The organism is Dyella ginsengisoli LA-4 (assembly GCF_000334915.1).
Taxonomy (GTDB): Bacteria; Pseudomonadota; Gammaproteobacteria; order Xanthomonadales; family Rhodanobacteraceae; genus Dyella_A; species Dyella_A ginsengisoli_A.
The window spans coordinates 1-56,489 of sequence record NZ_AMSF01000080.1 but is presented as its reverse complement, the minus strand read 5'-3'; the positions used below and the strand labels follow the sequence as shown (position 1 = coordinate 56,489).

Here is a 56,489-nt window from a genome sequence, read left to right as displayed (position 1 = left end):
CGAACAGCGCCTCGCTGGCGTAGATGTTGCCCACGCCGACCACCACCGCGTTGTCCATGACGAACAGCTTCACCGCGGCGCTGCGGCCGCGCGAGAGCTGCCACAGGAGGTCGCCGTCGAAGTCGTCGGTGAGCGGCTCCGGTCCCAGCGTGGCGAGCAGGTTGTGGGTCTCGCCCGGCCACTGCCACAGCAGGCAGCCGAAGCGGCGCGGGTCGGTGAAGCGCAGCACGCGCGCCGGCTTGTTTGGCGCCGCATCGATGGCGATGTCCACATGGTCGTGCGTGTTGACCGGCGTGTCCGGCGGCAGCACGCGCAGCACACCGCTCATGCCCAGATGCAGCAGCGCGCTGCCGATCTCCGTGCGCAGCAGCAGGTACTTCGCCCGTCGCTCCACCGACTCGATGACCTGCCCGGGCAGCAGCTCGGCGACCTCGCGCGGGATCGGCCAGCGCAGGTCCGGCCTGCGCAGGGTCACCGCGCCGATGCGCCGGCCGACCAGATGCGGGGCGATGCCGCGGCGGGTGGTTTCGACTTCGGGGAGTTCAGGCATAAAGGCGAGGAGTGAGTGGAGAGGAGTGAGAAGTGAGAAGTGAGAGAAGGCTGGCTGAGGCGATCGGGTGGTCGTGCGATGCAGACCTGCTTTTTCGGAAGATCTGGCTCGGCGGAAGAGCCTGGGTTGTGACGAACCCGCCTCTCACTCCTCACTCCTCTTCCCTCACTCCCGCTCTGTCAGCTCCAGTCCGCGTGGAAGCTGCCTTCACGATCGATGCGTTCGAACGTATGCGCGCCGAACAGGTCGCGCTGGGCCTGGATCAGGTTGGCCGGCAGGCGTTCGCTGCGGTAGCCGTCGAAGTAGGCGATGGCCGAGGCCAGGCCCGGCACCGGTACGCCCGCCTGCACCGCGGTGGTGACCACCTCGCGCAGCGCGGCCTGGTAGTCGGTGGCGACCTTGGCGAAGGTCGGCGCCAGCAGCAGGTTGGCCAGCGACGGATCGGCGGCGAAGGCGCGGGTGATGTCCTCCAGGAAGCGCGCGCGGATGATGCAGCCGCCGCGCCAGATGCTGGCGATGGTGCCGTAGTCGAGGTTCCAGTCGTACTCGGCGGACGCGGCGCGCAGCTGGGCGAAGCCCTGCGCGTAGGAGATCAGCTTGGCCAGGTACAGCGCGCGGCGCACCGACTCGACGAAGGCCGCGCGGTCACCGCTGAATGCCTGTTTCGCGGGACCGGTCAACTGCTGGCTCGCCGCCACGCGCTCGCTCTTCAGCGAGGACAGCACGCGGGCGAATACCGACTCGGTGATCAGCGGCAGCGGCACGCCGAGGTCCAGCGCGCTCTGGCTGGTCCACTTGCCGGTGCCCTTCTGCGCGGCGCGGTCGAGGATCACGTCGACCAGCGCCTGGCCGGTTTCGTCGTCTTTCTTGCCGAAGATCTGCGCGGTGATCTGGATCAGGTAGCTGTCCAGCTCGCCGGCGTTCCAGTCGGCATAGACCTTGGCCAGCTCGTCGTTGGACAGGCCGAGCACGCCCTTGAGCAGGGCGTAGCTCTCGGCGATCAGCTGCATGTCGCCGTATTCGATGCCGTTGTGGACCATCTTCACGTAGTGACCGGCGCCGCCGGGGCCCATGTATGCCACGCAGGGCGTGCCATCCGGGGCGCGGGCGGCGATCTCCTTGAGGATCGGCGCGACCAGGTCGTAGGCGTCGCGCGGACCGCCCGGCATGATCGATGGCCCCTTCAGCGCGCCTTCCTCACCGCCGGAGACGCCGGTGCCGATGAAGTGCAGGCCGGCCTCGGACAACTCCGCGGCACGGCGCACGGTGTCGGTGAACAGCGTGTTGCCGCCGTCGATCAGGATGTCGCCCTTGGCCAGCAGCGGCTTGAGCGCGGCGATGGTGTCGTCGGTCGGCTTGCCGGCCTTGACCATGAGCAGGATGCGGCGCGGGCTCTCCAGCGAGTCGACGAACTCCTGCAGCGAGAACGTCGGCACCAGGCCGGCGTCGGGGTACTCGGCGACGACCTCGTCGGTCTTCTCGCGGCTGCGGTTGTAGATCGACACCGCGTGGCCGCGGCTGGCGATGTTCAGCGCCAGGTTGCGGCCCATCACGGCCATGCCGACGACGCCGATGGCCTGCTTGCTCATGGGGCTTGCTCCGGAAAAGGTCAGTGCGGGGGAAGATGGGGCGTCCCGGCGCGCAGGCAAGCCGCGCGGCTCAGGGCTGGAGTTGGATCGCGTCGCGCTTCGGCGGGCGCGGGGTGGCGAGGATCGGCACCAGCGCCACCCGGTCGCCGACCTGCACGTAGCGCAGCGGACCGGTGGCACTGGTGTCGCCGAAGCGCAGCGTGCGGTCGTCCAGGGTCAGCGTGGCCACCGGATGGGTCAGGCCGATCCGCGCCGGATCGAAGTCGGACAGCGGGCGCCAGCCAAGGGCCTGGGCGGCAGCGATGCCGGTGAGCTGCTCCAGCCGTCCCTCGTCGGCCGCGACCGGCGGTTCGCCGTCGCGCCACCAGTGGCCGTCGTGCCGCACGTAGCGCTCGGTGGGATGGCCAGGCAGCGCCAGCGTGACGCGGGTGATTGCGTCCGGGTCGAGCGGCAGCAGGGTGGCCGGCGACGCGGACGCGTCGTGCCGCCACTGCCACAGCGCGGTGACGGCAAGCGCGGCGACGACAAGAACCAGTGCAAGTTGCTGGCGAACGGCGCGACGCATCGCTCAGTACCGCCGCCGGCGCCAGACCACCAGGCCGCCGGCCAGCAACAGCGCCAGCGGCAGTCCGGCGAGAAAACCGAAGGTCACTGCGTTCAGCCCGCCCTGCGACAGTTGCAGGAAACGATCGGGCGCGCCGCGCGGCGGCAGGTTCACCAGCGCGTCGTCGCCGAGCAGCCAGTCGAACACCCGCTCGCCCAGCGCGCGGTTGCCGCCGTTGCCGAGATAGGTGTTGGAGAGAAAGTCGCCGTCGCCGATCACCGCGGCACGCTGCTCGCGCTTGGCCGGACTGGGCGAGAGGCGGCTGAGCGCGAAGCCGAAATCCAGAGCGTGTCCGGGTTGGCCGTCCAGGTCCGGCTGGCCGGTGTCGATCCGCGTCTGCGGACCGGAGCGCAGGAACGGCGCCGCCGACCAGTCCGTTCCCGGTCGCGCGCCCAGTGCCGCCACCTCGGGAAACAGCGTGGTCAGGGTGAAGCCGCGGGTGATCGCCTGCGCGGGGTAGTCGCCCAGCGCGATCATGTGCGGATCGTGCAGGCCCAGCGCGCTGCCCGAGGGGTCGGACAGCGTGCCCGGCAGCACGGTGATCCCCAGCGCGTCGGACAGCGGCTGCAGGCCGAGGTCGTTGCCCAGCACCTGACGGCCCTGCGGATCGGTCAGCCACAGCAGATTGCCGCCGTCCGCCACGTAGTTCACCAGTGCCTGCACGCCGCCGGGCGGCAGCGGTGCGCTGGGACTGGCCAGTACCACCAGGTCGGTATGCTCGGGTACCGCGGTGACCTGGGCGAAGTTCAGCGGCACCGCGCGCATGCCGCGGCCTTCGAGCTGATGCATGAAGGTGCCGAGGTCGTCGTTGCCCTGGCCATCGGCGCGGCGCTCGCCGTCGCCGGTGACGAAGGCGACGATGCGGTCGCCGCCGCGCGCCAGCCGCTCCAGCGCGTTGGTCAACGGCGCCTCCGAGGACAGGTCGTCCAGATGCTGTTCGCGGCCGTGGTAGCGGATCACCAGCTCGCCGTCGACGGTGATGCCCTTTTCGCGCATCGCGCCGGGGTCGAGCTGCGGGTCGACGAAGCGCAGCGAGATGTCCGGCTTGGCCTGCTGGTAGCGCGCCACGAAGGTGGCGATGCTCTGCCGCAGCGAGCCCTGCGGGTTGGCGTAGCTGGTGATCTCGACCGGACCGTCCAGCCGGGCCAGCACCGCCCGGCTCTCCTTCGACAGGCTGGCGCGGGCGTCGTGGGTCCAGTCCGTCACGTGGTGGTAGCGGGTGGCGAGGTAGCCGGCGGCGGCGAAGGCAAGGATCGCCAGCGCGGCGAACAGCCAGCCGTCGAGGCGGCGCAGGGTGCGTCGAAGCGTCGTCATCAGCCGCGCTCCCGGTCGGCGTCGAGGCGGCGGATGGCCAGCGCCAGGGCCAGCGCGGTGAGCAGGACGAACCACAGCACGTCACCGCTGTCGACCAGCCCGCGCAGCAGCGGCTCCAGGTGCGTACCCAGTGCCAGCCAGTGGATCACTCCGCTGTCCACGCCGGCCGCCTGGGCGCCCAGGTTCACGCAGCACAGCGCCAGTGCGATCACCAGCGCGGCGGTGGCGGCGATCGCCGGGTGCGAGGCGAAGGCCGAGCAGGCCAGTCCGATCGCCGCCAGCAACGCCAGTACCAGCACCAGTCCGATCGTCGCGGCGGCGAGCTTGCCCCAGTCCAGCGTGGTGCCGTGGGCCAGCGACAGCGGCATCGCCAGCACCAGCGCCAGCCACAGCACCAGCCAGGCCAGCGTGGCCAGGTACTTGCCCAGCACGATGCCGGCGGGCGACTGGCCGCTGGCCAGCAGCAGCGGCAGGGTGCCGTTGCCGCGCTCGCCGGCGATGCTGGACATGGTCAGCAGCGGCACCACCAGCAGCGCCAGCTCGGTCAGGCCGAACGGCACCAGCGAACCGGTGAACAGGCTGCTCAGCAGCGGCACCGCGACCAGGTCGGTGTAGCCCGGTCCGGCCGGCAGCGCGGCCAGCCGCACCTGGGCGGCTAGGAAGTTGCCCAGCAGCAGCACGAAGCGCCAGGCCAGTTCGCCCAGGGTGAGGGCGCCGAGCACCCAGCCCAGCGGGCGGACGAACAGGCGACGGAGTTCCAGGCGCGCCACGGCCAGCGCGCTCATGCGGCGTGGCTCCGGCCGTTCATGGCGATGTCGAAGAACTGGCGCTCCAGCGTCGGCAAATCGGCGGCTTGCACCAGGCCGGTGTGGCGCAGCCGGCCCTCGTGCAGGATCGCTACCCGCCCGCAGACCGTCGTGACCTCGGCCAGCAGGTGGGTGGACAGGATTACCGCGGCGCCGCGGGCGGCTTCTTCGCGGATCAGCTGGCGAAGGGCCGCCACCTGTACCGGATCGAGCGCGTTGGCCGGCTCGTCGAGGATCAGCAGGTCCGGCCGGTGCAGCATCGCGCAGGCCAGGCCAAGGCGCTGGCGCTGGCCCTGCGACAGCACGCCGGCCAGCCGACGCGCCATCGGCGCCAGCTCCAGGCGTTCCAGCATGCTGCTGCAGGCGTTCGCCAATGCCGCACCACGCAGGCCGCGCAGGCGTCCGTGGGCCTGCAGGTGTTCGCGTACGGTCAATTCCTGCCACAGCGGGGCGCGTTCGGGCAGCCAGCCGATGCGACGACGGCCCAGCTCCGGGCGCTCCAGGAAATCCTCGCCGTCCAGCCGGATGCTGCCGCTGTCCGGCCGCATGGCGCCGGCGATCATGCCCAGGGTGGTGGATTTGCCGGCGCCGTTCACGCCGAGCAGGCCGAGCACCTCGCCCCGGTCGACGGTCAGGCACAGATCCTGCAAGGCCATTCGGCCGGCGCGTTGGCGGGTCAGCCGGTCGATCTGAAGCAGCGGGGGCGGCGTGGTCATTGCATGATTGTCACGGCGCCCCCACTTTCAGACAACCGGCAAGGGTTTGCGCCAGGCGTGCACACGTCACGCTGCGACATTGCGCGCACCGCCCATGCTGGTGGGTACGGAGACCCGTGCACTAGACTGCTTTTTCAACGACATAGAGACGTACTCCGATGCTCGACGCCGTACTCAACTTCCTGTCCAACGGGCTGACCCACATGAGCTGGGTCGGCATGCTGGTCTACATGCTGGTGGTGACCCAGCTCACCATCTTCACGGTGACCATCTACTACCACCGCTGCCAGACCCACCGTGGCGTCGACCTGCATCCGGTGGTGCAGAACTTCTTCCGTTTCTGGGGTTGGCTGACCACCGGCATGGTCACCCGTGAATGGGTGGCGGTGCATCGCAAGCACCACGCCAAGGTGGAGACCGCCGAGGACCCGCACAGCCCGCAGATCTACGGCATCAAGAAGGTGTTCTGGGACGGCGTGGCGCTGTACCGCGACGCAAGCGAAGTGAAGGAAGACCTCGAGAAGTACGGCCGCGGCACCCCGGACGACTGGATCGAGCGCAAGCTCTACACCGGTCATCCGTACTGGGGCCCGGCGCTGATGCTGATCATCAGCTTCGCCCTGTTCGGCGTGATCGGCGTGGCCTTCTGGGCGGTGCAGATGATCTGGATCCCGTTCTGGGCCGCCGGCTTCGTCAACGGCATCGGCCACTGGTGGGGTTACCGCAACTTCGAGAGCGCCGACACCGCGACCAACCTGATCCCGTGGGGCTTCTGGATCGGCGGCGAAGAGCTGCACAACAACCACCACGCCTTCCCCAGCTCGGCCAAGTTCGCCCTGCGCAAGTGGGAGTTCGACATCGGCTGGGCGGTGATCTGCGCCCTGCGCGCGGTTGGCTTGGCCAAGGTGCTGCGCGTGGCGCCCACGCTGGACGTGCGCCCGAACGTGAACCTGCCCGACGCCGAGACGCTCAAGGCCGTGCTCACCCATCGCTTCCAGGCGATGACCGACTACTACCGCGGCGTGATCGTGCCGACCCTGCGCGAGGAAGCGGCCCATGCCGGCGAGAGCATCAAGGCCGTGCCGCGTCGTCTGCGCCGCGCGCTGGCCGACGGTGGCCGCTGGCTGGACGGCGAAGGCCACGACCGCCTGCAGGCGGTGCTGGCCAAGCGCCCGACCCTGCGCACCGTGGTCGACTTCCGCAGTCGCCTTGTTGCCCTGATGGAGCAGCGTGGCACCGACCAGGCGCTGAAGGGCCTGCAGCAGTGGATCCACGAAGCCGAGCAGAGCGGTATCCGCGCCCTGCAGGAGTTCGCGGCCAAGCTCAAGGGTTACGCGATCGCCAGTTGATGCCATATCGCGGCATGCGAGAACGAAAAAGCCCGCCATCCCGGCGGGCTTTTTCTTTGGCTGGTGGCGCGAATCAGAGCTGGTCGGGACCCTTGCGCAGCCACCGGTCGATCAGCTGTTTCTCGTAGCGCAGGTTGTCGTCGCTGGTCGGTGCGGTATTGCTGGTAAGGAAGCCCGGATCGCGCAGCTTGCGGGTGCCTTCGCGGATCACCTTGCCGTCGGCATCGAGCAGCTTGAAATGGAGGTCGATGCGCGGCGGGTAGATGTCCTTGATGATACGCACCTCGCGCAGTGCACCGCCGCGCCACGGCTCGAACGAACCGGCGCGGTCGATGTCGGTAACCACCACGTCGAGCTGTTGGCCGGGTTGCAGCATCTTCGCGCCGCGCTTCTCGATGTAGGCCTTGAGCGTCGTCAGGTAGTCGTTGCTGGCGCGGGTCGGTGCGAGCGCCTTTTCTTCGCGGGTCTCGGTGAAATGCTCGGGGTGGTCGTAGCTGACCGTCACGCTCTGAGGCGCCGCCGCGCCGGCGAGGACGAGCGGTGGCGTCGCCAGGCCACTGGCGGCGAGCAGGGTGAACAGGGCGGTCCGCACTTTCATGGCAGTTCTCCTGGTCGGGGATAGGGTGGGAGCGGCTGAAGGTTCGACAATAGCCCGGCGCGAGCGGTTCGGCGCATCGGCCAGGGAGGGGGGAAGGGTATGGCGTTCAGGGTGTTGCTGCTGGGGGCGACCGGGGTGTTCGGGGCGCGTTTGGCGCGGCGACTGGCGTCCGACGGGCGCTTCGAGCCGATTCTTGCCGGCCGCTCGCTGGGCGCGTTGCAGGTGCTGGCCGACGAGGTCGTTGCCGCCGCGGGTCGATCGGTGACGGTCGCGTCGCTCGACGTGTTCGCCGGCGACTTCGCCGCCCGGCTGGCCGCCCTGCAACCCCAGCTGGTGATCCATGCGGCCGGCCCGTTCCAGGCCCAGGACTACCGCGTGGCGGAGGCATGCCTGGGCTGTGGCAGCCACTATGTCGACCTGGCCGATGGGCGGGATTTCGTCGCCGGCATCGGGCGGCTGGATCCTGCGGCACGTGCCGCGGGCCTGCTGGTCACCAGCGGGGCATCCAGCGTGCCGGCGCTCAGCAGCGCGGTGGTCGATGCGTTGATGCCGCGCTTCGCCAGGCTGGACGGGATCGAGAGCGCGATCAGCCCCGGCAACCGGACCCCGCGCGGCGATGCCACGGTGGCGTCGATTCTCGGCTACTGCGGGCGGCCGATCCGCGTCTGGCGCGATGCGCGCTGGCAGGTGATGCACGGCTGGATGGATACGCGGCGCGTGCGACTGGCTCGCTCCCGCCGTTTCGTCGGGATCTGCGAAGTGCCTGACCTCGAACTTTTCCCCCATTGCTATCCGGGGGTGCGCACCGTGCTGTTCCGTGCGGGGTTGGAGTTGCCCCTGCTGCACGGCGGTACCTGGCTGGCGGCGGCGCTGGTGCGGTTGGGTCTGATTCGCGATCTGCCGCGCCATGCGGCACGCCTGCGCCGCTGGAGCGAGTGGTTCATGCGCGGGGGCAGCGACGTCGGTGGCATGGTGGTGGAGCTCACTGGCGAGGGTGCGTCCGGGTGCCCGCTCCGCTTGCGCTGGTGGCTGGAGGCCGCGGCAGGCGAAGGGCCGGAGGTGCCAGTGACACCGGCGCTGACGCTGGCGCAGCGACTGGCCGACCGGTCCCTGCGGGCGACCGGGGCGATGCCCTGCGTCGGCCTGCTGGAACTGGAGGAGCTGATGGCGGCGCTGGTACCGTTCGCCGTCACCAGCGGAGTCGAAGTGCTTGCCTGAGGTGTGGAGCGTTCAGTCGAGGAAGCGCCAGGCCTCGGCGGGGTCCGGCATCCGGCAAGCGTCGCGTTGACCGAACAGGCGGTAGCGGTGCCGCGCCACCCAGCGGTAGGCCGGATCCGCGAACCACCGCAGCAGTGCGGACGGGATGCGCCACGGTCCGTCCAGCCGCTGCAGCACGCCGGCAATGGCCGCGGTGTCGATGTGGCCGACCCCGTCGGCGACCAGCAGCAGCGACGCCGGATCGTCGGGCGACAGTCCGTGGGCGGCGAGCAGTGCGCGGCCGTGCCGGCCCTGCATCGCCGCCAGCCGGAACCGGCCGGCGCGATCGTGCCTGAGAATGAAGTCCACCCAGCGGCTGCACAGCACGCAGACGCCATCGAAGACCACCACGGCCGGTTCATTCGCCATCATCGACCTCCAGCGTGCCGCGGTAACCGATCCAGCGGCCGATGCCAGGCAGGCTGGCCTCGACAGTAAAAGCGTAACGGTCGCCCTCGGCGCCGCTGCATGCCAGCACGTGACCGAGCCACCGACGGGGCAGGGGCAGGCCGAGCAGGCGCGCGCCGAGCAGGTGCCAATGGATCGCGCCACCGTCTGCTTCGAGGCGGAAGCGCAGTAGCACCGGTCCCAGCCGTTCGTGCAGCAGCCGGTCCGGCCCGGCGCTCAGCCGCGAGCGCATGCGTCCACGGGCAAAGCGGCGTGTCCACCGCTCGCCGTCGTCGTCACGCGCGATTTCCACGATCAACGGTTGCGCCGGTCCCGGCGCGGGCACGCCCAGCAACTGCCGCAGCAGGCGTGCCGTCCGGCTGTCGCTGCCCACCACATCGGCCTCACCGCGCAGGGCGATGCTGCTGCGGCCGCCATGCGCACGACGCACCGGGGCTGCAAGTCCGGCCCAGGCGGGCCCCAGCAAAGCGGGGAACAGCGACTCGTCCGTGGTCATGCCGCGCATGATCGCGGTCGTCCGACGGGCGGGCAAGAAAAAACCCGCCACGGTGGGCGGGTTTCGGAGGCTGGATCCTCGGCTTTCGCCGGGATGACGTTCCGGCCAGCCGTCCGCGCGGGCGCGGACGGGGCGTCACGTCACTTGATCTTGCCTTCCTTGTAGATCACGTGCTTGCGCACGACCGGATCGTACTTCTTGAACTCGAACTTTTCCGGGGTGTTCTTCTTGTTCTTCTGCGTGGTGTAGAAGTGGCCGGTACCGGCCGACGAGATCAGACGGATCTTGTCCTGGGTCTTGTTCGCCATGGTCTAGCTCCTCAGATCTTCTCGCCGCGGGCGCGCAGCTCGGCAATCACGGCCTCGATGCCATTCTTGTCGATGGTGCGCAGGGCGTGGTTGGACACACGCAGCTTGACCCAGCGGTTCTCGCTGGCGACCCAGAAGCGACGCTCATGCAGGTTGGGCAACCAGCGGCGACGGGTCTTGTTGTTCGCGTGCGAGACGTTGTTGCCGGTCCGCACACCCTTTCCGGTGACTTGGCATACACGGGCCATGATGACCTCCGTATTCGTGGTGTAACGCCCGTTGGCCAGGGCGACGTCGGCCCAGCGGCGCCTTGGCGCCACGCGATGCTGGAGGGTGCAGCTCTCTAGGCTTGCCGTGAGGTCCGCATCGCGTCGCGGACGGCCCACATGAGCGGGCGGCAGGAGTCGAGCCGCGCATTATCGCGGAATTTCATCCGGTTGCGCAATCCTTGAGCAGTACGCCGGGCGGTGGTGCCAGTGACGGCGCGCCGGCTTGTATGGAACAATCGCGCTCTTTGCGGTTTTCCGTCCGCCCGCGGATGGAGCCAGCCCGTATTTTCGAAGAGGACCTCCGATGTCAGACGTGACCACCAACGGCCAGGCCGACGGCCAGGCCAACCAGCCGCAGCTCGCGCTGCAGAAGATCTACGTGAAGGACGTCTCGTTCGAGGCCCCCAACGCGCCGCAGATCTTCCAGGACATGGGCGTTACCGAGGAACAGCCGCAGGTGCAGCTCAACCTCGGCCAGCGTGCCACCGACCTGGGTGATGACCTGTACGAAGTGGTGCTGAGCCTGACCCTGACCTGCACCATCGGCGAGCGCACTGCCTACCTGGCCGAAGTGCACCAGGCCGGCCTGTTCGGGATTGCCGGTTTCGCGGCCGAAGACCATGCCGGGATCATCGGCAGCTACTGCCCGAACCTGCTGTTCCCGTACGCGCGCCAGGTGATCTCGCAGCTGGTGCTGGAAGGCGGCTTCCCGCCGTTCCTGCTGCAGCCGATCAACTTCGACGCGCTCTATGCCGAACAGATGCGCCGCAACGCCATGGGCGGCGAGACCGCGCCGACGCTGAACAGCTGATCCAGCCATGAGCACCCGACCGACCCTGGCGGTACTTGGTGCCGGTTCCTGGGGCACGGCGCTGGCGGCGCTTGCGGCACGCAACGGCGTGCCGACCCGGCTGTGGGGCCGCGACCGGCAGGCGCTGGAGGCGATGGCGCAGACCCGTCGCAACCAGCGCTACCTGCCGGATCTGGAGCTGCCGGCCGAGCTGCACTACGAGAGCGATCTGGCCGCCGCCCTGCGTGGCGCCCAGGTCGTGCTGATCGTGGTGCCGAGCCATGCGTTTGCGTCGATGCTCGACCAGATCGCTCCGCTGCTCGAGCCGGGCGCGGCGATCGCCTGGGCGAGCAAGGGCTTCGAGCCCGGTACCGGCCGGTTCCTGCACGAACTGGTCGCCGAAAAGCTGCCTGGTCGGCCGGCGGCGGTGGTCACTGGCCCTTCCTTCGCCAAGGAAGTGGCCGCCGGCCTTCCCAGCGCGGTCACCGTGCATTCGGACGACGAGGCGTTCGCCAGGGAAATGGCGGGCATGCTGCACGCCCCCAACTTCCGCGCCTACACCGGCAGCGACGTGCTGGGCGGTGAGCTCGGCGGCGCGATGAAAAACGTGCTGGCGGTCGCCACCGGCGTGGCCGACGGCATGCAGCTGGGCCTCAACGCCCGCGCCGGCCTGATCACCCGCGGCATGAACGAGATGCTGCGGCTGGGCCTGGCGCTCGGTGCGCGGCCGGAAACCCTGATGGGGCTGTCCGGCCTGGGCGACCTGGTGCTCACCTGCACCGGCGACCTGTCGCGCAACCGCCGGCTCGGCCTGGCGCTGGGCAAGGGCATCGCGCTGGACGAGGCGGTGCGCCAGATCGGCCAGGTGGTCGAGAGCGTGCTCACCGCCGACGAGGTGGCGCGGCTGGCTGCCAAACACGGCCTGGACCTGCCCATCGCCAGCGGCGTGCGCGCCGTGCTGCACGGCGAGGTCACCCCGGTCGAAGGCCTGCGCGCGCTGATGGCACGCGAGCAGAAGCCGGAATACCCGCAGGGACTGTTCCCCGGCACCTGAGCGAGCGGGGCGGTTCGCCGCACGAGTTTGCGGCACGGGCGTGGGCACGCCGTGACAAGCCTTGCTAAGCTCAAGGTTTTGATCGCCCAACGGACCGCATGCCCATGCAGCAACCGGACGACCGAAAGCCTGGCGATCCAGCCCCCGCGCGCGTTTCCGCCGTGTCGGGCCTGTCGTCGGTGTGGCGCCGCGTGCTGGAGCCGCCGGTATCCCCGGCGCCGGCCGAACGCGGTGTGCTTGGCTTCTTCCTGGACGTCGTCCATGAGGACGGCGCGCCGTATGGGCGCGTCGACGTCGCGCCGGCCGTGCTGGCGGTGGCCGAGCACGGCCGCTTCGTGCGTCCGTCGCCGCTGGACAGCAAGCATCTGGTCACCGCCCAGCTGGAGCCGCACGAACAGCGGCTGGCGGCCACCGTGCTGGGCCTGCCCCAGAACGTGCGCAAGAGCCGCAGCTACGCCCGGCTGTCCGGTCATGTGGGCGACGCCCTGCTGGCCGAGATCCTGGACACCGCACCCTGCTTCCTTGGTGGCCTGGGTGGCCTGCGTCTGTCGCGCGGCAAGTCGCATCAGCTGAACTGGCACTGGCACCTGGAGAGTGACGGCAGCCAGCGCCTGCTTCCGGCGCTGGCCACCGGCCAGCGGCTGCTGCGCATCGATGGCCTGTGGTATCTCGATGCCGAACGCGCCGAGGTGGGTCATCTGGAGGCGCCGGTCGAGGAGATCGCCTGGCTCGACCTGCCGGCGCTCAAGCACGACGACAGCCATCGTCTGCGCGATGTCCTGCCGCACAGCCGGCTGGCGCAGCGGGTGCCGCTGCCGCAGGTGTTCGAGGACCTGCGGCGGGAGGATCTCGCCCCCAAGCCGCTGCTCACCCTGCACGCGCTGACCCGGCACGCCCGGCTGGCCGCCGGCACGCCGCCGCTGGCCTACGCGCGGCTGGCCTTCGACTACGCCGGCGAGCGCCTGCCCGGTCGCGGTGGCGAGCCGCTGGTGCGTCGCGTGCGACAGGGCCAGCTGGTGGAGATCGTGCGCCGACGCGCCGACGAACTGGCGGCGATGGAGCAGCTCGAGCGTGCCGGGCTCACTCCCGCCGTGGACACCGAGGGTCTGCCCTGGGACCTCGCCGACACGTTGCCGGAAGACGCCTGGCTGTTCCCCGGCAAGGGCTACGCCGGCGCGCTGGAGGTGAACACCCCGGCGCGCTGGCTGGCGCTGCGGGCGCGACTGGAAGGCGAGGGCTATCTGGTCGAGTACGCGCCCAGTTTCCCGTTCGAGGTGCTGGAAGGCCCGGTGCGCTGGTACGGCGACGCCACCGAGGACGCCGACGACCACGCCTTCGACCTGGAAATCGGCATCGAGGTCGAGGGCAAGCGGCACAACCTGCTGCCGGCCGTGGCGCAGGCGCTGGCCGAGCATCAGCTCAGCCTGAGCCCGGTGCCGAACGAGCCGGAGGACGCGGTATGGTATGCCCCGGTGGACGACCGCCGCCGCGTGCCGGTGAAGCTCAAGGAGCTGCGCGACCTGCTGGCGCCGCTGGCCGAGTACCTGGAGAAGCCGCGCAAGCAGCTGCACCTGCCGCGCGTGCAGGCCGGCCGGCTGGACGAGCTGGTCGACGTGATGCCCGAGGGCGGCCAGCTGCAGGCGCCGGAGGCACTGCGCGGCTTCACCACGCGCCTGCGCGACGCCGCCGAGCGCGCCAGCGATGCGATCCCCGAGGGGCTCACGGTGGAATTGCGTCCCTACCAGCGCGAGGGCCTGCGCTGGCTCAACGCGCTGGCCGAGGCGGGTGTCGGTGGCGTGCTCGCCGACGACATGGGCCTGGGCAAGACGCTGCAGCTGATCACCCACCTGCTGGCGCTGAAGCAGCGTGGCGCGCTGACCCAGCCGGCGCTGGTGGTGGTGCCGACCAGCCTGATCCCGAACTGGCAGGCCGAGTGCGCGCGCTTCGCGCCTGCGCTGAAGGTGCTGGCGCTGCACGGTCCGCAGCGCAGCGGCGACTTCTCCCAGCTCGGCCAGCAGGACATCGTGCTGACCAGCTACGCGCTGCTTCCGCGCGACGTGGTGGCGCTGCGCAAGCAGCCGTTCGCGCTGATCGTGCTGGACGAGGCGCAGCAGGTGAAGAACCCGCGCACGCAGGCGCGCCGCGCCGTGCTCAGCCTGCGCGCGCCGCGCTGCATCTGCCTGACCGGTACGCCGCTGGAAAACCACCTGGGCGAGCTGTGGTCGCAGGTCGACCTGGCCGTGCCGGGCCTGCTCGGCGACGAGGGCGCGTTCCGCCGCCACTATCGCGGCCCGATCGAGAAGCAGCGCGACGAGGCCTGCCAGGCGCGGCTCAACCGCCGGCTGGCTCCGTTCATCCTGCGCCGGACCAAGAGCCAGGTGGCCGCCGAGCTGCCGCCGAAGACCGAGATCACCCGTCGCGTGGTGCTCGACGGCCGCCAGCGCGAGTTGTACGAAAGCCTGCGCCTGTCGCTGGCCGACGAGCTGCGCCAGGTGATCGCCCAGCGCGGCATCGCGCACTCCGGCATCGTCGTGCTGGACGCACTGCTCAAGCTGCGCCAGGTCTGCTGCGACCCGCGGCTGGTGAAGCTGGAGGCGGCCCGCGGCGTGCGCGACTCGGCCAAGTTCGAGCTGCTGATGGACATGCTGCCGGCGCTGCTGGCCGAAGGGCGCAAGGTGCTGCTGTTCTCGCAGTTCACCGAGATGCTCAAGCTGATCGCCCACGAGCTGGACCGCCGCCGTATCCCCTACGTCACGCTGACCGGCGAGACGCGCGACCGCGCCGAGCCGGTACGCCAGTTCCAGGAAGGCGACGTGCCGCTGTTCCTGCTGTCGCTGAAGGCCGGCGGCGTGGGCCTGAACCTCACCGCCGCCGACACGGTGATCCACTACGACCCGTGGTGGAACCCTGCCGCCGAGGCGCAGGCCTCGGACCGCGCGCACCGCATCGGCCAGGACAAGCCGGTATTCGTGTTCCGCCTGATCACGGCGAACACGGTGGAAGAGCGCATCGAGGAAATGAAGGCGCGCAAGGCCGAGCTGGCCGACGCGGTGCTGGAAGGCGGCGGCGCACGCGAGAAGCTGAGCTTCGACCAGGAAGATCTCGACGCGTTGCTCGCACCGGGCTGAGTCCGCGCCAGGCCGGTGGCATGGCTATCTGGCGTCGATGACTGCCTTGGGCGTCCCGCGAGCCGGGTGATCGTTCCGGCTCAGCCCGACGATGGCGGGTTGCCGCGTGTACGCAACAGCGCATCGACCGACTGCTGCCATTGCGGCGAACCGGGGGTTGCCTGCGGGGCTTCCTGCCCCAGCTTGCGCTGCACTGCCTGGTTCCACTCGGGCGAGCCGTGGTCGGGGCCATGGCCGTCGCTGGAAATTCCCAGCGAGCGGTCGACCCAGTCGTACCAGGCGGGTGAGCCGAGGGCGGCATCGCCGGGCGTGCCCGACGCGGGGGAGCCGGCCAGGGGCGCGGGGGGCGACGGGGAGCAGGCAGTGGCGAGCAGGGTGGCCAGACTGGCGGCGAGCAGGCGGCGCATCGGCATGACTCGGTGGGGAGCGGGAGCTTCCCGAGGCTAGCCGTATTGCGTTCAGTCCGTGTCAGGCCGACGCGAAGAAGCGGTTCACGCGCGCGCCGCGACCTCGTCGACGTGGCGCAGCAGGTCGGCCGGGTCGTCGTACACCCGCAGTGCGCCGGCGTGCTGCAGCTCCTCGCGGCCGTAGCCGCCGGCGAGCAGGCCGATGCCGATGGCGCGCGCGCGCTGCGCGGCCAGCATGTCCCACACGCTGTCGCCGACCACCAGCGCGTGGCGGATGTCGAAATCCAGCCGGTGCGCCGCGGTGACGAACAGATCCGGGTCCGGCTTGGCGTGGCGGACCTGGTCCCGCGTCACCACCGGCACCTTCGACGGATCCACGCCCAGCGCGGCGAGGTTGTGGGCGGCGGTTTCCATGCGACCGCTGGTGGCGATCGCCCAGGGAATCTGCTGCTCGGTGAGGAAGGCCAGCAGCTCGCGCGCACCGGGCAGCGGCTTGACCGAGCCCTGCGTGTGCTGACGGTTGAACGCCTCGGCGTGGCGCCGGCGCAGCCGCTCCAGCCGGTCCTCGGTGATGTCCAGCCCGGTCTCGCGCAGCAGCATGTTGGCGAACAGGCCGCCGCTCATGCCGATCTTGCGGTGGATGCGCCACACCGACAGCTCGACGCCTTCGGCGTCCAGCGCTTCCTTCCAGGCGAGCACGTGCTGATAGACGCTGTCGACCAGGGTGCCGTCCAGATCGAACAGGAAGGCGGTATCACTGCGGGGCATGGGTTTCTCCTGCAACACCGGCGCACCGTGCCACGGATCGCGTGACGGCCGCGCCATCGCGCGGTGGCGAGGCTCAGCGGCCGAGCAGCGGCCGGCCCGACTCCATGATCGCGATCGCGGCGGCGCCGAGCAGACCCGGCTCCGGATTCATGATCGCCTGCGTGGGCACCTTTTCCATGATGTCGCGGAAGCGGCCCTTGGCCTCGAAGCGCTCGCGGAAGCGCCCGCGCTCCAGCCACGGCAGCAGGATCGGGATCAGGCCGCCGGTGAGATACACGCCGTCCCACGCGCCGAGCGTGAGTACCAGGTCGCCGGCGACGCTGCCGAAGATGCCGGCGAAGGTCTCCACCGTGCGCGTGCACAGCGGGCAGCTGCCGTCCTTCGCGCGGGCGGTGATGTCCTCCGGCTTGAACGGCTGCGCGGTGGCGCCGGTGATGTGGCAGATCGCGTCGTACAGGTTGACCAGGCCCTGGCCGCAGATCAGCCGCTCGTTGGAGACGCGGCCGTACTTGTGGTTGAGGTAGTCGAGGATGGCGATGTCCTCGGGCGAGTGCGCGGCGAAGCCGGCATGGCCGCCTTCGGTCTGCAGCACGCTGCAGTGGCCCTGGCGCACCAGCAGGCCGCCGACGCCCAGGCCGGTGCCCGGGCCGACGATGGCGAAGGTCTGCTCGTCGTGCGCGCCGATGGTCGGCAGCGGCAGCGGGCCGACCGCAACCAGGTCGTCGCCCTTGAGCAGGGTCACCGCCATGCTCTGCGCGGCGAAGTCGTTGACCAGGTGCACGCCGTCCAGGCCCAGCGCCTCGGCGGTCTGGCGGGCGGAGATCGCCCACGGGTTGTTGGTCACCTTGACCGTCTCGCCGTCCTCGATGCGGCCGGCGGCGGCGACCACCGCGCGCTTGACCTCCAGGCCGGTGTCGGCCAGGTACTGCTTCGCGGTGGCGACCAGCGATTCGTGTTCGGCTACGCGATAGCGCCGGATGCTGTCCCCGAGCAGCGGGTCGGTGCGCGACGGATCGGCCACGCCGAAGCGGACATTGGTGCCGCCGAGATCGACCAGCAGGGTGGGAACGGAGGCGTGGGCGTCAGCCGGCATGCTCAAAACCTTCAGCACAAGCGAATAGGTAAGGTTGCCCTGCCCCAGGGCGCGAGTCCAGTGGGCCGGGCAGGATGGCCATCACGGGGCCAGGCAGGCTCCGCCGCTGCCGATCACGTCGGCGTAGAACCTTGCGCTCGCCTTGGGCGTGCGCTTCTGCGTGGCGAAGTCGACATGGTAAAGCCCGAAGCGCTTGGCGAAACCCAGCGACCACTCCAGGTTGTCCAGCAGCGACCAGGCGTAATAGCCCTTCACGTTCACGCCCGCGCGTATCGCCGCGTGCACCGCCTTCAGGTGGCGCCGGAAGTAGTCCACCCGCAGCGGATCTTCCAGCAGTTCGCCCTCGACCACCGGCGGGTCGTGGAAGGCCGCGCCGTTCTCGGTGACGTAGAGCGGGAGGTTGCCGTAGCGGTCCTTGAACCAGGTGAGCGTGTCGACCAGCCCCTGTTCGTACACCTCCCAGCCGGTCTCGGTGTAGGTGCGGTCGGGCTGGCGCACCGGCGAGGCGCGCAGCGGGTGCTGCGCCGGGTCGTGCCGCACCACCGCGCGGGTGTAGTAGTTGATGCCGACGAAGTCGACGGTCTGCCGGGTCAGCCCGAAATCGCTGGCCGGGAACGTCGGCCAGGCGTCGCCGAAGCATTCCTTCAGCTGCGGCGGGTAGCTGCCGAGCAGCGCCGGGTCGGCGAACTGCTGGTTCATGTAGGCATGGGCGCGGGCCGTGGCCGCCACGTCCTCGTTGCGGTCGCTGGCCGGGTACTTCGGCTCGATGTTGAACACCACGCCGATCTGCTGCCGGCCAACCGAGCGGTAGGCCTGGATCGCCGCGCCGCTGGCGCGCATCAGGTTGTGCGCGGCGAGCGGCGCCTCGTAGGTGTTGCGGTGGCCGGGGGCGACGGTGCCGTGCAGGTAGCCGCCGTCGGTCACCACCCAGGGCTCGTTGAGCGTGCTCCACATCGGCACGCGGTCGTCCAGCGCCTTGAACATGATCTCGGCGTACTCGGCGAACCAGTGCGCGCTGTCGCGGTTGAGCCAGCCGCCGCGATCGTCCAGCGCCGCCGGCAGGTCCCAGTGGAACAGCGTGGCGTTTGGCGCGATGCCGTGTTCGAGCAGGGTGTCGACCAGGCGCGAGTAGAAATCCAGCCCGGCCGGGTTGATCCGCCCGGTGCCCTCGGGCAACACGCGTGCCCAGTTGATGCTGAAGCGGTAGCTGGTGAGCCCCAGTGCCTGCATCAGCTTCACGTCGTCGCGGTAGCGGCGGTAGTGGTCGCAGGCGACGTCGCCGTGGTCACCGTTAGCCATCATGCCCGGGGTGTGGGCGAAGCGCTGCCAGATGCTCGGTCCGGCACCGTCGGCCAGGGGCGAGCCCTCGATCTGGTACGCCGAGGTGGCGGCGCCCCAGACGAAGTCCGCGGGAAAGAGAAAGCGTCCTGACATTGACGGGTCCGATGGCCGCACCGCGGCTTGCTGTAAACGATTACGCCGCGAGAATAGCCGAACGCCGCTTTGCCATGCACCATGGCGGCTTCGGGCTCCGGGGCGGGCCCAATCGCGGAGAACCCGATGGCGGTCGTTCGGCTGGAGGCGTTGCGCAAGGAGTATCCGGGCGGCCAGGTGGCCGTGGCGGACGCGACGCTGGAGATCGCCGATGGCGAACTGCTGGTGCTGGTCGGACCCTCCGGCTGCGGCAAGACCACCCTGCTGCGGATGATCGCCGGGCTGGAGCCGATCACCGCCGGCACGTTGAGCATCGGCGGGCGGGTGATGAACGACGTGCCGCCGAAGGATCGGGACATTGCCATGGTGTTCCAGAACTACGCCCTCTACCCCCACATGACCGTGGCCGAGAACCTGGGCTTCGGTCTGCGCCTGCGTGGACAGCACCGCCACGAGGTGGCGCGGCGCGTGCACGAGGTGGCGCGGCTGCTGGAGATCGAGCCGTGGCTCGATGCGCGGCCGGGCGCGCTGTCCGGCGGCCAGCAGCAGCGCGTGGCACTGGGCCGGGCGCTGGTGCGCAACCCCCGCGTGTTCCTGCTCGACGAACCGCTGTCCAATCTCGACGCGCGGCTGCGCCTGTCGATGCGGCTGGAGATCGCGCGGCTGCACCGCCGGCTCGGCGCCACGATGATCTACGTCACCCACGACCAGATCGAGGCGATGACGCTGGGTCAGCGCATCGTGATGCTCGATGGCGGAGTGATCCAGCAGATCGATACGCCGATGAATCTCTACCGGCGGCCGGCCAACCGCTTCGTCGCCGGCTTCCTCGGCAGCCCGGCGATGAACTTCCTGCCCGGCACGCTGCGGCTGGCCGACGGCTGGGCGCTGGACGGCCCGCACGGCGTGCTGACCCTGCCGGGGGTGACCGGCTGGCCGGCGTCGTGGGACCGCCGCGAGGTCACCCTCGGCGTGCGGCCGGAGGACCTGCATCCGGTGGACGCACCGGGACTGCACACGCTCAGCGCGCGGGTGGAAGTGGTCGAGCCGGTCGGCAACGAGGTGTTCCTCAACCTGCGCACCGGCGGCAAGCCGCTGGTGGTGCGGCTGCCGCCGCGCACGCTGCCCGAGCCCGGCACACTGGTGCACCTGGCGCCGGATCCGTCGATGCTGCACCTGTTCGACGCGGCCAGCGGGGAGCGCATCGGCGACTGAAGGCTTGCGGTGCGAACTTTTTTCCCGCAAGACTGACAAAAGGACACTTGGCTTCAGGGGGAAGGTCCAGGCCCATGGTTCGCATGGAAGCGATTACCCGCCACTACCGCGTGGGCGGGCAGACGATCGCCGCGCTGGATGGCGTCGGCTTCGAAGTCCCGAAGGGGCAGTTCACCGCGATTGTCGGTCCGTCCGGTTCGGGCAAGTCGACCCTGCTGAACATGCTCGGCTGTCTGGATCGCCCGGACAGTGGCCGCTACCTGCTCGACGACGTGGACGTGTCCACCTTCGACGACGAGCGCGCCAGCGATTTCCGCAACCGGCGCATCGGCTTCGTCTTCCAGTCCTTCCATCTGCTGCCGCGGCTGAGCGTGCTGGAGAACGTGCTGCTGCCGCGGCGCTTCCTGCGTGGCGACGGCAACGGCCTGGACGAGCGCGCGCACACCCTGCTCGAGCGGATGGGACTGGGCCAGCGGCTGGAGCATCGTCCCGGCCAGCTGTCCGGTGGCCAGATGCAGCGCGTGGCGATCGCCCGCGCCCTGCTGATGCAGCCGGCCCTGCTGCTGGCCGACGAGCCCACCGGCAACCTCGACTCCAAGAGTGCCGCCGACGTGCTGGCGCTGATCGATGAGGTGCACGCCGATGGTCAGACCGTGGTGCTGGTGACCCACGACGCCGACGTCGCCGCGCGGGCACAGCGGCAGATCACCCTGCGCGACGGGAGGATCGAGCATGATTCGGCGGCGTGACTGGTTCGGTCTGGCGATGGTGCTCGCGATGCCGTTCGCGCGGGCGTCCGCCACGGTGTTCACCGGCGAGATCCGCCTGGAGGGCGCCCAGCGCATCGAGACGCCGCCCTCCAACAGTTCGCCGGTGGTGCTGCGCTACTACGTGCCCGATGGCAGTCACGTGAAGCCGGGCGATGTGCTCCTGCGCATCGATGCCGGGCAGGCGGAATCGCAGGTGCGCAAGCTGCAGGCGGAACTGGCCGCACAGCAGGCCAAGGATGCCAAGGAGGTCGCCCAGCTCGAGCTCAAGGCCAGCGATGCCGAGCTCAAGCTGGCCGACGCGCAGGCCGAGCGCGACACGGCGGCGGTGGACGCCGCGCTGCCGCGCCACCTGATTTCCGCCCTCAACTACGACCGCTACCAGAGCGAGATGCAGCGCACCGAGCGCGCACTGGCAGTGGCGCACGAGCAGGCCGACGAAGCGGAGGCAGCGGTGAAGCGCCGTCGCGAGGACGGCGCCCTGCAGCAGCGCAAGAAACAGATCGAGCTGGACTTCGACCGTCGCCAGGTCACCCGCGCCGTGGTCAAGGCGACCCGCGCCGGCACCGTCGTGCACGGCTTCGACAACATGTTCGGCAACGGCGGGCGCTACGAAGAGGGCTCCTCCAGCTACCCGGGACAATCGGTGGGCGAGGTGGTCGGCGGAGGGCACGACTACGACGTGCGCGCCTGGGTGCTGGAGCCCGATCGCGTCGGACTGAAGACCGGGCAGCCTGTCGCACTCACCGTCGATGCCTTGCCCGGACACCTCCTGCACGGTCGTATCCGGAGCATCACCGGCGCGTCGGTCGCGCACAAGGACTGGGGTGACGGCCGCTATTTCGAACTGGCCATCGACCTGGCCGACGGCAACACGTTGGCACTGCGGCCCGGCATGAGCGTGCGTGTGGACACCGATCCGGCCGACCTGGCCGCCGATCGGCCGGTGGTGGCCGATACCCATCCATTGCATGCCGATGGCGAGACGTTCGCGCGCGACAGCATCGCGATCTCCCCGCCGGCGGTGTCCGGCCTGTGGCAGATGACCGTGACCCAGATGGCCGGCGATGGCGAGACGGTGAAGAAGGGCGCGCCGGTGGTGGTGTTCGACGGCAGCCAGGTGATGAAGCAGCTCACCGCCAAGCGCAGCGAACTGGACGAGAAGCTGCGCAAGCAGGAGCAGACCCGGCTGGACCTGGCCGACCGCGCGCGCGAAGCCGAACTGGCCACGGCGCAGGCCCGTGCCGAACTGGAAAAAGCCCGCCGCAAGGCGAACCAGCCGAAGGAGTATGTCGCCGGCGTGGAATACGCCAAGCTGGTGATCGCGCGGACCAAGGCCGAGCGCAAGCTCGCCCTCACCGTCGAGCGCGAGCGGGTGGCGGCGGCCGAGCGTCGCGCCGAGCAGCAGGTGGCCGATGCCGACGTCGACCAGGCGCGGCATGAGGTCTCCGTGCTTACCGCCGCGCTCGCCTCGCTCACGGTGAAGGCGCCGCGCGCCGGCATCGTGCTGCACCAGAGCGCCTGGGACGGCAACAAGATCGATACCGGATCGCAGGTGTGGATGGGGCAGTCGGTGGCGCAGATGCCGGATCTTTCCACGCTCGCCGTGCGTGCCTCGCTGCCGGAACGCGAACTCGAGCGCGTGCACCAGGGGCAGCGCGTGCGCGTGGTGGTGGCCGGCGGCGGCGACCGCTCGGTCGACGGCACCGTGGCATCGGTGGGCGGTACCGTGCACAGCAAGTCGCGGGTGGAGGCGATCCCGGTGGTCGACCTGGTGGTCACGCTCGATCCCAACCATCTCAAGCTCAAGCCCGGGCAGGCGGTGCGGGTGGATTTCCCGGTCGATGCGGCGAGTGCCGCGGCCACGAGGCAGGCGCCATGAGCCGCCGTATCGCATGGATCGCCTGCCTGACGCTCGCGCTGGCCGGCTGCGGCAAGCCGGACACCGCACGCGTGGTGCTGGAGCGGGTCCACGCCGGTCCGCTCGATTTCGTGGTCAGGGGGGAGGGTGAGCTGCGTTCGGCGAAGGCCACGCCCCTGCTGATTCCCGGTCAGGTGTTCACGATGCGGCAGGTGGCCTGGATGCTGCCGGACGGCAGCCCGGTCACCAAGGGCGAACTGGTGGCGCGATTCTCCGCCGAGCAGAGCAAGCAGGACCTGGACCAGGCCGAGATCGACCTGGAGCGCAACCTGCTCGCGCGCGCCGCCAAGCAGGCCGAACTGGACGACAAGCGGGGCCAGCTCGGGGTGGACCTGACCCAGGTCGCCGGGCAGCTGGCGATCGCCCACCGCTATGCCAACGCCAGCCCGGATGCGATGGCGCGCAACGACATCCTCGACGCCATCCAGGACGCCAACTACCTCACCGTGCGCCAGCGGATCCTGGAGTGGCGCGAACAACAGTCCGGTGTGCGCGGCAAGGCGGAACTGGCCGTGCTGGATGCCCAGCACAATACGTACGCCACCGTCGCCGACCAGAAGAAGGCCGATCTCGACGCGCTGGAACTGCACGCCCCGCACGATGGCGTGCTCGTGCTCGAGCGAGACTGGATGGACCAGGCGCCCCACGTCGGCAGCCGCCTTTTCGCCGGCGACAGCTTCGCCAGCCTGCCCGACCTGTCCCGGCTGGAGGTGCAGCTGGCGGTGCCGCAGATCGAGGCGCAGGGCGTGCAGGTGGGCGATGCGGTCGAGCTGCATCCCTGGGGCGAACCCGCGCAGAAAGTCGCCTCCCGGCTCAGCTGGGTGGCGGCGGCCGCCCAGTCGCGCAGTCGGCAGAATCCGGTGAAGTACCTGATGATGAAAGCCAGTGTGCCCGCCGAGGTGGCGCGCCGCTATGGCTGGACGCCGGGTCAGCGTTTCGTCGGCACCGTGGTGCTGCTGCACGCGGACAAGGGCCTGGCGGTGCCGAACGTGGCGCTGGCCAGCGACGGCGATGCCAGCACCGTGCAGGTGCTCGCCGACGGCAAGGTCCAGCGGCGCACCCTGCAGCTGGGCGTGCGCGGATCGTCCCGCAGCCAGGTGCTGTCGGGTCTGCACGAGGGCGACGAGGTACTGCTCGGCCAGTCCGGCGGCGACGGCGCACCGGCGGGCAAGGGAGTCGCGCCATGATGCTTTCACCCGCCTGGCGCGAGGCCGTCGAGGCGCTGGCGCGACGCAAGCTGCGCACGCTGCTGACCCTGCTCGGCATGATCTTCGGCGTCGCCGCCATCGTTGCCATGCAGGGCGTGGGCGAGGGCAGCCGGCGCGAGGCACTGAAGCTGGTGGAGAGTCTCGGCCTGCACAACCTGATCGTCGAGGCCAAGCCGCAGGACCAGGACAGCCTCAAGGAAATCCGTGCGCGCAGCCTCGGCCTCAGCGAGGCCGACGCCCGCGCCGCGCTGCTGGTGGTGCCCGGCGCGGAGCGATACGCCGCGGAGAAGCAGGTGCATCGCTGGGCGGTGTTCAGCGACGACGGCCAGAGCACCGCCGAGGTCAGCGGCATCACGCCGGACTATTTCCGGCTGGCCGCGCTGCGGGTGGCGCGGGGAAGGGCGCTGGACGCCCACGACAACGATTCGCTCGCCGCCGTCGCCGTGCTCGGGGCGCAGGCCGCGCACGACCTGTTTCCCGACGGCAAGGCGCTGGGTCGGCTGGTCAAGGTCAACCAGGTGTGGCTGCGCGTGGTCGGCGTGCTGGCCGACCGGGATCTCGGCCAGGACAAGTTCGAGGGCGTTTCGCTGGGAGCGGATGCCAACCGCGTGTTCGTGCCGCTGCAGAGCGCGCATGCCCGTTTCCGCTTCCAGCCGATGGAGGATCCGGTCGACCGCTTCCTGCTGCAGCTGAAGGATCCGGACACGCTGGCGGCCGGTGCGCGCGTGCTCACCCAGGTGCTGGACCAGCGGCACGCCGGTGCCGCCGACTACCGGATGATCGTGCCGCAGCAGCTGTACCGGCAGAACCAGAAGACCCAGCGCATCTTTTCGATCGTGATGGGTTCGATCGCCGGCGTCAGCCTGCTGGTCGGCGGCATCGGCATCATGAACATCATGCTGGCGAACGTGCTCGAGCGCCGGCGCGAGATCGGCCTGCTTCGTGCGATCGGTGCGCGGCGCGGCGACATCGTCAAGCGTTTCCTGCGCGAAGCGGTGGTGATCTGCACTTCTGGTGCGGTGATCGGCCTGGTGTTCGGCGCCCTGCTGGCTTACGCCATCGCCGTGTTCGCCGGCTGGAAGGTGGCGTGGCAGCCGGTCGGGGTGCTGGCCTCGGCGGTGGCCTGCGTGCTGATTGGTCTGGCTTTCAGCATCTATCCGGCGCGTCAGGCGGCGGCGCTGGACCCGATTGCGGCGATCCGCGACGAGTGAGGCGGGGCCAGCTGCGGCTGCGTGCCTCGTGGGACGCGGCCACCGCGGGCGTACAATGCGTGGCTGAGTTTTCCTGCAGGAACGATCCATGAGCTACCCCGCGATCCGCCCCCGCCGCATGCGCCGCGACGCGTTTTCCCGCGCGCTGATGCGCGAGCACACGCTGCAGGCGACCGACCTGATCATGGTGGCGTTCGTGATCGAGGGCGAGAACCGGCGCGTGGACGTGCCGTCGATGCCCGGCGTGCAGCGGCTGTCGATCGACCTGCTGCTCGAGCTGGCCGGTGAATGCGTGCGGCTGGGTATCCCGGCGCTGGGGTTGTTCCCGATCACCGATGCGCCGAAGACCGAGGATGCCGCCGAGGCCTGGAACCCCGAGGGCCTGATGCAGCGCGCGGCACGCGCGCTGAAGTCGAAGTACCCGGAGCTGGGTCTGATCGGCGACGTCGCGCTGGATCCGTACACCATCCACGGCCAGGACGGCCTGATCGACGAACACGGCTACGTGATGAACGAGCCGACCATCGAGGCGCTGGTGAAGATGTCGCTGGCGCAGGCCGAGGCCGGCATGGATTTCGTGGCGCCCTCGGACATGATGGACGGCCGCGTCGGTGCGATCCGCGATGCGCTGGAAGCGGCCGGCCACATCCACACCCGCATCCTCGCCTACTCGGCCAAGTACGCCTCCAGTTTCTACGGCCCGTTCCGTGACGCGGTCGGCTCGGCCGGCAACCTCGGCAAGGGCAACAAGCACACCTACCAGATGGACGTGGGCAATGCCGACGAGGCGCTGCGCGAGGTCGAGCTGGATATCCATGAAGGCGCGGATGCGGTGATGGTCAAGCCCGGCCTGCCGTACCTGGACGTGCTGCGCCGGGTGAAGGACGCCTTCGGCATGCCCACCTTCGTGTACCAGGTCAGCGGCGAATACGCGATGCTCAAGGCTGCCTGCCAGAACGGCTGGCTCGACGAGAAAGCGGTGGTGCTGGAAACGCTGACCTGCTTCAAGCGCGCCGGCGCGGACGCCATCCTCACCTATTACGCGGTCGACGCCGCACGCTGGCTGCGCGGCGAGTAGGACGCGCCGGAAAGCCCGCGACGGCGGACTGCGGACTCAGTGCTTCGGGCCGGTCAGCCGGATCTCGTAGATCTTCGGCCACTGCTTGCCGGTGACGAACAGCCGGTCGCCCTTCGCGTCGTAGGCGATGCCGTTGAGCACGTCGTTGGCCGGGTCGATCATCTCACCTGGCTTCGGGCCGAGGCCGGCCAGGTCGATCCAGCCGACCACGTGGCCGCTGACCGGATCGATCCGCGCGATGCGTGAGGTGAGCCACACGTTGGCGTAGATCTGCCCTTTCACCCATTCCAGCTCGTTGAGGTTCTTCACCGGCGCGCCGTCGGCGGTGACCATGATCGAGGACACCTGTTCGAGCGTCTCCGGATCGAGCACGCGCAAAAACGGCGTGCCGTCGCTCATGTAGATGTGCCGGCTGTCGGCGGTCAGCGCCCAGCCTTCGCCCGGGTAGTGGAAGCTGCCGGTGGGGCGGAAGCTGTCCAGCTCGTAGGTATAGCCCTTCTGCGATTGCCAGGTCAGCTCGACCAGCTTGTTGCGCCAGGCGACGATGCCCTCGCCGTAGTCCGGCGGCGCCAGGTCGCGCTGCTGCAGCACGTGGCCGGTGGCCAGATCGACCTTGCGGATCGAGGAGGCGCCGATCATGCCGGTGCTCTCGTAGAGAAAGCCGTCACGGTAGAACAGGCCCTCGGTGAAGGCCTGCCGGTCGTGCGGATAGGTGTGCACCACCTTGTAGCCATAGACCGGGACGGCGGCGTCGGAGGCGCAGGCGGTCAGGACCAGGGAGGCGGCGAGCAGGAGGCGGGTGGCAACGTTCATGCCCGTGATGATTCCACACTTGCCGTGGAGTTGGTCGCGGTCACGGAGCCGCCGCAGGCGCGTGACATAATCCGGCGACCTGCCGAGGAGCCCGCCGCTTGCACAGTCCGCACTATCTCGAGACCGCGCTGGTGTTCCTGCTGGCGACGGTGATTGCCGTACCGCTGACCAAGCGCTTCCGCCTCGGCGCCGTGCTCGGCTACCTCGGCGCCGGCGTAGTGATCGGGCCGCAGGTGCTGGGCCTGGTGCGCGACACCGACGGCGTGGCCACGATCTCCGAGTTCGGCGTGGTGCTGATGCTGTTCGTGATCGGCCTGGAACTGTCGCCGCAGCGTCTGTGGGTGATGCGCCGCTCGGTGTTCGGTACCGGCGCGCTGCAGGTGATCGCCAGTGCGCTGGTGATCGGTGGCGTCGGGTACGCGCTCGGCGGGCTCACCGGCAAGGTGGCCGTGGTGGTCGGCGGCAGCCTGGCGCTGTCGTCCACTGCGTTCGGCCTGCAGATCCTCGCCGAGCGCAAGGAGGCCGGTTCGGCCTACGGCCGCCAGGCGTTCTCGATCCTGCTGTTCCAGGACCTGGCGGCGATCCCGTTGATCGCGATGGTGCCGCTGCTGGCCAGCTCCTCGGCGCGGCACGGCGTGGACCTGGTCGGCATCGCGCGTACCGTCGGCATCATCGTGGTGGTGATGGTGGGGGGGCGCTACCTGCTGCGCCCGGTATTCCGCTTCGTCGCCAAGGCCAACGCGATCGAGGTATCCACCGCCACGGCGCTGCTGGTGGTGATGGGCACGGCGTGGCTGATGGAACGGGTCGGCGTGTCCACCACGCTGGGGGCGTTCCTGGCCGGCGTGCTGCTGGCCGATTCGGAGTACCGGCACGAGCTCGAATCGCACATCGAGCCGTTCAAGGGCCTGCTGCTGGGCTTGTTCTTCATCAGCGTGGGCATGTCGATGGACCTGGGGCAGCTGCTGCACCAACCGTGGCTGGTGCTCGGCCTGGTGGCGGCGCTGCTGCTGATGAAGGGGGCTCTGCTGTGGCCGCTCGGGCGCACCCTGGGCGGGCTGGACGGCGCCGACGCGCTGCGGCTGGCAGTGCTGCTGGCCTGCGGTGGCGAGTTCGCCTTCGTGGTGCTCAAGCAGGCCGGTGATCGCCATCTGCTGGAGCCGGGCCTGCACGGTGTGCTGGTGCTGGCGATCACCCTGTCGATGGCGCTCACGCCGCTGCTGGTGGTCGCTGCGGCCAAGCTGCTGAACGTGAAGGCGCGGGTGCCCGAGCGGGAGTACGACGTGATCACGCCGGACGCGCCACCGCGCGTCATCATCGCCGGCTTCGGGCGGATGGGGCAGATCGTCGGCCGCATGCTGCGCGCGCAGAACATCCCGTTCGTGGCGCTGGAATCCTCGGTGGAGCAGATGGACACGCTGCGCCGCTTCTCCAACACTTCGCTGTTCTTCGGCGACCCGGCGCGGCCGGACCTGCTGCGTGCGGCGCAGGCGGACAAGGCCGAGGTGTTCGTGCTGGCTACCGACGATCCGCAGGCCAACCTGCGCATCGCGCGGCTGGTGCGCCGGCAGTTCCCGCACCTCAAGCTGGTCGCCCGCGCACGCAACCGCCAGCATGCCTTCCGGCTGATGGACCTGGGCGTGGACGAGCCGGTACGCGAGACCTTCCATTCCAGCCTGAAGATGACCCGCAAGACGCTCGAGGCGCTGGGCATGCCCACCGCGCAGGCGGTCGACCGGGTCGAGCGCTTCCGCCGCCACGACGAAAAGCTGCTCAAGGCGCAGTACCTGGTCTACGACGACGAAACCCGGCTGGTGCAGACCTCGCTGGAGGCGCTCAACGACCTGCAGAAACTGCTCGACGCGGACATGTCGCCCGAGGCCGAGGAAGAGCGTCGAAGCGCCTCGGCGCCGGTCGGGGCGGTCGATCCCGACTAGCCGGGTGGCCCGGAGCCGCCGGGCTCCGGGCCTGTCTCATTCCGCCGGCTGGGCCGGCTGGCGCAGCGTCTGGCGCACGCTGGGCACGATCGACGCGCCGCGGGCGGCCAGCTCGTGGGCGATGTCCACATAACCCAGGTGTCGGGCCACGTCGGCGGCAGTGCGGCCGAAGCCGTCGGCGGCATTGCGGTCGGCCCCGCGGGCCAGCAGCACGCGGGCCGCGGGCAGCAGGGCGTGCATGGCGCAGGCGTGCAGCGCGGTCACGCCACGCTGGTCGGCGTGTTCGAGCCGTGCGCCGGCGTCCAGCAGTACCGGCAGCAGCGCACCGATGTGGGTGGCGTCGCAGTCGCTGCCCGGGCGCAGCTGGGCACCGAGCAGCATCAGCAGCGGGGTCTTGCCTTCGAGGTCGGCGCGGTTGACGTCGGCGCCGCGCTTGAGCAGCACGTCGAACAGCCGGCGTGCGCGCAGGCTGTCCTGGCTCTCGAAGCCGAACTGCGCCGCGGCGTGCAGCGCACTGCGGCCGCGGGCATCGACCGCATGCACGTCGGCTTCGCCATCGAGCAGTCGTTCGACCAGCTCGGGGTAGCCCATCGCCGCAGCGACCATCAGTGCGGTGCTCTCGCCGGGCAGGCGCTGGTCGACGGTGACGCCGCGTTCGAGCAGCAGCGCCACCAGCGGTTCGCGTCGGGCTGCCACGGCCGCGCCGAGCGCGGTCATCCCGTTCTGCGCGGTCGAGGAGGCATCGGCGCCGGCGTCGAGCAGCCGCGCGGCGACGTCGCCATGACCGGCACCGCAGGCGTGCAGCAGGGCGCTGGCGCCCTGCGCGTCGCGACTGTCTACCGGCGTGCCCAGCTCGAGCAGTCGTTCCACCGCCTGCGCCGCACCGGCCGCCGCCGCCGCCGGCAGGTCGCTGTCGCGCAGCGCACGGCGCGGCAACGGCCAGTGACCCCAATCCAGCCAATGCTTGAGTTCGGGGTGCTCCATCGACAGGCCCAGCGGTGTCTCGCCGCGGGCATCGCTGGCCTCCGGGTCGGCGCCGTGTGCAACCAGCGACTTCACCACCGGTAGCGCCCGGGCGCCAGCGGTCAGTGCATCGAACAGCGGCGTGCGGCCGTGTGCATCCCGGGCGTTCGGATCGCAGCCGCGTGCCAGCAGCGCCTCGGTCATGGCCAGATGTCCCGATGCCGCCGCCAGATGCAGCGGGGTGCGTTGCTGGACGTCCGGGCCGAACGGATCGGCACCGCGCTCGAGCATCGCCAGCGGCAGGCCGAGCGCCTGGGCATCGCCGTCCAGGTGGGCCAACGCCACGCCGAGCAGGCCTGCGCCGGCCGGAGTGGCGCCAGCGAGCAGCAGATCCTCGATGGCCTCGGCCGAGGAGGGCAGCCGTTTGAGCAGCGCGTCGAACAGGCGCGGCCCGCCGGCGTCCTCTTCGCCGGCCATACGCGCCTCGGCCGACAGCCCGTGCTCGAGCAGCCAGCGTCGCGCACCGCCCAGGCCCGGCTCGGCGAGTTCCTGGTACAGCCGCGCCAGTTCCGACTCCGGCCACTCGCGCACGCGCTGGACGAAGCTGGAGACCACGGCCCAGTGGCCGAAGCGCAGCGCATCGAGCAGATGGCCCGGGGTGTCCTCGCCGGCGGCGAGCGTCTCGGCACTGAGGCTGGCCGGCAGCGGAGTATCGGGGTCGAGCAGGGCGACCAGGTCCCAGCGTCCGGCGGCGGCGGCGTGGTCCAGCGCGCTGCGGCCATCGGCGCCGGCGGCCTTGGCATCGGCACCCAGGGCAAGCAGTGCCCGCACGGTGTCCGCGTGGGCGCGCGGCGACTGGCAGGCGAGGGTCAGTGCGTCGCGGCCGTGCTGGTCGCGCAGCGAGGCATCGGCCCCGGCCTGCGCCAGCAACTGGACGATGCCTACCGCGCCGGCGCGGGCGGCTTCCATCAGGGCGGTGCTGCCGTTGCGGTCGGCCAGATCGACCTCCGCGCCGGCGGCGCGCAGGGCGCGTGCGATCTCCTCGTGACCTTCGGCCGCGGCGACCATCAGTGCGGTCCTGCCGCGGGCATCGGTGGCATTGACGCCCGCACGCTGCTTGAGCAGCAGACGCACGCCGGCCGGGTCGTCGTCGGCGATGGCGGCCGCGGCAACCAGCGCGGGCTCGCTGTCCGGCAGCAGGGGCTTCGCGCCACGTTCGAGCAGGAACCGGGCCAGCGTCCAGTTGGCGGCACGGCATGCGGTTGCCAGCGGAGTGAGACCGGCGCGGTTCGGCGCGTTGAGGTCCGCGCCTGCATCCAGCAGCATCGCCGCCACGATCGGCTCCTCGCTGAGTACGGCGCCGTGCAGCGGGGTGTTGCCGTCGGCGTCGCTGACGGTCGGGTCGGCGCCGTTGGAGATCAGTGTCATGACCGCCTCGGCGCGTCCGGACAGGCTGTCGCGGGTGGCCGCCAGCAGCGCGGTAAGTCCGCCCTGTGCGCGGTTCACGTCGGCGCCCCGCGAGATCAGTGCGCGCAGCAGGCGGATGTCCGGCAGCAGCGCGGCAAGCAACAGCGCCGGGCGCTGGTCGCGATCGTCCGGGGGCGGGGTGGTGTCCGGGGCGGCGCCGCTTTCCACCAGCGCCAGTGCGCGCTCGATGTCGCTGTCGCGGATCGCAGCCAGCAGTGCGGCGGACTGCTCCGGGCTGCCGGCAGTGCGCTCGGCCTCGGTCAGCGGCGCCACCGGCGCGCGCTTCACCGGCGCGGGCCGGTCCAGATCGGCTCCGGCCGCCATGCGCGGGCGGTGACGTTCGCACAGCAGGGCGCGCAGCGTACGGTTGGCGATCACCAGGCAACCCAGCGGCATCAGCACCAGGCCGTACAGCACCATCGCGGCGGTGCGCAGCTCCGGCGGCAGCACGCCGTACAGGCCGGTCAGTGCGAGCGCCAGGAAAGCCAGCACCAGCAACGAGAACGCGGCCGGCAGGAAATGCGAGAAGAAGCGCTCCTCGCGCGACAGGTGCCGGCCGAACGCGATGCTCCGTGCGGTGGCCGTGAAGATCCACGAACCATCGCTCTGCGGTGGGTAGGCGTCGTCCCACACGAACACCAGGCCGAATGCGGGCCACAGCCGCCACAGCAGGCTCAGCGCGATCACCAGTGCCGCCGCCAGCAGCAGCGCGGCGCTCAGGCTCGGCGCCTGGCTCAACTTCAGCATCGGCCAGGCCACCAGCAGGAAAACCAGCGCGACGTAGGTGCTGAACATCACCAGGTACGCGGCGCCACGACGCAGCACGGTGCGCCCGAAACGGGGCTCCGGGTCGAACCCGATGGCGTGGCATACCGCGGCCATGGTCAGCGCGTTGGCGGCCAGCAGGGGAATCAGCACCAGCGGGTGGGTGGTGGCCGCGGCGATCGCCACGGCGATCCATCCGGGAATGAACCAGGCCAGAGCCTGCAGGAGGGGTGGCGGCCGGCGCCGCAGCTTGGGGGGAGTCATCGGGCGAGTATAGAAACCGGAGAAGGAAACGGCGGTAACCCGGTGTTAACGGAAACCGGACGCGGTGGGCTCAGTGCGTGGAGTCGCCACGCGGACCGCGGTGATAGTCCGGCTGGTGACCGGCGAGGCCATCGGCCGGCGGCAGCTGCAGGTGCCAGCCACGCTCGCGCAGGTTGGCCAGCACATGCCGCGCGTCTTCCAGGGGCAGGCGCCGGTGCTCGTCCAGGTCGACTTCGAGCGCGAAGCGCAACTGGCCGAGCAGCGCGGCCAGGTCGGCGGGAAGCAGATCGAAGGCGTCCCGGCGGGCCAGCCAGAGATAGCTGTCTGCCTTGCGCAGACTGGCGTAGACGTAGCAATGCATGGCGATCACCGTCGTGCGGGAGGCTAAGGGAAACCGCTGCAGCGGCCCGGCAAGCTTAGCAGTCCCCCTTGGACGCCCCCGAACGGCGCGGTCACGGTGGACCGGGATCGATCGGAAGGTTTTGCTGCAACCGCACTTGCAATGCCCGGCAGGCAGTCGGCACAGTGCCGCGCGGGGACATCAAACGCGCGTATGAAAATAACAACGCGAAGGGGTTCCCGCTACTCGTCCCGAGACGCATCCACGAACAGCAGGAGCAACCGATGCAGATGTCCATCCGTCCCTTCCAGGTGGCCGCCCGGCCGCTCGCGCTGGCCGCGCTGAGCCTGGCTATCGCCGGCGCACTGGTGGCCCCGAACGCCGCCCATGCAAGCGCGTTCCAGCTCAAGGAGAACAGCGCGAAGGGCATGGGTCGCGCCTACGCCGGTTCCGCTACCGCCGGCGGTGATGTTTCCGTCGTGGCGAACAACCCGGCCGCGATGAGCGAGCTGGACGGCACCTATTTCCAGGCCGACGTCACCGCCATCAATTTCAGCGCCAAGTTCAGCGGCAGCGCGCACGACGTGCTGGGCCGCCCGATCAGCGGTGGCAACGGCGGCGACGCCGGCACCACGCTGCCGGTACCGGCGCTGTTCTTCGCCACCAAGGTCAACGACAAGCTGCACCTCGGCGCCGGCTTCTCGGTGCCGTTCGGCTTCCAGACCGAGTACGACCGCAACTGGATCGGCCGCTACAACGGCATCAAGTCCAAGTTCGAGTCGCTCGACGCCACGCTGTCGGCCTCGTACGACCTGACCGACACCTTCGCTCTGGGCGTGAGCGCGATCGCGCAGCGCACCTCGGCCGAGCTGACCAGCGCGGTCAATTTCAACGCGATTGGCCTGCAGGTGCAGCAGGGCATCCAGCAGCAGGTCGCGGCGGGCGTGGCGCAGATCCAGGCCGGCATCGCCGCCGGCCAGATCCCGCCCGCCACCGGTGCCGCGATGATCCAGGCGGCCGTGCAGCAGGGCCAGGCATCCGCTGCCGGCGTCGCCGCGCTGACCCCGCAGGGCGTGGACGGCTATGCCCGCATCAAGGGCGACGACTGGGGCTACGGCTACCAGGTCGGCGGCTTCTGGAAGCTCACCCCGAACGACAAGCTGGCGGTGAACTACCGCTCGAAGATCAGCCATCGCCTCACCGGCACCGGCAACTTCACCACCACCGCGGGCTACCAGCTGCTGCTGACGAACCCGGCGCTGGCCGGCAGCCTGCCGCCGTTCGCCAACACCACCGGTACCGCCGACTTCACCACGCCGGCCGTGCTCAGCGGCAGCTACTGGCACCAGGCCGACAAGTTCGGCTTCGGCATCGACCTGGCCTGGACCAAGTGGGACGTGTTCAAGGAACTGCGCGTGAAGTACGGCAATCCCGGGCAGCCGGACACTGCCGAGGAGTTCAACTGGCGCAACTCGATCTACGCCTCGATCGGCGGTGACTACTACCTCAACGACAAGCTGACCCTGCGCGCCGGCATCGCGGTCGACACCTCGCCGACCTACAACGCCGTGCGCGACGTGCGCGTGCCGGACTCCACCCGCAAGCTGGCTACCGTGGGCCTGGGCTACAAGGCCAGCGAGCACTTCGAGATCAACGCCTCGTACGCGCACATCTTCGTGAACAACGCGCACATCGACAGCACCAGCTCCACCGGCGACGTGATCTCCGGCAACTACAGCGATTACGGCAACCTGCTGAGCCTGTCGGCGATCTACAAGTTCTGATCGTCGTTCACGCGAACGAAAAAGCCTCCCCTGCAAGGGGGAGGCTTTTTTTCGGCCGGATCCGGATTCAGCCCCGCCGCAGCAGCAGCCCGAGCACCCTGCGGAAACGCTCGCCGTACGGCGGATTGAGCAGCCCGGCGCCGTTGAGGCGGGCCTGGCGGAACACCGGCTTGAGATGGGAAAACGTGCGGAAGCCCGCCTCACCGTGGTAGCCACCGATGCCGGATGGACCCACGCCGCCGAACGGCAGGTGGTGCTGGGCGATGTGGTACAGCGTATCGTTCACCGTCACACCGCCGGCAGCCGTCCGGCCGAGCACTTTCTCGATGGTGCCGGCATCGTGCTCGAACAGATACAGGGCCAGCGGATGTGGGCGGCTGGCCACGTAGTCGATCGCCTCGTCCACCGTGTCGTAGGACACCAGCGGCAGCAGCGGACCGAAGATCTCTTCCCGCATCACCGCCATGTCGTCGCGCACGCCGGTCAGCAGGGTCGGCAGCAGCCGGCGCGGACCGGGCCCTGCCGCCTCCTTGCCCAGCACCAGCGCCGAGGCGCCTCCCGCTACCGCGGCATCGCGCAACGCCCGCAGCCGATCGTGCTGGCGATCGGAGGCGATGCTGGCGTACTGGCGGTTGCCGGCGATGTCCGGGTAGAAGCGCTCGACCGTGGTGCCGGCGATGCGGACGAACTCGTCCAGACGCTGGCGGGGCAGCAGCACGTAGTCCGGCGCGATGCAGGTCTGTCCGGCATTGATCAACTTGCCGAACACGATGCGCTCCACCGCATGCGCGAAGTCCGCGCCCGGGCCGATGATCGCCGGTGACTTGCCGCCCAGTTCCAGTGTCACCGGGGTGAGGTTGTCGGCGGCTGCGCGCATGACGTGGCGACCGACGGCGGTGGAGCCGGTGAACAGCAGGTGGTCGAACGGCAGGCTGGAGAACGCCTGGGCCACGCGGGCGTCGCCATTGACCACGGCGACTTCCTCAATCGGGAAGTGGCGCGCCACCAGTCCGGCGAACAGTGCGGAGAAGCGGGGTGTGTACTCGCTCATCTTGATCATGGCGCGGTTGCCGGCGACCAGTGCGTCGACCAGCGGGCCCACCGCCAGGTAGAGCGGGTAGTTCCACGGCACGATGATGCCCACCACACCCAGTGGCTGCGGCCGCAGCTCGGTGCGGGCCGGCAGGAAGGCCAGGTCGGCGAGGTGCCGCCGCGGGCGCATCCAGCGCCGTCCATGTGCCAGTGCGTGGCGGATCGCCGAAAGGCATGGGAAGACCTCGAGCAGATCGGTCTCCTCGGCGGGGCGGAAGCCGAAGTCGGCGCTGATGGCCTCGGCGATCGCTTCGCGATGTTGCCTGAGCAGGGCTTCCAGCGCGCGCAACCGTCCCGACCGTACCGGCCAGGAGGGTTGCGGGTCGCGTGCCTGCGCTTCGCGCTGGCGCCGCAGCAGGTCGGGGAGGTCAGGGCTGTCGGTCATCGGATGCTCAGAGTCTGGTGCGCAGTTCCACGCCCCACATGCGCGGCGGCGTCACCGAAGCATACGGGGTTCCGAACACGCTGCTGCTGATGTTGTTCACGCCGGTCACGTAGCGCTGGTCGAACAGGTTGTTGACGTAGAAGGCCACCCCCCAGCGCCCGCCGGACGACTGCCAGTCCAGCCGGGCGTCGGTGCGCTGCTGCGCGGCGCCGACGGTGAAGTTCGGGCTGATCTGGCAGCTGCCCTGCAGCTGCGAGTCGCGGTTGCAGCGCGACTTGCCGCGATAGGCGTGCGACAGGTCGAAGGTCAGCGCCCCGCCGGCAACGCCCTGCCAGGTGTAGGACAGTCCGCCGGCGAAGGCGTATTTGGGCTCGCCCGTCGGCTGGCCGCTGAGGTCGGCGCCCGAGGCCGCGGTCGCATGACGGTAGGTGGCGTCGATGTAGGTGCCGTTGAAGTGGGCACGGAAGGCCTCGACCGGCTGCCACTGCGCCTCGACCTCCAGCCCCCTGGCCTGCTGGTCGGTGCTGCTGACCAGGTAGCGCGGCACTCCACTGCCGGCGCTGTTGGGATCGAGCGTGAGCGCCTGCCGGTTGTCGTAGCGGTAGGCATAGACCGATCCGTTGAGCAGCAGGTTCTGTTCGGGGAACACGGTCTTGATGCCGGCTTCGTAGTTGATCACCTTCTCAGGCGCGAAGCGCGAGCCGATCTGCACACTGTTGTAGCCGCCGGCCTTGTAGCCCCTGGTCACCGAGGCGTAGCCCATCACGTCCGGGGTGAACTTGTAGCTGAGCACCGCGCGGGGGCTGAGGTCCTGCCAGCTGTCGCGGCGCTGCACCGGCACGCCGACCGGCGCGCCGCTGGCATCGGTGAAGATCACGTTGCCACCGAATGCGGCCAGTGCCATCTGCGCCTCGGGCGGCAGCATCGCCAGCACGCCGGCATCGTTCAGCGCCTGCACGGTGGCGTCGAACTGGGGCGCACTGCGCGGGCGGTTGTACCAGGAGAACTGCTTCTGGTCGTGGGTGTAGCGGATGCCGGTGGTCAGGTCGAGTCGGTCGTCCAGGTGCCAGATCACGTCGCCGTAGGCGGCGTAGGCCTTGAAGTGGCCGACGTTGTCGATCGCCTCGTGCCAGGGGTCGCCGAGCAGCGTGTACGGCAGTCCGAACGAGGCCAGCGCGGCGCTGATGTCGGTCAGCGGCGTGCCCACGCCCATCACGTTCTGCGCCAGCGTATCCAGACTGTCGGTGGTGACGTTGGTCTGGCTGGTCTGGTGGGCGCGCTCGTCGTAGTAGCTGACGCCGGCGACCCAGTCGGTCAGGTCGGTGGTGCCGGCCAGCTTGAACTCCTGGTACCAGCTCGTGTTGCGCTCGACGTTCGCCGTGTCCAGGTAGCTGACGATGTGGTTGGTGCCGTCGTAGTCGCCCAGGTTGAGCGTATTGAAGTGCCGCCACGCGGTGATCGAGGTCAGGCTGCCCCAGCCGAAGGCGTGATCGATGTTGAGCGTGGCGCCGTCGAAGCGCCGCGTCTCGGCCGCACCGACCGCATCGTTGTAGAGCGGCGCATGCAGTGGGTTCAGGTAGGTCGACGGGTCGGCCGGAAACGGCGGCCGCTGGTGGGTGTCGTTCGACAGCGCGACCAGGCCGATCGCGGGCTGCGGCGGCTGGTTCAGGCGTTCATGGTCCCAGGACAGCAGCACGCGGGTGTCCTTGTCCAGGTTCCAGCGCCAGGCGATGCGGCTGCCCCAGTCGTCGTCCTTGCCGTAGTGCCTGCCGGTCGCCGCATCCTTGATCCAGCCGTCGCTCTGGTTGTCCAGCACGCTCACCCGCAGCGCCATGTCCCGGTTCAGCGGCAGGTTGAGCAGGGCGTCGGCATAACGCTTGCCGTAGTTGCCGAAGCGCAGCCGCGCCTTCGCCTTGAGACGGTCGGACGGCTCGTTGGTGATGATCGAGATCGCACCGGCCGCCGCGTTGCGACCGAACAGCGTGCCCTGCGGACCCTTCAGCACCTCGATCCGCGCGATGTCGTTGAAGGCGAGCAGGGCGCCGCCGGAGCGGGCGGCGTAGACGCCGTCGATGTACACGCCCACGGCCGAATCGGTGCCGACGCCGAAGTCGTCGGTGCTGATGCCGCGCAGTTCGTAGCGCGGCTGGGTCGGCTGGTCGCCGCCGACCACCAGGCCCGGCACGAACAGGCTCATCTTGCTAAGGTCGGTGGCGGCCAACGTATCGACTTGCTTGGCGGTGACGATCTGCAACGGGATCGGTACCGACTGCATTTCCTGCGAGCGGCTCTGCGCGGTCACCGTGATGTTGCCCAGCAGCTTCGCCTTGGCCGGACTGGCCGTGGACTGGGCGGTGCTGCCGTCGTTCTGCCGGCCGCTGGCCGGTTCGTCTGCCAGCGCGACGGCGGGTGCCATCGCCAGCAGCGCGATTCCCGGCAGCAGCCGGCGCAGGCTGACGGTCAGTGGACGTGGACGCATGCTCATGCCCTGCTCTCCCCTAATGCAACGCATCGGATGCGCGCGGCCACCCACTGCCGCGCGATGGACCGGTCGCGACGACCGGCGGTGTCAGTGGATCGGCGTGCAGCTCCCCGACTGCGCCGCGATCCACGCCTTGATCAGTGCCACGCCTTCGCGGTGCACGGTGCTGCGCCCCAGCTCGGGCATCATCACGCCCGGTTCCTTCGACGACAGGCGGTAGGGAATGATCGATTCGTCGGGCAGTCCCGGCACGATGTCGAACAGGTGGTCGCCGGTGCCGCGACCGGCCGCCGTGGGTGGCTTGCAGATACCCAGGTGGCGATCCTCCGGCGTGCCGTAGATCAGCGACAGACCGGTGGTGTTGGCCGCCCCGTGGAGGTTGTGGCAATGCCCGCAGTTGATGTCGAGGTAGGCGCGGGCGCGCGCATCGAGCGGGGCTTTCGGATCGTTCCAGACGGCGTCGCGCGGCACCCCGGCCATCGCCGGCAGTCCGCTCAGGTAACCGACCTTGACCAGGTGCTCGAGCTGGTTCTGCGTGCCGTCGGTGTAGGCGTAGTCCTTGTTGATGTGGCGCGCCTTCGGACCGATCGGGTGCACCTTGCGGCTGACCCAGTCCTGCGCGTGGCAGCTGGCGCACTGGCTTTCGTCGGGCACGACGTAGTTGAAGTCCTCGCGGCTGCCGTCGGCGGCGACCAGGGTCAGCGGTTCGACCGCGCCGGTGCGCTGCAGGGTGGCCTCGGTCTGCGCGTCGTTCCAAACGTAGGGGAACGCCACCCAGCCATCCTTGCGGTGCGCCAGGATGCGCGTCTCGACCAGGTGCACGCGGGACAGGTCCAGGCCCTGCCCGGCAAAGTCGCGCGAATAGTCGTCGGTCCGCAGTACGTCGGTGAACGTGCCGTCGGCGGCGCGCGGGTAGTAGAAGGTCTTGCTGATCACCGTGCCCACCGGAAAGTCGAGGGTGTCGACCGGCTGGTACTTCGCCGATTCCCCCTTCGGCATCCAGATCGTGCGCAGCTTGTGCGCGTAGTCGGTGAACAGCGGCGTGTTGAGGTCGTAGGGCACCACGCCCTGGTTCAGTTCGAGCTTGCCGTCGCGGACCTCGACCACATGCCAGTCGCTGAGCCGGGTCGGTCGTCCGTCGGCGTGGAAGGCGACCGGCGGCATCGGGCGGTTGCAGCCGCCCAGCAGTGCCGCCAGTCCGACGACGAGGAGGATTGCGCGGTACGTCATTCCCACCCCCTCAGGCCTTCGGCGCCGGGTCGAGCACCACGGCGGGCAGCTTGGGCAGGTCGCACTGGTACGCCTTGGTATCCGTGCTGGGGTTCTTGTAGTCGTGCGGGCCGTCGGCGTTCAGCACGCCGTTGACGTCGTGGATGCAGATGCGGTCGTTCGCCGGCGGCAGGCCGTCGACCAGCGATTTGGCGTCGACGTAGCCGTCCCACAGCACGTCCGGGAAATGACCGCCCAGCCCGTACACGGCGGTCTTGAGCGTCTTCAGCTTCAGCCCGTCGGGCGAGTCGCCGCCGCCCTTCAGGCGGTTGCCGTAGATGTAGATGCCCTTCGGGTACGGGTTGTAGTCGGCGGCCACACCGCGGGTGTTGTAGTAGTTGGTCGAGAAATAGCTGGAGATGATGATGTTCGCCGTCTTGTTGTCGGCGATGTCGTTGTCGAAGATCTCCACCTTGTCGTTGGAGTTCACCACCACGCCCGAGCCGGCCGGCACGCTGGCCACCGCCGCGCCCTTGGCCGCGAAGTTCTCCGTGTCGTTGGCGAACACCTTGTTCTTGAACACGCGCGTGGCGTGCCCGGCCTGCGACAGGTTGGGCATGTTGAACACCAGGATGCCGCCGGTGTTCTTCGTGGCGGTGTTGCCGTAGACGTCGGCGTTGACCGAGTTCTCGATCTCGATGCCGGCGACGTTCTGCTCGGCGCGGTTGTTGCGCACCACGATGTTGTTCGACTGGCCGACGTAGATGCCGGCATCCGAGGCGCCGATCACCACCGAATCCTCCACCAGCACGTTCTGCGTCTTCACCGGGTACAGGCCGTAGGCGCCGTTGGTGGTCTTCGGGCCGCCGGTCCACTCGATGCGCACGCCGCGGATGGTGATGTTGCGGCCCTGGTTGATCTTCAGTGCATCGCCCTTGGTGTCCTCGATGGCGAGGTTCTCGATGGTGAAGTCGTTGGCATTGACCAGCAGGCCCTCCGGGCCGACCACCTGGCCCTTGAACGAGAGCACGGTCTTGTCCATGCCGGCGCCCTTGATGGTGACGCCGTCGGTACGCAGGCTCAGGCCGCGCTTGAGCGCGTAGTGGCCGGCGGGGATCTCGATCACGCTGCCGGGCTTGGCGTCGAGGAACTGCTCCTGCAGCTTCGCCTCGAAGCTGGCGTCGCCGGCACTCTGCTGGGCCGGCTGCTGGCCGCCGCCGCAACCGGCGAGCGCCGCGGCCAGCGCGGCGGTGATGATGGTCTTGCGCATATGTTGTCCCCTTGCCCCCGACGCGGATGCCGCGGATGGTTCACTGTCCCCCAAGCCGGTCCGGGCGGGGAGGGGGAAACGGCCAGTGCAGGGGGGGCAAGCCGGCCAGCTTTTGCCGTCCGGCGTCAGCCGGCGGGCTGGCGGGCGTCCTGCGGCGCCATGCCGGTCCAGCGCTTGAAGGCGCGCCGGAACTCGCGCGGGTCACTGAAACCCACCTCGCTGCCGATCTCGGCCACGCTGAGGCTGCCGGCCTGCAGCAACTGCAGCGCCCGCTCGGCGCGCACCCGGTCATGGATCTCGCGGAAGATGCGCCCGCTCTCGGCCAGCTTGCGGCGCAGCGAGCGCTCGCTGAGGTTGAGTCCGCGCGCGACGTCGTAGAGGCGCGGCTGCTGGCGCAGCTGGCAGCGCAGCAGGCGCTCGACGGCGGCGACGATCTCCTGGTGCGGCTCGCCGCCGTCCGGCGTGCGCTGCTGGGCGCACAGGGCCAGTGCCTGCCTGGCGGTGAGCGGGTTGAATCCGGGCAGCGGCCGGGCCAGCCACTGGGCATCGATCAGCAGGCGGTTCTGCGGCATGCCGAAGCGGATCTCGCAGTCGAACAGCTGGGCGTACTCGTGCGCGTAGCGTGGCTCCGGATAGGTCAGCTCCACGCGCAGCGGGCGCAGCTCCGGCCCCACCAGCTCACGCGCGATCATCAGGCAGCTGGCAAACAGCTCTTCGCAGAAGAACGGCAGCAGTTCGGTGTCGCCGAACTGCGGCCAGGCGACCAGCGCCGCCTCGCGCTCGCTGACGGCCTCGAAGTTGAGATCGAGCAGGCAGCCGCAGATCTTGTGATGGGTGATGCCGGCGAGCATCGCCTCGCCCAGCGTGCGCGAGGTCATCATCGCCAGGCCGAGCAGGCCGAAGCCGCCGATCGTGCCCTGCCTGCCGATCAGCAAACCGGCATCGGGCACGTCCAGCGCCGCGAGCGCACGCCGCACCAGCACGCTCGCCTAGCGGTAGGACACCCGCAGCGCCGGGTCGGCGACCTGCGCGCGGGTGAGCGCGAGCCCGGCGAACCAGGGGCGACAGTCGATGCCCCGGGCATCAGCCAGCTGCACCAGGTAGAGCAGCTTGTTCGGCGGGAACTCGGCAGCGGTGTAGCGCGGATCGTCGGCGGCCAGGACGGCGCCTTGGTGGATGCCGAGCATGCCGGCGGGTCGAGCCATGGTGGAATCGCTCCGGAGTCGTGGCCTGCCGTGGCCAGGTGGGAGCCATTTCTATAGCACGCACGTCGGTGCCGCGTTGGCGCGGCGCACCATGCACGGGCCGGCCGGGAGGCCGGCCCGTGCGGGGCGTGTCACTCGCCGATGGTCAGCAGCGAGGCGTTGCCGCCGGCCGCGGTGGTGTTGATGGTGAGCGTGCGCTCGCCGGCGAAGCGCAGCAGGTAGTGCGGGCCGCCCGCCTTCGGGCCGGTGCCCGACAGGCCCTCGCCGCCGAACGGCTGCACGCCGACCACCGCACCGATCTGGTTGCGGTTGACGTAGCAGTTGCCCACGCGCGCGTGACGGCTGATGTAGTCGATGGTGGCATCGATGCGGCTGTGCACGCCCAGCGTGAGGCCGTAGCCGGTGGCATTGATCGCGGCGATCACCTGGTCCAGCTCGCTGGCCTTCCAGCGCAGCACGTGCAGCACCGGGCCGAACACCTCGCGCTTGAGGATGTCCAGCGACGGGATCTCGTACGCGCGCGGGGCGAAGAAGGTGCCGTGGGCGGCGATCTCGGGATCCAGCGGTGCCTCGGCGATCTTCTTCGCTTCGGTGTCCATGCGCGCGGCGTGCTCGACCAGGATCGCCTTGGCGTCCTCGTCGATCACCGGGCCGACGTCGGTGGACAGCAGGCCGGGGTCGCCGACCTTCAGCTCGGCCATCGCGCCGGCCAGCATGGTGATCACCTTGTCGGCGATATCGTCCTGCACGTACAGCACGCGGGCCGCCGAGCAGCGCTGGCCGGCGGACTGGAACGCCGAGGCGATCACGTCCTTGACGATCTGTTCGGGCAGTGCGGAGGAGTCGGCGATCATCGCGTTCTGGCCGCCGGTCTCGGCGATCAGCACGGCGATCTGCGAATTGCGTGCGGCCAGCGCGCGGTTGATCGCCCAGGCGGTGTCGGTGGAGCCGGTGAACACCACGCCGGCCACGCGCGGATCTCGGGTCAGCGCAGCGCCGACGGTGGCGCCGTCGCCCGGCACGAACTGCAGCACGTCTTCCGGCACGCCGGCCTCGTGCAGCAGGCGGGTGGCGAGGTAGCCGATCAGGCTGGTCTGCTCGGCGGGCTTGGCGATCACCGGGTTGCCGGCCGCCAGCGCGGCGCTGACCTGGCCGACGAAGATCGCCAGCGGGAAATTCCACGGGCTGATGCCGACGAACACGCCGCGACCTTCCAGGTACAGCCGGTTGCTCTCGCCGGTCGGGCCGGGCAGCACTTCGGGCTCGGCGAACAGGCGGCGCGCCATGGTGGCGTAGTAGCGCAGGAAGTCGGCGGCCTCGCGGATCTCGGCGATCGCATCCGGCAGGCTCTTGCCCGCCTCGCGCACGCACAGCGCGATGAACTCGGCGCGACGTGCCTCGAGCTGTTCGGCCGCGTATTCCAGCATCGCCGCACGGTTGGATACCGGCATGTTGTTCCAGCGGTCCTGCGCGGCATGGGCGTTGGCCAGCGCCTGCTGCACGGTGGCGTCGTCGGCGCTGAGGTAGCTGCCCACGCGCTGGCGGCGGTCGGCCGGGTTGGTGACCTCGACCATTGCCCCCTGGCTGGCTGCGCCGGGCACCAGCGGGCCGGCGGTCCAGGGGCCGGTGCATGCGTTGACTGCCTCGGCGAGCGCGGTCAGTTCGTTGTCGTTGGCAAAGTTGACGCCCATGGAGTTCTTCCGAAGTTCACCGTAGAGATTGGCCGGCAGCGGGATGCGCGGATGCGGAATCGATTCGAACGCGCGCACGGTGTCGCAGGGATCGGCGACGAGGTCGCGGGCCGGTACGTCCTCGTCCACCACGCGGTTGACGAAGCTGGTGTTGGCGCCGTTTTCCAGCAGGCGGCGCACCAGGTAGGGCAGCAGGTCCTCGTGGGAGCCCACCGGTGCGTAGACGCGGCACGGCACGTCGAAGCGTTTCGGCCCGATCACCTCGGCGTACAGGTCCGCACCCATGCCGTGCAGGCGCTGGAACTCGAACGGACGCCCCTGCGCGATGTGATGCACTGCGGCGATGGTGTGCGCGTTGTGGGTGGCGAACTGGGGATAGATCAGGTGGCTGCCGGCGGCGAACAGGCGGCGCGCGCAGGCCAGGTAGGAGACGTCGGTGTTCGGCTTGCGGGTGAACACCGGATAGCCGGACAGACCCTGTTCCTGCGCCTTCTTGATCTCCGCGTCCCAGTAAGCGCCCTTGACCAGGCGCACGTACCAGCGGCGGTCGTGCATCAGCGCCATCTCGACCAGCCAGTCGATCACGAACGGGGTGCGCTTGGCATACGCCTGCACCACGATGCCCAGGCCGTTCCAGCCCGCCAGCGACGGATGCGCGAAGACCTCGCCGATGATGTCCAGCGAGAGCTCGAGGCGGTCGGCCTCCTCGGCGTCGACCGACAGTGCGATGCCGGCTTTCATCGACAGCTGGGCCAGCTCCAGCAGCTTTTCGGTGAGCGCGACGCGGGCACGCTCGCGCTGGGCCACCTCGTAGCGCGGGAACAGCGCCGACAGCTTGACCGAGATCGAGGGCGCATCGGTGTGGTTGGCGAAGGGCCCCCGCTTGCCCAGCGCGGCGATGGCGTCGCGGTAGGCCTGCTGGTAGCGCTCGGCATCGGCGGCGGTCAGCGCGGCCTCGCCCAGCATGTCGAAGGAATAGCGGTAGGCCGCGTTCTCCTTCTTGACCGAGCGGTCCAGCGCTTCCTCGATGGTCCGCCCCATCACGAACTGGTGGCCCATGATGCGCATGGCCTGGCGCACGGCGCCGCGGATGGTCGGTTCGCCGATGCGTGCGACCAGCCGGCGCAGCGCACCGGTGAAATCGTCGCGCGTGCCGTCGGCCAGGTTCACCAGTTGGCCGGTGAGCAGCAGGCCCCAGGTGGAGGCATTGACCAGCAGCGATTCGCTGCGGCCCAGGTGCTTGCGCCAGTTCGCGTCGCCGAGCTTGTCGCGGATCAGCTTGTCCGCGGTGCGCGTGTCGGGGATGCGCAGCAGCGCCTCGGCCACGCACATCAGCAACACGCCTTCCTCGCTGGACAGGTCGTACTGGCGCATGAAGGACTCGACCACGCTCTGATCCTTGGCCCGCGCGCGGACGCGGGTAACCAGGGCGGCGGCGCGGTCGACGACCTGCTCGCGTTCGTCGTCGGGCAGGCTGGCCTGATCGAGCAGGTCGAGCACGGCCTCGGTCTCGTCGCGCAGCCAGGCGGCAGTGATGCGCGCCCGCGCGGGCGTGGTGCGATCGGGGAGTTCGGGACTCAGGATGGGAGCGGTCACGGGTCGTTCGATCCGTTGGTTGACGTGCGGGTGGGGGAGGGCGAAAGCGCCGCATTGTACGCGTGTGTCCCGGCCTCACCCAAGCCGCCAGGCCTTGTCTGATGCTGCGTTGCAACGCAGCGCGTGTCGTCGATAGGGCAAAGTGTCGCACCCTCGCGTCCATCTTCCTGCCGCGGGCGTGGATGCCGGGCATCGCGATGTCTTGCCGGCCCGCGCCGCGGTTGTTGCGGGCGGGCACGGAAGCGCGCGCTGATCCGCGTCAGTCCCCTGCGGCAATGTTGCCCACCGGACGGGGGCGGCCTATGATTCGTGCGTTCCAGGCACGCCGGTTTCGCCATGATCGTGCTTCGACCCGCCTCCGAAGGCTTGCCGTGCGCGATGTGGCTTCGTCCCAATCGCGTGCTGAGCCGCAAGGGTTTGCGTCGACTGATCCTGGTGCTGGCTGCGCTGGCGCTGACGACCGCCGGCTTGGGGGCGTGGCAGGGGAATGTCTTCGCTCCGCTGTTTGCGCTGATCGAGTCCGTGGCTATGGCCGTCGCGCTGAGCGTGGCCTGGCGGGCTGGCGACCGTGGGGAGCGCATCACCCTCGACGAATCGTCGCTGGAGGTGCGATCGCTGCCGGGGCAGCGGCGCATCCGTTTCCAGTCGCACTGGGTGCGGGTGAAGCTGGTTCCGGGTGCGGGGCGCCGTCGTTTGCTGCTGGCATCGCATGGTCGCGAGCTGGAAATCGGGGCTTTCCTCGCTGAAGAGGAGCGTGCCGAGCTGTCGGGGAAACTCAAGGTGCTGCTGGCCGAATCCACGGCTCCGTGGCGCAGGTAGGTTCAACAAAGGTGCAAGACATGACATCTGGCGGCATCAAGCCTCACGGTATCAAGCGCGCGGTGTTGGCCGGCCTCGGCGGGGCGCTTGCCCTGTTCGGCGGCTCGGCGATGGCCAATCCGAAGCCATGGCAGCTCAACATGACGCGCGGCGCCAGCGAGTGGTCGTCGGTGCCTTACCACCTGAACAACATCGCCCTGGGCGTGTGCGTCGGCATCGGCATCCTGGTGTTCGGCGCGATGTTCATCGCCATGTTCCGCTTCCGCAAGTCGCGCGGCGCCGTCGCCGAGAAGTGGACGCACAACACCATGCTCGAGGTGGTGTGGACCACCATCCCGGTGATCATCCTGATCACGCTGGCCTACCTGGCGACCGGTGGCCTGACCTCGTTCGCCAACACCACCGGCTCGCAGATGACCGTGAAGGTCACCGGCTACCAGTGGAAGTGGCGCTACGACTACGTCGACTACAAGGGCAAGCCGATCGACCACGTCGGCTTCATGTCCAAGCTCGACCGTCTCTCCGACGAAACCCGCCAGCTGGATTCGGGCATGGATCCGAACGCGGTGCAGACCGACGGCGAGAACACCTATCTGCTGAATGTCGACAAGCCGCTGGTGGTGCCGGTGGGTACCAAGATCCGCTTCGTGATCACCGCCGGCGACGTGATCCACTCCTGGTGGGTGCCGGCGCTGGGCTGGAAGATGGACGCCATCCCCGGCATCGTCAACGCGGCCTGGACCAACATCGAGAAGCCGGGCGTGTACCGCGGCCAGTGCGCCGAGCTGTGCGGCCAGGATCACGGCTTCATGCCGATCGTGGTGAAGGCGGTGCCCAAGGCCGAGTTCGAGCAGTGGCTGGCCCAGCAGGAGGCCGCAAATGCGCCAAAGCCGGCTGCTGCGGCTCCGGCCACCGCACAGGCAACCACTCCGGCCCAGGGCAACCAGGGTTGATTTTCCGGACCGCGCCTGGCGCGGTCCCACGTCATTACGTATCAGGTAGAGGTGCAAGGCCATGGCCCACGCAGCCACCCACGACCACCACGATCATCACGGTGCTCCGAGCAACTTCTTCGTGCGCTGGTGCATGTCCACCAACCACAAGGACATCGGCACCCTGTACCTCGTGTTCGCGCTGACGATGTTCTTCATCGGCGGCAGCTTCGCGATGGTGATCCGCGCCGAGCTGTTCAAACCCGGCCTGCAGCTGGTGCAGCCGTACTTCTTCAACGAGATGACCACCATGCATGCGCTGGTGATGATCTTCGGCGCGGTGATGCCGGCCTTCGTCGGCCTCGGCAACTGGATGATCCCGCTGATGATCGGTGCGCCGGACATGGCGCTGCCGCGCATGAACAACCTCTCGTTCTGGATCATGCCGTTCGCGTTCGCGCTGCTGCTGTCCACCCTGTTCACCGCGGGTGGGGCGCCGGCCGGCGGCTGGACGATGTACCCGCCGCTGGCGCTGCAGGGCGGTTCGGTGGCGCAGATGGTGTTCGCGATCCACCTGATGGGCATCAGCTCGATCATGGGCGCGATCAACATTATCGCCACCATCCTCAACATGCGCGCGCCGGGCATGGACCTGCTGAAGATGCCGGTGTTCGTGTGGAGCTGGCTGATCACCGCGTTCCTGCTGATCGCGGTGATGCCGGTGCTGGCTGGCGCGGTGACGATGCTGCTGACCGACAAGTACTTCGGCACCAGCTTCTTCAATGCCGCCGGTGGCGGTGACCCGGTGCTGTACCAGCACATCTTCTGGTTCTTCGGTCACCCCGAGGTGTACATCATGATCCTGCCGGCGTTCGGGATCATCTCGGAGGTCATCCCGACCTTCGCGCGCAAGCCGATCTTCGGCTACAAGGCGATGGTGTTCGCGATTGCCTCGATCGCCTTCCTGTCGTTCATCGTGTGGGCGCACCACATGTTCGCCGTCGGCCTGCCGCTGGGCGCCGAGGTGTTCTTCATGTACGCCACGATGCTGATCGCGGTACCGACCGGCGTGAAGGTGTTCAACTGGGTATCCACGATGTGGGGCGGCTCGATGACCTTCGAGACGCCGATGCTGTTTGCCATCGCGTTCGTCATCCTGTTCACCATCGGCGGCTTCTCCGGCCTGATGCTGGCGCTGGCCCCTGCCGACTTCCAGTACCACGACACCTACTTCGTGGTGGCGCACTTCCACTACGTGCTGGTCACCGGTGCGGTGTTCTCGATCATCGCGGCCACCTACTACTGGCTGCCGAAGTGGACCGGCCGGATGTACTCCGAGTTCTGGGGCAAGATGCACTTCTGGAACTCGGTGATCTGGGTCAACGTGCTGTTCTTCCCGCAGCACTTCCTGGGTCTGGCCGGCATGCCGCGCCGCATCCCCGACTACAACGTGGCGTTCGCCAACTTCAACATGATCAGCTCGATCGGCGGCTTCCTGTTCGGCGCCTCGCAGCTGATTTTCGTGGGCGTGGTGATCCACGCGGTGTGGGGCTCGAAGAAGAAGGCGACCGACCGCGTGTGGGAAGGCGCCAAGGGCCTGGAGTGGACCGTGCCGTCGCCGGCGCCGTTCCATACCTTCGACGTGCCGCCGGTGATCAATGACGACGAACTGGCGCACGGCCACGTCGACCACTGAAACAGCCAGGGTGCCGTCACCACCGGTGGCGGCATCGGAGAGAGTTAGCCGGTCATGCAAGAGACTTCGCAGCAGGCCATGATGGATGCACGTCGCCGGGGCGCCCGGCGTACCGCACTGATCGTGGCGGGGATCGCCCTGGCGATATTCGCCCTGTCGTTCCTGCAGATGGTGCGTTGAGCCCGGCCTGTTAGAGCAAGTTCCCCGCACGACATGGCGGGGTGGTCGTTAGAGAGACATCCACGGGAACCTTCACGATGGGTCAGCAGCAAGGCGCTTACTACATACCAACCAAGAGCTCGTGGCCGTTCATCGCCGCCGTGGTGATGTTCGTCACCATGTTCGGCGCCAGCCACTGGCTCAGCGCGCAGCCGAGCGACACCTCGTTCGGCAAGACCGTGCTTACCATCGGCATCGTCGGCGTGCTGGCGATGTTCTTCGGCTGGTTCCGCTCGGTGATCCGCGAATCGCTGGCCGGCAGCTACAACGACCAGGTGGACCGCTCGTTCCGCATGGGCATGATGTGGTTCATCTTCTCCGAGGTGATGTTCTTCGGGGCGTTCTTCGGCGCGCTGTTCTACGCCCGCATGTTCGCGGTGCCGTGGCTCTCCGGCGAAGGCCATGGCGTGCTGACCAACCAGTTCCTGTATCCGGCCTACACCGGGGGCTGGGGCGCGGCCGGCGGCAATGGCCCGGCGCACATCGGTGGCGGTTTCGAGACCGTGACGGCGTGGGGTCTGCCGCTGCTCAACACGCTGATCCTGCTTACCTCGAGCGTCACCGTGACCATCGCGCATCACGCCCTGAAGTCGGCCCACCGCGGCCGCGTGCTGCTGTTCCTCGGCCTGACCGTGCTGCTCGGTGCGCTGTTCCTGTACTGCCAGGCGCACGAGTACATGGAGGCCTACAAGGAGCTCAACCTCACCCTGCACTCGGGCGTGTACGGCTCGACCTTCTTCATGCTCACCGGCTTCCACGGCATGCACGTGACGCTGGGCACGATCATGCTCGCGGTGATCTGGTTCCGCGTGCTGAAGGGCCACTTCAACAAGGAGCACCACTTCGGCTTCGAGGCGGTGGCCTGGTACTGGCACTTCGTCGACGTGGTCTGGCTGGGCCTGTTCATGTTCGTCTACATCCTCTGAGTCGTTCGCGATCCGGAAACGAGAAAGCCCGCCGAATGGCGGGCTTTTTCTTGCCCAGGCGACGGGCGCATCGCCGCATCGACCGGGTGCGGAAGACAGGCTCCAGCTACAATGCCGGATCGGTGTCAGCCATTCACGCCGTGCGGATGCAGCCAGCCCATCCAGATGCCGAAGATCACCATCAGGATGAGCAGCACCGACAGGCCGATGCGGCGGGTCAGTGCCCAGGCGGTACGACGACTGCTGCCGTCCCGGTCGGTCATCATGAAGTACAGCGCCTGCCCGAGATTGAACAGCACCACCAGCAGCAGAACCACCAGCGCATATTTGTAGACGGTTTCCACGTGACTGACTCGTACGATTTCGACGCCCCGAGTATAGCGTTCGTCCGCGGGACGTCTGCGTGAGCGCGTTTCGCCGTCCCGCCTGGTGGTCGGTGCTGCTGACCGTGGCCGGAGCGCTGCTTTTCGTACGCCTGGGCGTCTGGCAGCTGCACCGTGCCGCCGAAAAGGAGGCCCTGCTGCGGCGCTATGCCACGGCGGCCACCGCGCCGCTGCAGGATTTCGATCGTGTCGCGCAGTCGCCTCCGGCATCGGCGTATCCGCGCGTGCGGGTGCACGGCCGTTACCTGGCTGGCCGCGTCTACCTGCTGGACAACCCCAGGCACGACGCCCTCGGTGGCGTGGAGGTGTACGCGCCGGTCGAGCTGGATGGGCACGCCCCCCTGCTGCTGGCCGACCTCGGTTTCCTGCGCGGCAACGGTACCGACGCCACGCCGCAGGTACCGCCGCTGCCGACCGGTCCGGAGCAGTTGCAGGGCCTCTACGTGCCGCCGCCCGGTGTGGCGCTCGAGATGGGGGGCGATGCGCTGGCCCGGCAGCAGGCGTATCCGAAGAAGACGATCTATCTCGACCTTGGACAGGTCTCCCATGACCTCGGTCGCCCGATCTACCCCCGCGTGCTGGCGCTGGACCCGGATCCGGCGTCGATCTACGAGCGCAAGCGCACGCCCGATTTTTCCTCGATGCCGCCCTCGCGGCATCGTGCCTACGCCTTCCAGTGGTTCACCTTCGCCCTCGCGGCGGTGGTGATCTTCCTGGTGCTCCACCGCAAGCGCCGGCCGCGGCCGCGGTCTTCCTGAGAGCCGAACCATGACGCCTCCTTCCTCCGACCGCGCCGTGCGCAACAGTCGCCTCAAGCTCCTGCTGATCGCGGCGGTGTTCGCCGCGCCGATGCTGGCCGCCGGCCTGCTCACGCTCAGCGGCTGGCAGCCCGGCACCAAGGGGCACGGCGAACCGATCCTGCCGCAGCGCAATTTCGCCGACGAAGCGTTGCCGGTCACGCTTAACGACGGCTCGGTGTATGCCTGGCGCGACGCGAAGCCGCGGATGACCCTGGTCGCGCTGACCGGCCCCGATTGCGCCACACGGTGCCTGCGTCAGCTCGAGGCGATGGCCAAGGCGCGGGTGATGCTCAACCGCAACCAGCCGCGCCTGCGCCTGCTGCTGGTCGGTGCGCTGCCGCCCGGGCAGGCGGTGGTCGGCAACCGCCTGCAGCTCGGCGCCAACCCGGATGCGTCGTATCTCGTCGGGCACGACACCGGCGGCAAGCTCGCCGCATTCGCTCCCGGCACGCCGGACAGCGTCAGTGCGCTGCTGGTGGAATCCAATGGCACCGCGTTGTCGTTGTATCCGACCGGGTTCGATGCCGCCGGGCTCGCCCAGGACCTGCAGAAGGTGATCCGCTGATGACCGATCGTTCGACCCTCGTGCTGCGCCGCCTGTCGCTGCTGGCGGCGGTATTCGCCTTCGGGCTGGTGATGTTCGGCGCTTTCGTGCGCCTGTCCAATGCCGGCCTGTCCTGTCCGGACTGGCCGACCTGCTACGGCAAGGCGACCTGGCCGACCGCACCGCACGAAGTGGCCAAGGCCGACGCGGCGTTCCCCCAGCGTCCGTTCGAGGACAACAAGGCGTGGCGCGAACAGGTGCACCGCATGCTCGCCGGCACGCTGGGCTGCGCGGTGTTCGCCATGGCGCTGATCGCCGCCTGGCGCCAGCGCGCCCGGGCGGTGGCGGTGTTGCTGGGCGCCGGTTTCGCTGTGGTCGGCATCACGCTTTACATGCATCACGACTTCCTCTGGTCCACCGCCGCATCGGCACTGGCGATCGGCTTGCCGCTGGCCGTCGCGCTGACCCTGCCGCGGCCCGGCGCCTGGCGGGCGAGCGTGCTGGCGTTCGCGGTGATCATCTTCCAGGCCATGCTCGGCATGTGGACGGTGACCCTGCTGCTGAAGCCGATCGTGGTGATGGGTCACCTGCTCGGCGGCCTGACCACCTTTGCGCTGCTGGCCTGGTCGGCGCTGCGCTACGCCGGCGTGGGCGCCGATGATGACCGGTACGCCGGCCTTCGCCGCGTGGTGGTGCTTGGCCTGGTGCTGCTGGCCGTGCAGATCGCGCTGGGCGGTTGGACCTCGTCCAACTACGCCGCGCTGGCCTGCGGCACGGACTTCCCGAAGTGCCTCGGCCAGTGGATGCCGCCCACCGATTTCCACCAGGGCTTCGTCCTGTGGCGCGAGATCGGGGTGAACTACGAGGGTGGCGTGCTGGACCTGGCCGCCCGCAGCGCGATCCAGATCGCCCACCGGATCGGCGCGCTGGTGGTGTTCTGCTACCTCGGCTGGCTGGCGCACAAGGTGGCGCGCGCCGGTCTGCGCCCGTTCGGCATCGCCATCGGCGCGGCGCTGGTGACCCAGGTGCTGCTGGGCGTCAGCAACGTGCACTTCGGCCTGCCCCTGTGGGTGGCGACCGCGCACAACGGCGTCGCCGCGGTGCTGCTGTTCACCCTGCTGGCGACGCTGGCGCGCACCCAGCGCCGCCGGGTGGACGGTTTGCCGCTGGTAGAATCGACCGGATGACCGCCCATTTCAAAGAGTATCTGCAGCTCACCAAGCCCCGCGTCGTCGCGCTGCTGGTGTTCTGCGCCGTCATCGGCATGTTCCTGGCGGTCCCCGGCATCCCGCCGTGGCGCGCCCTGGTGTTCGGCACGCTGGGCATCTGGATGGCCTCCGGCTCGGCCGCGGCGTTCAACCACCTGATCGACGAGCGCATCGACAAGCTGATGGCGCGCACCGCGCGCCGCCCGCTGGCCACCGGCGCATTGAGCGTGCGCCAGGTGCTGGTGTTCGCGGTGCTGCTGGGCATCGCCTCGATGCTGGTGCTCGGGCTGCTGGTCAACACGCTCACCGCCGTGCTCACCTTCGGCGGCCTGATCGGCTATGCGCTGGTCTATACCGCCTACCTCAAGCGGGCCACGCCGCAGAACATCGTGATCGGCGGCCTGGCCGGCGCGATCCCGCCGGTGCTCGGCTGGACCGCGGTCACCGGGCACCTGCACGCCTTCGCCCTGCAGCTGTGCCTGATCATCTTCGTGTGGACGCCGCCGCACTTCTGGGCACTGGCGATCTTCCGCCGCGAGGACTACGCCCGTGCGCAGGTGCCGATGCTGCCGGTGACCCATGGCGTGGCCTACACCCGCTGGCACGTGCTGCTGTACACCGTGCTGCTGGTGGTGGTGACCCTGCTGCCGGCCCTTACCGGTTACACCGGTCTGGTCTATCTTGGCGGCGCGGCGGTGCTCGACGTGGTGTTCCTGTACTACGCGATCCGCCTGATGAATCCGCCGGACGAGTACTTCGCGATGCGCGTGTTCCATTACTCCATCGTCTATCTGATGGCGCTGTTCGCGCTGCTGCTGGCCGATCACTGGCTGCTTCCGGCGGCCTCGTCCGGCCTGGTGCTGCAGCCGGTCGGCTGAGCGGCGCGAGCGAGAGGGGGAGACCGTGCGGATATTGATCGCCGAGGACTCGCCCACACTGGGACGCGACCTGCGTGACGCGCTGGTGCGTGACGGTCACGTGGTGGATCTCGCCACCGACGGCGAGCAGGCCATGCATTTCCTGGCCAGCTTCAGCTACGACGTGGTCACGCTGGACCTGATGATGCCGCGTACCGACGGCTGGGCCGTGCTGCGCAGCCTGCGCGACCGGCCGGATCGCCCGCGCGTGCTGGTGCTTTCGGCCCGCGGGCAGGTCGAGGACCGCGTCGACGTGCTGAACCTCGGCGCCGACGATTTCATGGTCAAGCCGTTCGCCTATGCCGAGCTGCTGGCGCGGCTGCACGCGTTGATGCGTCGAGGCGAGAGTGCACCGGTGCTGCTGCAAGCCGGGCGGCTGGTGGTGGATCCGCGCGCCCGCACCGCGTGCGTCGGCGACGCGCTGCTGCCACTGTCGCCGAAGGAATACGCGCTGCTGGAGATGCTGTTGGCGCACCGCGGCCGGGTGTTTTCACGCGCTGCGCTGTTCGAGGGCCTGTACGACGCCCGCAGCGAGGCCTCGGACAAGGTGATCGAGGTCCTGGTGAGCACGCTGCGCACCAAGCTCGCGCAGGCGGGGATCGAGCAGCTGATCGAGACACGGCGGGGTTTTGGCTATGTCGTGGCCGCGTAACCTGCTGTTCGGCTCGATCCGCGCGCGGTTGCTGCTGCTCATGCTCGGCGGTCTGGGCACGTTGATGTTCGCGCTGTTCCTGCTGCTGGACTTCAGCATCGACAAGCAGATCTTCGGCCGCCTCGACGCCACCCTGCTCAGTCGCGCGCGCGGCGTGGTGGTGTTGCTGGAGTCCCATCCGCGCGACGACGCCTGGCAGGAGCTGCACGAGCTGAGCCCGGAGTACGCCACCGGTGGCCATACCGACTTCGTGCAGATCTGGGACGCCGCCGGCAGCACGCTGCTCAGCTCGGCCAGCAATGCGGCGAGCAACCTGCAGCCTCCGCCGGCGCCGGTGCCGGCCAACGCCCCGCTGTTCTACGACCTGCGCCTGCCGGACGGCCATCGCGGTCGTGCGGTCGGCTTGCGCTTCTCCATGCTGGGGCGCGCCGATGAAGCGATCCTGGTGGTGGCCGAGGAGCGCGAGCAGGTCGACCAGCTCGAACGCCACGTGCACCTGGCACTGGTGATCGGCGTACTCGGCATGGGACTGCTCGCGGCGCTGCTCTCGGTACTGGCGGTGCGCGGTGGGCTGCGTCCGCTGCTCGCATTTGCCGCCGATACCGGGCCCGACGGCGCGCCGCGCGTGGAGCCGTTGCCGGTGGCGCGCATGCCGAGCGAACTGAAGCCGTTCGCCAACACCCTCAATTCGGCGTTCGCACGGCTGCAGGCCGCGCTGGGGCGCGAGCGCCGCTTCGCCCGCGACGTGGCACACGAACTGCGCACGCCGCTGGCCGAGACCCGCATGGCGGTGGAACTGGCCAGTCGCGGCGCGCCCTCGCCCGAGGTACTGGCCGGGGCGATCGCGTCGATCGACCGCATGCAGCGCTGCATCGACGGCCTGCTCGCACTGTCGCGCTATGAGGCGGGCATCGACCAGGCACAGGTCGAGCCGCTGGAACTCGCGGACCTGCTGCGCCGCTCGCTGGCGATGGCCGCGGGACCGGCGGGCAAGCGCGAAGTGACGATCGCGGCGCAGCTGCCGGACGAGTGCTGGGTGATGTCCGATCCGGCACTGCTCGAACGCATCGTCGACAACCTGCTGCTGAATGCCGCCGAGTACGCCCCGGCCGGCAGCGACGTGCGGGTGGAGCTGGCGTCGGGCGACGAGGGCTGGAACCTGCGCATCGGCAACGCCGCGCCCGACCTGTCGCCGGAGGATCTGGCGCGCCTCGGCGAGCGCTTCTGGCGCAAGTCGGCCGCGCGCGAGGCGAGCAATCACGGTGGCCTGGGCCTGGCGCTCTCCGGCACCCTGGCCGGCCTGCTTGGCCTGCGCCTGGAGTTCACGCTGGAGCGGGCGGTGCTTTGGGCCAGTCTCGGCCCCCTGCGACCGATTGCCCTGCCGGAAGAGCCGGCCTCTTAAGCGTCCCTGAAGTTTCGCGCCCCACGCTTGGCGGAAGAACCGTCATGCCCTGGAGTGCGCCATGTCCCGTCGGCTGTTGCCGCTGCTGATCCTCCTGCCCGCCCTGGCCAGCGCGCCGGCCACGGCTGCCGAGGTGGTCAAGACCCTGACCCCTGCCCAGAAGCAGGCGCTGGACATCCGTACCGGCACCGCCCAGCCCGCCGCGCACGTGCCGCTGGATGGCCTGCCGGCACGGGTCAGCGTGCCGCTGACCGGCAGTGCGGTGGTCACTGCGCCCTACGAGGGCGTGGTGGTCGAGTTGCTCGCCCGCGAGGGCCAGACGGTGAAGCAGGGCCAGCCGCTGGCGCGCGTCCGCAGCCGCGAGGCGATGACACTGGGCGCCGACCTTGC

General features: G+C 69.4%; 51 protein-coding genes (1 of these 51 running past the window's edge). 25 read left to right on the top strand and 26 right to left on the bottom strand.

Annotated features, from left to right (window positions below; genetic code table 11):
• From mutM to C693_RS0117505, 6 genes are all read right to left on the bottom strand, one after another.
• A protein-coding gene (mutM, locus tag C693_RS0117530) for a bifunctional DNA-formamidopyrimidine glycosylase/DNA-(apurinic or apyrimidinic site) lyase (RefSeq protein ID WP_017463589.1) crosses the window boundary here: on the bottom strand, positions 1–550 show its 5' portion. It extends 278 nt beyond the left edge of the window; only the first 550 of its 828 coding nucleotides appear in the window; the start codon lies at positions 548–550; the stop codon falls past the left edge of the window.
• 179 nt (positions 551–729) lie between these two features.
• Entirely contained in the window at positions 730–2,139 is a 1,410-nt protein-coding gene (gene gndA, locus C693_RS0117525; RefSeq protein WP_017463588.1) for an NADP-dependent phosphogluconate dehydrogenase, read from the bottom strand.
• Between the two features lie 70 nt (positions 2,140–2,209).
• Positions 2,210–2,704, bottom strand: coding sequence for a hypothetical protein (locus C693_RS0117520; protein WP_017463587.1), 495 nt, complete (start codon positions 2,702–2,704; stop codon positions 2,210–2,212).
• Between the two features lie 3 nt (positions 2,705–2,707).
• Positions 2,708–4,057, bottom strand: coding sequence for a GldG family protein (locus tag C693_RS0117515; protein WP_017463586.1), 1,350 nt, complete (start codon positions 4,055–4,057; stop codon positions 2,708–2,710).
• Positions 4,057–4,842, bottom strand: coding sequence for an ABC transporter permease (locus tag C693_RS0117510; RefSeq protein WP_017463585.1), 786 nt, complete (start codon positions 4,840–4,842; stop codon positions 4,057–4,059). Before C693_RS0117510 ends, C693_RS0117515 begins: the two co-directional genes overlap by 1 nt.
• Positions 4,839–5,579, bottom strand: a complete 741-nt coding sequence (locus C693_RS0117505) for an ABC transporter ATP-binding protein (protein ID WP_017463584.1) — start codon at positions 5,577–5,579, stop codon at positions 4,839–4,841. The genes C693_RS0117510 and C693_RS0117505 overlap by 4 nt, the downstream gene beginning before the upstream one ends.
• A gap of 158 nt (positions 5,580–5,737) precedes the next feature.
• On the opposite strand from C693_RS0117505, the gene C693_RS0117500 reads away from it, so the two are divergent.
• Positions 5,738–6,928: a DesA family fatty acid desaturase gene (locus tag C693_RS0117500; protein WP_017463583.1), complete on the top strand. Its 1,191-nt coding sequence runs from the start codon at positions 5,738–5,740 to the stop codon at positions 6,926–6,928.
• A 73-nt stretch (positions 6,929–7,001) separates the two neighbouring features.
• On the opposite strand, the gene C693_RS0117495 is transcribed toward C693_RS0117500, so the two are convergent.
• On the bottom strand, positions 7,002–7,526 hold the full coding sequence (locus C693_RS0117495) for a DUF3016 domain-containing protein (protein ID WP_017463582.1): 525 nt from the start codon (positions 7,524–7,526) through the stop codon (positions 7,002–7,004).
• A gap of 99 nt (positions 7,527–7,625) precedes the next feature.
• Here C693_RS0117495 and C693_RS0117490 point away from each other — a divergent pair, with 99 nt between their 5' ends.
• The gene (locus tag C693_RS0117490; protein ID WP_017463581.1) at positions 7,626–8,744 is read left to right on the top strand and encodes a saccharopine dehydrogenase family protein; all 1,119 of its coding nucleotides are present in this window, start codon (positions 7,626–7,628) and stop codon (positions 8,742–8,744) included.
• Positions 8,745–8,756: 12 nt separating this feature from the next.
• Here the strand turns inward: C693_RS0117490 and C693_RS0117485 are convergent, their stop codons facing one another.
• The 4 genes from C693_RS0117485 to rpmB form a co-directional block, all read right to left on the bottom strand.
• Complete coding sequence (locus C693_RS0117485) at positions 8,757–9,152, bottom strand: thiol-disulfide oxidoreductase DCC family protein (RefSeq protein WP_017463580.1); 396 nt, start codon at positions 9,150–9,152, stop codon at positions 8,757–8,759.
• Entirely contained in the window at positions 9,142–9,696 is a 555-nt protein-coding gene (locus C693_RS0117480) for a DUF4166 domain-containing protein (protein WP_017463579.1), read from the bottom strand. Before C693_RS0117480 ends, C693_RS0117485 begins: the two co-directional genes overlap by 11 nt.
• 131 nt (positions 9,697–9,827) lie before the next feature.
• Positions 9,828–9,995 carry a 50S ribosomal protein L33 gene (gene rpmG / locus C693_RS0117475; protein WP_017463578.1) on the bottom strand — a complete coding sequence of 56 codons (168 nt, stop codon included), beginning with the start codon at positions 9,993–9,995 and terminating at the stop codon, positions 9,828–9,830.
• Positions 9,996–10,006: 11 nt separating this feature from the next.
• Positions 10,007–10,243 (bottom strand): 50S ribosomal protein L28, encoded by a 237-nt coding sequence (rpmB, locus tag C693_RS0117470; RefSeq protein WP_026107522.1) that lies wholly within the window; start codon positions 10,241–10,243, stop codon positions 10,007–10,009.
• A 325-nt stretch (positions 10,244–10,568) separates the two neighbouring features.
• Here rpmB and secB point away from each other — a divergent pair, with 325 nt between their 5' ends.
• The 3 genes from secB (at position 10,569) to C693_RS0117455 (ending at position 15,236) form a co-directional block, all read left to right on the top strand.
• A complete protein-coding gene (gene secB / locus C693_RS0117465) occupies positions 10,569–11,075 on the top strand; it encodes a protein-export chaperone SecB (protein WP_017463576.1) in 507 nt (168 codons plus the stop codon).
• Between the two features lie 7 nt (positions 11,076–11,082).
• Positions 11,083–12,108, top strand: a complete 1,026-nt coding sequence (locus tag C693_RS0117460) for an NAD(P)H-dependent glycerol-3-phosphate dehydrogenase (protein ID WP_017463575.1) — start codon at positions 11,083–11,085, stop codon at positions 12,106–12,108.
• A gap of 104 nt (positions 12,109–12,212) precedes the next feature.
• A complete protein-coding gene (locus C693_RS0117455) occupies positions 12,213–15,236 on the top strand; it encodes a DEAD/DEAH box helicase (protein ID WP_017463574.1) in 3,024 nt (1,007 codons plus the stop codon).
• 80 nt (positions 15,237–15,316) lie between these two features.
• On the opposite strand, the gene C693_RS0117450 is transcribed toward C693_RS0117455, so the two are convergent.
• From C693_RS0117450 to C693_RS0117435, 4 genes are all read right to left on the bottom strand, one after another.
• Entirely contained in the window at positions 15,317–15,643 is a 327-nt protein-coding gene (locus tag C693_RS0117450) for a hypothetical protein (protein ID WP_043599214.1), read from the bottom strand.
• Positions 15,644–15,727: 84 nt separating this feature from the next.
• A complete protein-coding gene (locus C693_RS0117445) occupies positions 15,728–16,411 on the bottom strand; it encodes an HAD family hydrolase (RefSeq protein ID WP_017463572.1) in 684 nt (227 codons plus the stop codon).
• Between the two features lie 73 nt (positions 16,412–16,484).
• On the bottom strand, positions 16,485–17,504 hold the full coding sequence (gene glk, locus C693_RS0117440; RefSeq protein WP_017463571.1) for a glucokinase: 1,020 nt from the start codon (positions 17,502–17,504) through the stop codon (positions 16,485–16,487).
• An 81-nt stretch (positions 17,505–17,585) separates the two neighbouring features.
• Entirely contained in the window at positions 17,586–18,938 is a 1,353-nt protein-coding gene (locus tag C693_RS0117435) for a GH1 family beta-glucosidase (RefSeq protein ID WP_017463570.1), read from the bottom strand.
• A 126-nt stretch (positions 18,939–19,064) separates the two neighbouring features.
• Here C693_RS0117435 and C693_RS0117430 point away from each other — a divergent pair, with 126 nt between their 5' ends.
• From C693_RS0117430 to hemB, 6 genes are all read left to right on the top strand, one after another.
• Positions 19,065–20,153 carry an ABC transporter ATP-binding protein gene (locus C693_RS0117430; RefSeq protein ID WP_017463569.1) on the top strand — a complete coding sequence of 363 codons (1,089 nt, stop codon included), beginning with the start codon at positions 19,065–19,067 and terminating at the stop codon, positions 20,151–20,153.
• Between the two features lie 74 nt (positions 20,154–20,227).
• On the top strand, positions 20,228–20,902 hold the full coding sequence (locus C693_RS0117425; RefSeq protein ID WP_017463568.1) for an ABC transporter ATP-binding protein: 675 nt from the start codon (positions 20,228–20,230) through the stop codon (positions 20,900–20,902).
• Entirely contained in the window at positions 20,886–22,802 is a 1,917-nt protein-coding gene (locus tag C693_RS0117420; protein ID WP_017463567.1) for an HlyD family secretion protein, read from the top strand. Before C693_RS0117425 ends, C693_RS0117420 begins: the two co-directional genes overlap by 17 nt.
• Positions 22,799–24,028 carry an efflux RND transporter periplasmic adaptor subunit gene (locus C693_RS0117415; protein WP_017463566.1) on the top strand — a complete coding sequence of 410 codons (1,230 nt, stop codon included), beginning with the start codon at positions 22,799–22,801 and terminating at the stop codon, positions 24,026–24,028. The genes C693_RS0117420 and C693_RS0117415 overlap by 4 nt, the downstream gene beginning before the upstream one ends.
• A complete protein-coding gene (locus C693_RS0117410; RefSeq protein ID WP_017463565.1) occupies positions 24,025–25,260 on the top strand; it encodes an ABC transporter permease in 1,236 nt (411 codons plus the stop codon). Before C693_RS0117415 ends, C693_RS0117410 begins: the two co-directional genes overlap by 4 nt.
• An 88-nt stretch (positions 25,261–25,348) precedes the next feature.
• The gene (gene hemB / locus C693_RS0117405; protein WP_017463564.1) at positions 25,349–26,338 is read left to right on the top strand and encodes a porphobilinogen synthase; all 990 of its coding nucleotides are present in this window, start codon (positions 25,349–25,351) and stop codon (positions 26,336–26,338) included.
• Positions 26,339–26,374: 36 nt separating this feature from the next.
• Here hemB and C693_RS0117400 read toward each other — a convergent pair whose 3' ends face one another.
• A complete protein-coding gene (locus C693_RS0117400; RefSeq protein WP_017463563.1) occupies positions 26,375–27,151 on the bottom strand; it encodes a glutaminyl-peptide cyclotransferase in 777 nt (258 codons plus the stop codon).
• A gap of 98 nt (positions 27,152–27,249) precedes the next feature.
• On the opposite strand from C693_RS0117400, the gene C693_RS0117395 reads away from it, so the two are divergent.
• The gene (locus C693_RS0117395; protein WP_017463562.1) at positions 27,250–29,088 is read left to right on the top strand and encodes a monovalent cation:proton antiporter-2 (CPA2) family protein; all 1,839 of its coding nucleotides are present in this window, start codon (positions 27,250–27,252) and stop codon (positions 29,086–29,088) included.
• A 36-nt stretch (positions 29,089–29,124) separates the two neighbouring features.
• Here C693_RS0117395 and C693_RS0117390 read toward each other — a convergent pair whose 3' ends face one another.
• Together C693_RS0117390 and C693_RS0117385 are read right to left on the bottom strand one after the other, a co-directional pair.
• A complete protein-coding gene (locus C693_RS0117390; protein ID WP_026107521.1) occupies positions 29,125–32,547 on the bottom strand; it encodes an ankyrin repeat domain-containing protein in 3,423 nt (1,140 codons plus the stop codon).
• Between the two features lie 70 nt (positions 32,548–32,617).
• Entirely contained in the window at positions 32,618–32,908 is a 291-nt protein-coding gene (locus C693_RS0117385; RefSeq protein ID WP_017463560.1) for a YcgL domain-containing protein, read from the bottom strand.
• Between the two features lie 263 nt (positions 32,909–33,171).
• On the opposite strand from C693_RS0117385, the gene C693_RS0117380 reads away from it, so the two are divergent.
• Positions 33,172–34,671, top strand: coding sequence for an outer membrane protein transport protein (locus C693_RS0117380; protein WP_017463559.1), 1,500 nt, complete (start codon positions 33,172–33,174; stop codon positions 34,669–34,671).
• 67 nt (positions 34,672–34,738) lie between these two features.
• On the opposite strand, the gene C693_RS0117375 is transcribed toward C693_RS0117380, so the two are convergent.
• The 7 genes from C693_RS0117375 to putA form a co-directional block, all read right to left on the bottom strand.
• Positions 34,739–36,148 (bottom strand): coniferyl aldehyde dehydrogenase, encoded by a 1,410-nt coding sequence (locus C693_RS0117375; protein WP_017463558.1) that lies wholly within the window; start codon positions 36,146–36,148, stop codon positions 34,739–34,741.
• Positions 36,149–36,155: 7 nt separating this feature from the next.
• Positions 36,156–38,633, bottom strand: a complete 2,478-nt coding sequence (locus C693_RS0117370) for a TonB-dependent receptor (protein ID WP_017463557.1) — start codon at positions 38,631–38,633, stop codon at positions 36,156–36,158.
• Positions 38,634–38,717: 84 nt separating this feature from the next.
• On the bottom strand, positions 38,718–39,860 hold the full coding sequence (locus C693_RS0117365; protein ID WP_017463556.1) for an SO2930 family diheme c-type cytochrome: 1,143 nt from the start codon (positions 39,858–39,860) through the stop codon (positions 38,718–38,720).
• 10 nt (positions 39,861–39,870) lie between these two features.
• Complete coding sequence (locus C693_RS0117360; protein ID WP_017463555.1) at positions 39,871–41,109, bottom strand: parallel beta-helix domain-containing protein; 1,239 nt, start codon at positions 41,107–41,109, stop codon at positions 39,871–39,873.
• Between the two features lie 125 nt (positions 41,110–41,234).
• Entirely contained in the window at positions 41,235–42,086 is an 852-nt protein-coding gene (locus C693_RS22140) for an AraC family transcriptional regulator (RefSeq protein ID WP_241762699.1), read from the bottom strand.
• Between the two features lie 12 nt (positions 42,087–42,098).
• Positions 42,099–42,314 carry a hypothetical protein gene (locus tag C693_RS24305; protein ID WP_241762698.1) on the bottom strand — a complete coding sequence of 72 codons (216 nt, stop codon included), beginning with the start codon at positions 42,312–42,314 and terminating at the stop codon, positions 42,099–42,101.
• A gap of 131 nt (positions 42,315–42,445) precedes the next feature.
• Complete coding sequence (putA, locus tag C693_RS0117350; protein ID WP_017463552.1) at positions 42,446–45,601, bottom strand: bifunctional proline dehydrogenase/L-glutamate gamma-semialdehyde dehydrogenase PutA; 3,156 nt, start codon at positions 45,599–45,601, stop codon at positions 42,446–42,448.
• A 378-nt stretch (positions 45,602–45,979) separates the two neighbouring features.
• Between putA and C693_RS0117345 the strand changes: the two genes are divergently transcribed.
• From C693_RS0117345 to C693_RS0117325, 5 genes are all read left to right on the top strand, one after another.
• A complete protein-coding gene (locus tag C693_RS0117345; protein WP_017463551.1) occupies positions 45,980–46,420 on the top strand; it encodes a DUF2244 domain-containing protein in 441 nt (146 codons plus the stop codon).
• Positions 46,421–46,440: 20 nt separating this feature from the next.
• Positions 46,441–47,373, top strand: coding sequence for a cytochrome c oxidase subunit II (coxB, locus tag C693_RS0117340; RefSeq protein WP_017463550.1), 933 nt, complete (start codon positions 46,441–46,443; stop codon positions 47,371–47,373).
• A 61-nt stretch (positions 47,374–47,434) separates the two neighbouring features.
• Positions 47,435–49,048 carry a cytochrome c oxidase subunit I gene (gene ctaD, locus C693_RS0117335; RefSeq protein WP_017463549.1) on the top strand — a complete coding sequence of 538 codons (1,614 nt, stop codon included), beginning with the start codon at positions 47,435–47,437 and terminating at the stop codon, positions 49,046–49,048.
• 54 nt (positions 49,049–49,102) lie between these two features.
• Positions 49,103–49,228: a hypothetical protein gene (locus C693_RS24400; protein ID WP_017463548.1), complete on the top strand. Its 126-nt coding sequence runs from the start codon at positions 49,103–49,105 to the stop codon at positions 49,226–49,228.
• Positions 49,229–49,305: 77 nt separating this feature from the next.
• Positions 49,306–50,193 carry a cytochrome c oxidase subunit 3 gene (locus C693_RS0117325; RefSeq protein WP_017463547.1) on the top strand — a complete coding sequence of 296 codons (888 nt, stop codon included), beginning with the start codon at positions 49,306–49,308 and terminating at the stop codon, positions 50,191–50,193.
• Positions 50,194–50,318: 125 nt separating this feature from the next.
• Here the strand turns inward: C693_RS0117325 and C693_RS0117320 are convergent, their stop codons facing one another.
• Complete coding sequence (locus C693_RS0117320) at positions 50,319–50,537, bottom strand: twin transmembrane helix small protein (protein WP_017463546.1); 219 nt, start codon at positions 50,535–50,537, stop codon at positions 50,319–50,321.
• Positions 50,538–50,596: 59 nt separating this feature from the next.
• On the opposite strand from C693_RS0117320, the gene C693_RS0117315 reads away from it, so the two are divergent.
• The 7 genes from C693_RS0117315 to C693_RS22135 form a co-directional block, all read left to right on the top strand.
• The gene (locus C693_RS0117315; protein WP_017463545.1) at positions 50,597–51,334 is read left to right on the top strand and encodes an SURF1 family protein; all 738 of its coding nucleotides are present in this window, start codon (positions 50,597–50,599) and stop codon (positions 51,332–51,334) included.
• Between the two features lie 10 nt (positions 51,335–51,344).
• Positions 51,345–51,941: a hypothetical protein gene (locus C693_RS0117310; RefSeq protein WP_017463544.1), complete on the top strand. Its 597-nt coding sequence runs from the start codon at positions 51,345–51,347 to the stop codon at positions 51,939–51,941.
• Positions 51,941–53,107, top strand: a complete 1,167-nt coding sequence (locus C693_RS0117305) for a COX15/CtaA family protein (protein WP_017463543.1) — start codon at positions 51,941–51,943, stop codon at positions 53,105–53,107. The genes C693_RS0117310 and C693_RS0117305 overlap by 1 nt, the downstream gene beginning before the upstream one ends.
• Positions 53,104–54,006, top strand: a complete 903-nt coding sequence (gene cyoE / locus C693_RS0117300; protein ID WP_017463542.1) for a heme o synthase — start codon at positions 53,104–53,106, stop codon at positions 54,004–54,006. Before C693_RS0117305 ends, cyoE begins: the two co-directional genes overlap by 4 nt.
• Before the next feature lie 25 nt (positions 54,007–54,031).
• On the top strand, positions 54,032–54,697 hold the full coding sequence (locus C693_RS0117295; protein ID WP_026107519.1) for a response regulator transcription factor: 666 nt from the start codon (positions 54,032–54,034) through the stop codon (positions 54,695–54,697).
• Positions 54,681–56,099, top strand: coding sequence for an ATP-binding protein (locus tag C693_RS0117290; RefSeq protein WP_017463540.1), 1,419 nt, complete (start codon positions 54,681–54,683; stop codon positions 56,097–56,099). The genes C693_RS0117295 and C693_RS0117290 overlap by 17 nt, the downstream gene beginning before the upstream one ends.
• A gap of 61 nt (positions 56,100–56,160) precedes the next feature.
• A partial coding sequence (locus C693_RS22135; RefSeq protein WP_043599208.1) for a biotin/lipoyl-binding protein occupies positions 56,161–56,489 on the top strand: 329 nt, incomplete at its 3' end.

What these genes read in the sequence shown, in the direction of transcription:
- gndA (WP_017463588.1), bottom strand. Translation starts at nt 2,139, where the DNA reads ATGAGCAAGCAGGCCATCGGCGTCGTCGGCATGGCCGTGATGGGCCGC.
- C693_RS0117520 (WP_017463587.1), bottom strand. Translation starts at nt 2,704, where the DNA reads ATGCGTCGCGCCGTTCGCCAGCAACTTGCACTGGTTCTTGTCGTCGCC.
- C693_RS0117515 (WP_017463586.1), bottom strand. Translation starts at nt 4,057, where the DNA reads ATGACGACGCTTCGACGCACCCTGCGCCGCCTCGACGGCTGGCTGTTC.
- C693_RS0117510 (WP_017463585.1), bottom strand. Translation starts at nt 4,842, where the DNA reads ATGAGCGCGCTGGCCGTGGCGCGCCTGGAACTCCGTCGCCTGTTCGTC.
- C693_RS0117505 (WP_017463584.1), bottom strand. Translation starts at nt 5,579, where the DNA reads ATGACCACGCCGCCCCCGCTGCTTCAGATCGACCGGCTGACCCGCCAA.
- C693_RS0117500 (WP_017463583.1), top strand. Translation starts at nt 5,738, where the DNA reads ATGCTCGACGCCGTACTCAACTTCCTGTCCAACGGGCTGACCCACATG.
- C693_RS0117495 (WP_017463582.1), bottom strand. Translation starts at nt 7,526, where the DNA reads ATGAAAGTGCGGACCGCCCTGTTCACCCTGCTCGCCGCCAGTGGCCTG.
- C693_RS0117490 (WP_017463581.1), top strand. Translation starts at nt 7,626, where the DNA reads ATGGCGTTCAGGGTGTTGCTGCTGGGGGCGACCGGGGTGTTCGGGGCG.
- C693_RS0117485 (WP_017463580.1), bottom strand. Translation starts at nt 9,152, where the DNA reads ATGGCGAATGAACCGGCCGTGGTGGTCTTCGATGGCGTCTGCGTGCTG.
- C693_RS0117480 (WP_017463579.1), bottom strand. Translation starts at nt 9,696, where the DNA reads ATGCGCGGCATGACCACGGACGAGTCGCTGTTCCCCGCTTTGCTGGGG.
- rpmG (WP_017463578.1), bottom strand. Translation starts at nt 9,995, where the DNA reads ATGGCGAACAAGACCCAGGACAAGATCCGTCTGATCTCGTCGGCCGGT.
- rpmB (WP_026107522.1), bottom strand. Translation starts at nt 10,243, where the DNA reads ATGGCCCGTGTATGCCAAGTCACCGGAAAGGGTGTGCGGACCGGCAAC.
- secB (WP_017463576.1), top strand. Translation starts at nt 10,569, where the DNA reads ATGTCAGACGTGACCACCAACGGCCAGGCCGACGGCCAGGCCAACCAG.
- C693_RS0117460 (WP_017463575.1), top strand. Translation starts at nt 11,083, where the DNA reads ATGAGCACCCGACCGACCCTGGCGGTACTTGGTGCCGGTTCCTGGGGC.
- C693_RS0117455 (WP_017463574.1), top strand. Translation starts at nt 12,213, where the DNA reads ATGCAGCAACCGGACGACCGAAAGCCTGGCGATCCAGCCCCCGCGCGC.
- C693_RS0117450 (WP_043599214.1), bottom strand. Translation starts at nt 15,643, where the DNA reads ATGCGCCGCCTGCTCGCCGCCAGTCTGGCCACCCTGCTCGCCACTGCC.
- C693_RS0117445 (WP_017463572.1), bottom strand. Translation starts at nt 16,411, where the DNA reads ATGCCCCGCAGTGATACCGCCTTCCTGTTCGATCTGGACGGCACCCTG.
- glk (WP_017463571.1), bottom strand. Translation starts at nt 17,504, where the DNA reads ATGCCGGCTGACGCCCACGCCTCCGTTCCCACCCTGCTGGTCGATCTC.
- C693_RS0117435 (WP_017463570.1), bottom strand. Translation starts at nt 18,938, where the DNA reads ATGTCAGGACGCTTTCTCTTTCCCGCGGACTTCGTCTGGGGCGCCGCC.
- C693_RS0117430 (WP_017463569.1), top strand. Translation starts at nt 19,065, where the DNA reads ATGGCGGTCGTTCGGCTGGAGGCGTTGCGCAAGGAGTATCCGGGCGGC.
- C693_RS0117425 (WP_017463568.1), top strand. Translation starts at nt 20,228, where the DNA reads ATGGTTCGCATGGAAGCGATTACCCGCCACTACCGCGTGGGCGGGCAG.
- C693_RS0117420 (WP_017463567.1), top strand. Translation starts at nt 20,886, where the DNA reads ATGATTCGGCGGCGTGACTGGTTCGGTCTGGCGATGGTGCTCGCGATG.
- C693_RS0117415 (WP_017463566.1), top strand. Translation starts at nt 22,799, where the DNA reads ATGAGCCGCCGTATCGCATGGATCGCCTGCCTGACGCTCGCGCTGGCC.
- C693_RS0117410 (WP_017463565.1), top strand. Translation starts at nt 24,025, where the DNA reads ATGATGCTTTCACCCGCCTGGCGCGAGGCCGTCGAGGCGCTGGCGCGA.
- hemB (WP_017463564.1), top strand. Translation starts at nt 25,349, where the DNA reads ATGAGCTACCCCGCGATCCGCCCCCGCCGCATGCGCCGCGACGCGTTT.
- C693_RS0117400 (WP_017463563.1), bottom strand. Translation starts at nt 27,151, where the DNA reads ATGAACGTTGCCACCCGCCTCCTGCTCGCCGCCTCCCTGGTCCTGACC.
- C693_RS0117390 (WP_026107521.1), bottom strand. Translation starts at nt 32,547, where the DNA reads ATGACTCCCCCCAAGCTGCGGCGCCGGCCGCCACCCCTCCTGCAGGCT.
- C693_RS0117385 (WP_017463560.1), bottom strand. Translation starts at nt 32,908, where the DNA reads ATGCATTGCTACGTCTACGCCAGTCTGCGCAAGGCAGACAGCTATCTC.
- C693_RS0117380 (WP_017463559.1), top strand. Translation starts at nt 33,172, where the DNA reads ATGCAGATGTCCATCCGTCCCTTCCAGGTGGCCGCCCGGCCGCTCGCG.
- C693_RS0117375 (WP_017463558.1), bottom strand. Translation starts at nt 36,148, where the DNA reads ATGACCGACAGCCCTGACCTCCCCGACCTGCTGCGGCGCCAGCGCGAA.
- C693_RS0117370 (WP_017463557.1), bottom strand. Translation starts at nt 38,633, where the DNA reads ATGAGCATGCGTCCACGTCCACTGACCGTCAGCCTGCGCCGGCTGCTG.
- C693_RS0117365 (WP_017463556.1), bottom strand. Translation starts at nt 39,860, where the DNA reads ATGACGTACCGCGCAATCCTCCTCGTCGTCGGACTGGCGGCACTGCTG.
- C693_RS0117360 (WP_017463555.1), bottom strand. Translation starts at nt 41,109, where the DNA reads ATGCGCAAGACCATCATCACCGCCGCGCTGGCCGCGGCGCTCGCCGGT.
- C693_RS24305 (WP_241762698.1), bottom strand. Translation starts at nt 42,314, where the DNA reads ATGGCTCGACCCGCCGGCATGCTCGGCATCCACCAAGGCGCCGTCCTG.
- C693_RS0117345 (WP_017463551.1), top strand. Translation starts at nt 45,980, where the DNA reads ATGTGGCTTCGTCCCAATCGCGTGCTGAGCCGCAAGGGTTTGCGTCGA.
- coxB (WP_017463550.1), top strand. Translation starts at nt 46,441, where the DNA reads ATGACATCTGGCGGCATCAAGCCTCACGGTATCAAGCGCGCGGTGTTG.
- ctaD (WP_017463549.1), top strand. Translation starts at nt 47,435, where the DNA reads ATGGCCCACGCAGCCACCCACGACCACCACGATCATCACGGTGCTCCG.
- C693_RS24400 (WP_017463548.1), top strand. Translation starts at nt 49,103, where the DNA reads ATGCAAGAGACTTCGCAGCAGGCCATGATGGATGCACGTCGCCGGGGC.
- C693_RS0117325 (WP_017463547.1), top strand. Translation starts at nt 49,306, where the DNA reads ATGGGTCAGCAGCAAGGCGCTTACTACATACCAACCAAGAGCTCGTGG.
- C693_RS0117310 (WP_017463544.1), top strand. Translation starts at nt 51,345, where the DNA reads ATGACGCCTCCTTCCTCCGACCGCGCCGTGCGCAACAGTCGCCTCAAG.
- C693_RS0117305 (WP_017463543.1), top strand. Translation starts at nt 51,941, where the DNA reads ATGACCGATCGTTCGACCCTCGTGCTGCGCCGCCTGTCGCTGCTGGCG.
- cyoE (WP_017463542.1), top strand. Translation starts at nt 53,104, where the DNA reads ATGACCGCCCATTTCAAAGAGTATCTGCAGCTCACCAAGCCCCGCGTC.
- C693_RS0117290 (WP_017463540.1), top strand. Translation starts at nt 54,681, where the DNA reads ATGTCGTGGCCGCGTAACCTGCTGTTCGGCTCGATCCGCGCGCGGTTG.